At 36.1% G+C, this 55,094-nt stretch carries 51 protein-coding genes and 14 pseudogenes; 4 read left to right on the top strand and 61 right to left on the bottom strand.

The window, feature by feature from the left end:
- Positions 1–40: 40 nt before the first annotated feature.
- From JCM7501_RS06750 to JCM7501_RS16610, 8 genes and pseudogenes are all read right to left on the bottom strand, one after another.
- Positions 41–1,314 (bottom strand): annotated as a pseudogene (locus JCM7501_RS06750) (adenylosuccinate synthase).
- Between the two features lie 19 nt (positions 1,315–1,333).
- A complete protein-coding gene (locus JCM7501_RS06745) occupies positions 1,334–2,716 on the bottom strand; it encodes an NAD(P)/FAD-dependent oxidoreductase (RefSeq protein WP_028992454.1) in 1,383 nt (460 codons plus the stop codon).
- 187 nt (positions 2,717–2,903) lie between these two features.
- Positions 2,904–4,151 (bottom strand): methyl-accepting chemotaxis protein, encoded by a 1,248-nt coding sequence (locus tag JCM7501_RS06740; protein ID WP_028992453.1) that lies wholly within the window; start codon positions 4,149–4,151, stop codon positions 2,904–2,906.
- A 55-nt stretch (positions 4,152–4,206) separates the two neighbouring features.
- Positions 4,207–4,377 (bottom strand): XapX domain-containing protein, encoded by a 171-nt coding sequence (locus JCM7501_RS06735; RefSeq protein ID WP_012996216.1) that lies wholly within the window; start codon positions 4,375–4,377, stop codon positions 4,207–4,209.
- 318 nt (positions 4,378–4,695) lie between these two features.
- Positions 4,696–6,502, bottom strand: a pseudogene (pepF, locus tag JCM7501_RS15855) (oligoendopeptidase F).
- 342 nt (positions 6,503–6,844) lie between these two features.
- Entirely contained in the window at positions 6,845–6,946 is a 102-nt protein-coding gene (locus JCM7501_RS12975) for a MetS family NSS transporter small subunit (protein ID WP_012996218.1), read from the bottom strand.
- Between the two features lie 15 nt (positions 6,947–6,961).
- Positions 6,962–8,032, bottom strand: coding sequence for a sodium-dependent transporter (locus JCM7501_RS14545; RefSeq protein ID WP_304650795.1), 1,071 nt, complete (start codon positions 8,030–8,032; stop codon positions 6,962–6,964).
- Positions 7,989–8,537, bottom strand: a complete 549-nt coding sequence (locus JCM7501_RS16610; RefSeq protein WP_256201223.1) for an SLC5/6 family protein — start codon at positions 8,535–8,537, stop codon at positions 7,989–7,991. Before JCM7501_RS16610 ends, JCM7501_RS14545 begins: the two co-directional genes overlap by 44 nt.
- A 193-nt stretch (positions 8,538–8,730) precedes the next feature.
- Between JCM7501_RS16610 and JCM7501_RS06720 the strand changes: the two genes are divergently transcribed.
- The gene (locus JCM7501_RS06720) at positions 8,731–9,453 is read left to right on the top strand and encodes a hypothetical protein (protein WP_028992450.1); all 723 of its coding nucleotides are present in this window, start codon (positions 8,731–8,733) and stop codon (positions 9,451–9,453) included.
- 42 nt (positions 9,454–9,495) lie between these two features.
- Here JCM7501_RS06720 and JCM7501_RS06715 read toward each other — a convergent pair whose 3' ends face one another.
- The 24 genes and pseudogenes from JCM7501_RS06715 to JCM7501_RS06630 all read right to left on the bottom strand — a co-directional run bounded on the left by JCM7501_RS06715 (position 9,496) and on the right by JCM7501_RS06630 (position 29,377).
- Positions 9,496–10,014, bottom strand: coding sequence for a chromate transporter (locus JCM7501_RS06715; protein WP_028992449.1), 519 nt, complete (start codon positions 10,012–10,014; stop codon positions 9,496–9,498).
- A complete protein-coding gene (locus tag JCM7501_RS06710) occupies positions 10,011–10,601 on the bottom strand; it encodes a chromate transporter (RefSeq protein ID WP_038002156.1) in 591 nt (196 codons plus the stop codon). Before JCM7501_RS06710 ends, JCM7501_RS06715 begins: the two co-directional genes overlap by 4 nt.
- A 214-nt stretch (positions 10,602–10,815) precedes the next feature.
- Positions 10,816–11,445 carry a V-type ATP synthase subunit D gene (locus JCM7501_RS06705; protein WP_173571584.1) on the bottom strand — a complete coding sequence of 210 codons (630 nt, stop codon included), beginning with the start codon at positions 11,443–11,445 and terminating at the stop codon, positions 10,816–10,818.
- Positions 11,445–12,823: pseudogene (locus tag JCM7501_RS06700) on the bottom strand (V-type ATP synthase subunit B). The gene JCM7501_RS06705 and the pseudogene JCM7501_RS06700 overlap by 1 nt, the downstream one beginning before the upstream one ends.
- On the bottom strand, positions 12,816–13,433 hold the full coding sequence (locus tag JCM7501_RS16605) for an ATP synthase beta subunit C-terminal domain-containing protein (RefSeq protein WP_256201222.1): 618 nt from the start codon (positions 13,431–13,433) through the stop codon (positions 12,816–12,818). Before JCM7501_RS16605 ends, JCM7501_RS06700 begins: the two are co-directional and overlap by 8 nt.
- Positions 13,434–13,435: 2 nt before the next feature.
- Positions 13,436–14,443: a V-type ATP synthase subunit A gene (locus tag JCM7501_RS16600; RefSeq protein WP_256201229.1), complete on the bottom strand. Its 1,008-nt coding sequence runs from the start codon at positions 14,441–14,443 to the stop codon at positions 13,436–13,438.
- Between the two features lie 139 nt (positions 14,444–14,582).
- Positions 14,583–14,912 (bottom strand): V-type ATP synthase subunit F, encoded by a 330-nt coding sequence (locus JCM7501_RS06690; RefSeq protein WP_013151030.1) that lies wholly within the window; start codon positions 14,910–14,912, stop codon positions 14,583–14,585.
- The gene (locus JCM7501_RS06685; RefSeq protein ID WP_256201228.1) at positions 14,905–15,738 is read right to left on the bottom strand and encodes a V-type ATP synthase subunit C; all 834 of its coding nucleotides are present in this window, start codon (positions 15,736–15,738) and stop codon (positions 14,905–14,907) included. The genes JCM7501_RS06690 and JCM7501_RS06685 overlap by 8 nt, the downstream gene beginning before the upstream one ends.
- A 5-nt stretch (positions 15,739–15,743) precedes the next feature.
- The gene (locus tag JCM7501_RS14525; protein WP_256201221.1) at positions 15,744–15,908 is read right to left on the bottom strand and encodes a hypothetical protein; all 165 of its coding nucleotides are present in this window, start codon (positions 15,906–15,908) and stop codon (positions 15,744–15,746) included.
- A gap of 5 nt (positions 15,909–15,913) precedes the next feature.
- Positions 15,914–16,516: pseudogene (locus JCM7501_RS06680) on the bottom strand (V-type ATP synthase subunit E).
- A gap of 12 nt (positions 16,517–16,528) precedes the next feature.
- Positions 16,529–17,011, bottom strand: a complete 483-nt coding sequence (locus tag JCM7501_RS06675) for a V-type ATP synthase subunit K (protein ID WP_012269824.1) — start codon at positions 17,009–17,011, stop codon at positions 16,529–16,531.
- Entirely contained in the window at positions 17,012–18,361 is a 1,350-nt protein-coding gene (locus JCM7501_RS06670) for a V-type ATP synthase subunit I (RefSeq protein ID WP_256201227.1), read from the bottom strand.
- A 29-nt stretch (positions 18,362–18,390) separates the two neighbouring features.
- Positions 18,391–18,573, bottom strand: a complete 183-nt coding sequence (locus tag JCM7501_RS14520) for a hypothetical protein (protein WP_256201220.1) — start codon at positions 18,571–18,573, stop codon at positions 18,391–18,393.
- Positions 18,573–18,983 carry a V-type ATP synthase subunit I gene (locus tag JCM7501_RS14515; RefSeq protein WP_256201219.1) on the bottom strand — a complete coding sequence of 137 codons (411 nt, stop codon included), beginning with the start codon at positions 18,981–18,983 and terminating at the stop codon, positions 18,573–18,575. The genes JCM7501_RS14520 and JCM7501_RS14515 overlap by 1 nt, the downstream gene beginning before the upstream one ends.
- Positions 18,970–19,293 (bottom strand): ATP synthase archaeal subunit H, encoded by a 324-nt coding sequence (ahaH, locus tag JCM7501_RS06665; protein WP_013151034.1) that lies wholly within the window; start codon positions 19,291–19,293, stop codon positions 18,970–18,972. The genes JCM7501_RS14515 and ahaH overlap by 14 nt, the downstream gene beginning before the upstream one ends.
- Before the next feature lie 265 nt (positions 19,294–19,558).
- Positions 19,559–20,678 (bottom strand): annotated as a pseudogene (locus JCM7501_RS06660) (uracil-xanthine permease family protein).
- A 327-nt stretch (positions 20,679–21,005) separates the two neighbouring features.
- Entirely contained in the window at positions 21,006–22,376 is a 1,371-nt protein-coding gene (locus tag JCM7501_RS06655; RefSeq protein WP_028992442.1) for a hypothetical protein, read from the bottom strand.
- 26 nt (positions 22,377–22,402) lie between these two features.
- Complete coding sequence (locus tag JCM7501_RS12645) at positions 22,403–22,561, bottom strand: hypothetical protein (RefSeq protein ID WP_232192579.1); 159 nt, start codon at positions 22,559–22,561, stop codon at positions 22,403–22,405.
- A 304-nt stretch (positions 22,562–22,865) separates the two neighbouring features.
- A complete protein-coding gene (locus JCM7501_RS06650; RefSeq protein WP_054644827.1) occupies positions 22,866–24,017 on the bottom strand; it encodes a hypothetical protein in 1,152 nt (383 codons plus the stop codon).
- A gap of 1,027 nt (positions 24,018–25,044) precedes the next feature.
- Positions 25,045–25,461 carry a hypothetical protein gene (locus JCM7501_RS06645; protein ID WP_009052071.1) on the bottom strand — a complete coding sequence of 139 codons (417 nt, stop codon included), beginning with the start codon at positions 25,459–25,461 and terminating at the stop codon, positions 25,045–25,047.
- A gap of 650 nt (positions 25,462–26,111) precedes the next feature.
- Positions 26,112–26,843: a hypothetical protein gene (locus JCM7501_RS06640; protein ID WP_245599086.1), complete on the bottom strand. Its 732-nt coding sequence runs from the start codon at positions 26,841–26,843 to the stop codon at positions 26,112–26,114.
- Complete coding sequence (locus JCM7501_RS14510) at positions 26,809–27,156, bottom strand: hypothetical protein (protein WP_245599087.1); 348 nt, start codon at positions 27,154–27,156, stop codon at positions 26,809–26,811. Before JCM7501_RS14510 ends, JCM7501_RS06640 begins: the two co-directional genes overlap by 35 nt.
- A 1,070-nt stretch (positions 27,157–28,226) precedes the next feature.
- Positions 28,227–28,943, bottom strand: a complete 717-nt coding sequence (locus JCM7501_RS06635) for a SurA N-terminal domain-containing protein (RefSeq protein ID WP_028992478.1) — start codon at positions 28,941–28,943, stop codon at positions 28,227–28,229.
- A 14-nt stretch (positions 28,944–28,957) separates the two neighbouring features.
- A complete protein-coding gene (locus tag JCM7501_RS06630) occupies positions 28,958–29,377 on the bottom strand; it encodes a hypothetical protein (protein WP_028992479.1) in 420 nt (139 codons plus the stop codon).
- A 419-nt stretch (positions 29,378–29,796) separates the two neighbouring features.
- Between JCM7501_RS06630 and JCM7501_RS15850 the strand changes: the two are divergent.
- Positions 29,797–30,145: pseudogene (locus tag JCM7501_RS15850) on the top strand (helix-turn-helix domain-containing protein); the annotation flags it as partial.
- A gap of 20 nt (positions 30,146–30,165) precedes the next feature.
- Positions 30,166–30,381, top strand: a complete 216-nt coding sequence (locus JCM7501_RS14495; protein ID WP_081723153.1) for a helix-turn-helix domain-containing protein — start codon at positions 30,166–30,168, stop codon at positions 30,379–30,381.
- On the opposite strand, the gene JCM7501_RS06620 is transcribed toward JCM7501_RS14495, so the two are convergent.
- The 11 genes and pseudogenes from JCM7501_RS06620 to mscS form a co-directional block, all read right to left on the bottom strand.
- Positions 30,297–30,974 (bottom strand): Crp/Fnr family transcriptional regulator, encoded by a 678-nt coding sequence (locus JCM7501_RS06620; RefSeq protein ID WP_028992480.1) that lies wholly within the window; start codon positions 30,972–30,974, stop codon positions 30,297–30,299. The genes JCM7501_RS14495 and JCM7501_RS06620 overlap by 85 nt on opposite strands.
- A gap of 36 nt (positions 30,975–31,010) precedes the next feature.
- A pseudogene (gene dnaB, locus JCM7501_RS06615) lies at positions 31,011–32,338 on the bottom strand (replicative DNA helicase).
- Positions 32,339–32,360: 22 nt separating this feature from the next.
- The gene (rplI, locus tag JCM7501_RS06610; RefSeq protein WP_013151041.1) at positions 32,361–32,804 is read right to left on the bottom strand and encodes a 50S ribosomal protein L9; all 444 of its coding nucleotides are present in this window, start codon (positions 32,802–32,804) and stop codon (positions 32,361–32,363) included.
- Positions 32,801–34,768, bottom strand: coding sequence for a DHH family phosphoesterase (locus JCM7501_RS06605; protein ID WP_013151042.1), 1,968 nt, complete (start codon positions 34,766–34,768; stop codon positions 32,801–32,803). Before JCM7501_RS06605 ends, rplI begins: the two co-directional genes overlap by 4 nt.
- A 26-nt stretch (positions 34,769–34,794) precedes the next feature.
- Complete coding sequence (locus JCM7501_RS06600) at positions 34,795–35,703, bottom strand: YybS family protein (RefSeq protein ID WP_028992481.1); 909 nt, start codon at positions 35,701–35,703, stop codon at positions 34,795–34,797.
- Positions 35,704–35,707: 4 nt separating this feature from the next.
- Positions 35,708–36,013 carry a MazG-like family protein gene (locus tag JCM7501_RS06595; RefSeq protein WP_013151044.1) on the bottom strand — a complete coding sequence of 102 codons (306 nt, stop codon included), beginning with the start codon at positions 36,011–36,013 and terminating at the stop codon, positions 35,708–35,710.
- Between the two features lie 80 nt (positions 36,014–36,093).
- Positions 36,094–36,363, bottom strand: coding sequence for a 30S ribosomal protein S18 (gene rpsR / locus JCM7501_RS06590; protein WP_013151045.1), 270 nt, complete (start codon positions 36,361–36,363; stop codon positions 36,094–36,096).
- A 14-nt stretch (positions 36,364–36,377) separates the two neighbouring features.
- On the bottom strand, positions 36,378–36,830 hold the full coding sequence (locus JCM7501_RS06585) for a single-stranded DNA-binding protein (protein WP_028992482.1): 453 nt from the start codon (positions 36,828–36,830) through the stop codon (positions 36,378–36,380).
- A 31-nt stretch (positions 36,831–36,861) separates the two neighbouring features.
- Positions 36,862–37,149: a 30S ribosomal protein S6 gene (rpsF, locus tag JCM7501_RS06580; protein ID WP_012996264.1), complete on the bottom strand. Its 288-nt coding sequence runs from the start codon at positions 37,147–37,149 to the stop codon at positions 36,862–36,864.
- A 67-nt stretch (positions 37,150–37,216) separates the two neighbouring features.
- Positions 37,217–37,422, bottom strand: a pseudogene (locus JCM7501_RS06575) (DUF951 domain-containing protein).
- A gap of 74 nt (positions 37,423–37,496) precedes the next feature.
- Positions 37,497–38,351 carry a small-conductance mechanosensitive channel MscS gene (gene mscS, locus JCM7501_RS06570; RefSeq protein ID WP_028992483.1) on the bottom strand — a complete coding sequence of 285 codons (855 nt, stop codon included), beginning with the start codon at positions 38,349–38,351 and terminating at the stop codon, positions 37,497–37,499.
- A 150-nt stretch (positions 38,352–38,501) separates the two neighbouring features.
- Here mscS and yyaC point away from each other — a divergent pair, with 150 nt between their 5' ends.
- Positions 38,502–39,059 carry a spore protease YyaC gene (gene yyaC, locus JCM7501_RS06565; RefSeq protein WP_012996266.1) on the top strand — a complete coding sequence of 186 codons (558 nt, stop codon included), beginning with the start codon at positions 38,502–38,504 and terminating at the stop codon, positions 39,057–39,059.
- A 2-nt stretch (positions 39,060–39,061) separates the two neighbouring features.
- On the opposite strand, the pseudogene cphA reads toward yyaC, so the two are convergent.
- The 18 genes and pseudogenes from cphA to rpmH form a co-directional block, all read right to left on the bottom strand.
- Positions 39,062–41,691 (bottom strand): annotated as a pseudogene (cphA, locus tag JCM7501_RS06560) (cyanophycin synthetase).
- Positions 41,688–42,509, bottom strand: a complete 822-nt coding sequence (locus tag JCM7501_RS06555) for a cyanophycinase (protein WP_028992485.1) — start codon at positions 42,507–42,509, stop codon at positions 41,688–41,690. The pseudogene cphA and the gene JCM7501_RS06555 overlap by 4 nt, the downstream one beginning before the upstream one ends.
- A gap of 73 nt (positions 42,510–42,582) precedes the next feature.
- Positions 42,583–42,759, bottom strand: coding sequence for a hypothetical protein (locus JCM7501_RS14490; RefSeq protein ID WP_245599088.1), 177 nt, complete (start codon positions 42,757–42,759; stop codon positions 42,583–42,585).
- Positions 42,760–42,795: 36 nt separating this feature from the next.
- Complete coding sequence (locus JCM7501_RS14485) at positions 42,796–42,978, bottom strand: hypothetical protein (RefSeq protein ID WP_054644826.1); 183 nt, start codon at positions 42,976–42,978, stop codon at positions 42,796–42,798.
- Positions 42,975–43,478, bottom strand: coding sequence for a DUF4446 family protein (locus tag JCM7501_RS06545; RefSeq protein WP_028992486.1), 504 nt, complete (start codon positions 43,476–43,478; stop codon positions 42,975–42,977). The genes JCM7501_RS14485 and JCM7501_RS06545 overlap by 4 nt, the downstream gene beginning before the upstream one ends.
- Positions 43,479–43,497: 19 nt before the next feature.
- On the bottom strand, positions 43,498–44,640 hold the full coding sequence (locus JCM7501_RS06540; protein WP_028992487.1) for an aminotransferase class V-fold PLP-dependent enzyme: 1,143 nt from the start codon (positions 44,638–44,640) through the stop codon (positions 43,498–43,500).
- Positions 44,641–45,009: 369 nt separating this feature from the next.
- Positions 45,010–45,869, bottom strand: a pseudogene (locus JCM7501_RS06535) (ParB/RepB/Spo0J family partition protein).
- Positions 45,870–45,893: 24 nt separating this feature from the next.
- On the bottom strand, positions 45,894–46,661 hold the full coding sequence (locus JCM7501_RS06530; RefSeq protein WP_013151053.1) for a ParA family protein: 768 nt from the start codon (positions 46,659–46,661) through the stop codon (positions 45,894–45,896).
- Between the two features lie 116 nt (positions 46,662–46,777).
- Positions 46,778–47,585, bottom strand: a pseudogene (gene noc / locus JCM7501_RS06525) (nucleoid occlusion protein).
- A gap of 102 nt (positions 47,586–47,687) precedes the next feature.
- A pseudogene (locus JCM7501_RS06520) lies at positions 47,688–48,133 on the bottom strand (NUDIX domain-containing protein).
- Positions 48,134–48,757: 624 nt separating this feature from the next.
- Positions 48,758–49,479, bottom strand: a pseudogene (gene rsmG / locus JCM7501_RS06515) (16S rRNA (guanine(527)-N(7))-methyltransferase RsmG).
- Complete coding sequence (mnmG, locus tag JCM7501_RS06510) at positions 49,460–51,361, bottom strand: tRNA uridine-5-carboxymethylaminomethyl(34) synthesis enzyme MnmG (RefSeq protein WP_013151056.1); 1,902 nt, start codon at positions 51,359–51,361, stop codon at positions 49,460–49,462. Before mnmG ends, rsmG begins: the two are co-directional and overlap by 20 nt.
- Positions 51,362–51,369: 8 nt before the next feature.
- Complete coding sequence (gene mnmE, locus JCM7501_RS06505; RefSeq protein ID WP_028992569.1) at positions 51,370–52,752, bottom strand: tRNA uridine-5-carboxymethylaminomethyl(34) synthesis GTPase MnmE; 1,383 nt, start codon at positions 52,750–52,752, stop codon at positions 51,370–51,372.
- A gap of 90 nt (positions 52,753–52,842) precedes the next feature.
- Positions 52,843–53,463, bottom strand: a complete 621-nt coding sequence (jag, locus tag JCM7501_RS06500; protein ID WP_013151058.1) for an RNA-binding cell elongation regulator Jag/EloR — start codon at positions 53,461–53,463, stop codon at positions 52,843–52,845.
- Position 53,464: 1 nt separating this feature from the next.
- Entirely contained in the window at positions 53,465–54,085 is a 621-nt protein-coding gene (locus tag JCM7501_RS06495) for a YidC/Oxa1 family membrane protein insertase (protein ID WP_013151059.1), read from the bottom strand.
- A 17-nt stretch (positions 54,086–54,102) separates the two neighbouring features.
- On the bottom strand, positions 54,103–54,312 hold the full coding sequence (gene yidD / locus JCM7501_RS06490; RefSeq protein ID WP_013151060.1) for a membrane protein insertion efficiency factor YidD: 210 nt from the start codon (positions 54,310–54,312) through the stop codon (positions 54,103–54,105).
- A complete protein-coding gene (rnpA, locus tag JCM7501_RS06485; RefSeq protein ID WP_012996281.1) occupies positions 54,309–54,659 on the bottom strand; it encodes a ribonuclease P protein component in 351 nt (116 codons plus the stop codon). The genes yidD and rnpA overlap by 4 nt, the downstream gene beginning before the upstream one ends.
- 36 nt (positions 54,660–54,695) lie before the next feature.
- Positions 54,696–54,831, bottom strand: a pseudogene (gene rpmH, locus JCM7501_RS12630) (50S ribosomal protein L34).
- Positions 54,832–55,094: the final 263 nt, after the last annotated feature.

Genomic DNA, 55,094 nt, shown 5'->3' with positions numbered 1-55,094 from the left:
TTCATAAATTTTTTCTAGAAAAGCATCTTCACTTTATTTTTCAAAAATCTTTTAAAATAATTGTTTGATTTCTTTCCGGTCCTACAGATATTATTGTTGCTTTAATACCCATTAACTCTTCTATTCTTTTTACATACTTTTGAGCATTATAAGGTAGGTCCTCAAAAGTTTTGGCCCCTTGTATATTCTCATCCCACCCGTCAAATTCTTCATAAACAGGCTCGCATTGTGCCAAATCCTCAAGACTTGCGGGAAAATCTGTTATTATTCTGCCATTAAATTTATATCCTGTACAAATTTTTATTTTTTTAAGCCCTGTCAGGGTATCAAGTTTTGTGAGAGCAAAATGTGTTATGCCGGATACTCTTACCGAGTATCTAAGAATCACAGCATCCAGCCAGCCACATCTTCGTGCTCTTCCTGTTGTAGTACCGTATTCATGGCCTTTTTCTCTTAAAAATTCAGCGTTTTCATCAAAAAGCTCGGTAGGAAATGGGCCTTTGCCAACCTCGTAGTATACGCCTTCACAACTCCAATAACTTCGTCAATCATTGTAGGCCCTATACCGGCACCAATTGTAACACCGCCTGCTATAGGATGGGAAGCAGTAACATAAGGGTAGGTGCCCAAATCTAAATCAAGAAGTGTCCCTTGTGCTCCTTCAAATAAAACTCTTTTACCATTTTTTATCAAATCGTATAAAAGCACGGTTGTATCAGTAACAAAAGGTTTTATTTTTTCAGCATACTCTAAATATTTTTTGTATATTTCTTCAAAGTCAAATTCTTCAGTTCCATATATCTCTTTAAAAAGTTTATTTTTCTTTTCTACATTTCTTCTAAGTTTTTCTTCAAAAACTTTTGGGTTTATAAAGTCACAAACCCTTATACCTATTCTCTCTGACTTATCCATGTAACAAGGGCCAATTCCTCTTTTAGTCGTCCCTAGATCTTTTTCCCTTTTGAAATCTCTTCAAGTTCATCTTGCTTTATGTGATAAGGAAAACGATATGCTCTATCGCTTATTTTTAAATTATCTACGCTAATTCCTTGTTTTTGTAAATTCTCTATCTCCTCAATCAAAGATGCCGGGTCAATTACCACGCCATTACCAATTACGCAAATTTTTTCGGGGTACAATATTCCAGAAGGAATTAAATGAAGTTTATACTGAATACTTTCTTTTTCAACAGTATGCCCCGCATTATTCCCCCCTTGGTATCTTACAACTACATCGGCCTTTTCTGCAAGATAATCAGTAATTTTCCCTTTTCCTTCATCTCCCATTGGTACCAACTATAACTAATGTTGACATAATTAATTATTCTCCTTCCTTACTTAACTCTTTCCAATATTTCTCTTGCAACTACAACGCCAGATACAGAGGCTTGTGCTAATCCTCTTGTAATTCCTGCTCCATCTCCCGCCGCAAATAGATTTTGGATTTGCGTTTCAAATTTGTCAGTAAGCTTTACTCGCGAGGAATAAAACTTTACCTCAACACCGTATAAAAGCGTATGTTTAGAATATACCCCTGGAGATACTTTGTCCAAAGCTTGCAACATCTCAATTATTGACTGCAAAAATCTATAAGGTAACACCAAGCTTAAATCCCCTGGCGTTGCATCTTTTAAAGTTGGTTCCACAAGGCCTCTCTTAATCCTTTCTGGGGTAGAACGCCTTCCCGCCAGTAAATCTCCTAATCTTTGTACAATTACTCCATCTCCTAACATATTGGCAAGTTCTGCTATATAACGGCCGTATTCTATAGGTCTATTAAAAGGATGGGTAAATTCTTTGCTCACAAGTATTGCAAAATTTGTATTATCAGTTTTTATATCTTTGTAGCTATGTCCATTTACTGTTTTAATTCCGTTATTATTTTCTATCACAACTTTACCATAAGGATTCATACAAAAAGTCCTTACCCTGTCATCGAAGGACTTAGAATAATATATAAACTTCGATTCATATATCTCTTTTGTTATATCTTCCATGACAACAGCAGGAATTTCTACTCGCACTCCTATATCGACAGCGTTATTTTTTGTTTCTAGTCCTAACCTGTCAGCTTCTCTTTTGAACCATTCAGCCCCTTCTCTTCCAGGTACAACAACTATATATTTCCCATAATATTCTTCTCCTTTTTCTGTAACTACTCCTTTTGCTTTTCCATTTTCTACAATTATCTCAGCAACAGGTGTCTCTGTTTTTATCTCCACTTTTTGCCCAATATAATCTCTCATGTTTTTTATAATGTCAAAGCACTTTTCTGTACCCAAATGTTTTATCACTGCAGGAATCAATTTTAAATCTGCAGCTTGAGCTCTTTTTTCTATTTCTCTGATTTTTTCTCTATCTGTACCGTGAACTTCTGTTGTCCCTCCAAATTTTACGTATATACTATCAACATAATTTATAAGATCGTTAAGCTGCGACTTAGGCATGTATTCATCTAAAACCCCACCAAACTCTGACGTCAAAGTTAGTTTTCCATCACTAAATGCCCCTGCGCCCCCTATTCCACAAGTAATAGCGCAGGGTTTACAATTGGCGCACTTAGAACCATAGGCATTAATAGGGCAAATTCTTTTTTGTATATCTTTCCCTTTTTCTAACAGCAATATGTCTAATCCATCTTTTTTATCGATTAGTTCCAATGCGGCAAAAAGTCCCGCAGGACCTCCTCCAACGATAATGACATCGTACATCCTCATAAAGATAACCCCTTTTACTTAGAATGTGAAAAGCAAAAGCCCGTTATATATATTATCAGAAAAAAAAGCATAAATCAATTAAAATACGAATTTTATCTATAAAATTATATTAAAAGTTCACTTTTGAGCTTGTTAAACAGCAAAAAAATAAAAGACAGGCTTTTTTAGCTCTGTCTTAATCATTTTTTTATACTGAGACAACATGTTTTGACAATATATTCTCAAGAGTACTAGCTGACTTTAACAGATTTTCCGAACTTTCTTTTATCTCCTCTATAAATTTCATGTGTTCTTCTGTAGATGCGGCAACTTCTTCGGTAGAAGCAGCAGTCTCTTCTGACACTGCTGTAATATTTGCTATAGATTCTATTATTTCATCTTTATACCTTGCAAGTTCCATCATCGCATTATTTAACATCTGTATATTTTCAGTAATAGTATCTATTGAATTCTTAATCTCATTAAAAGCAGCATATGTAGTTTCCACTTGTTGGGCTTGGTCTTCTGCAATTTCTTTTACCAGATTTGCTTTTTCTACTGTCATGTCTGTCTTTTGCTCTATTTCACTTATAATCTTGGCTATTTCACTTGCGGCTTGTCTTGATTGTTCAGCTAGATTTCTAACTTCTTCTGCAACAACTGCAAATCCTTTACCTGCCTCCCCAGCTCTTGCTGCCTCAATAGCGGCATTTAAGGCAAGCAAATTAGTTTGGTCTGCAATTCCAGTTATCACTTCTATAATTTTTTCAATATGGTGAGAATTTGTTTGCAATTCATTTATTGCACTGACAACTTCGTCAATTGACTCTTTTGTAACGTCAGTTTTTTCTTTCAAAGAATTTATTGTATGCATGCCATTTTGGCTAAGTTTATCAGCATTTATAGTAGACTCTTCCACGGCTTTGAAAAATTTAGCAGAATTATCAACACTGTTGCCAATATTCTGCACCATATCAGCCGCATTAGAAGTATCCTTTGCTTGCTCAGAAGCGCCGTTTGCAATCTCTTCAACTGCTTTAGAAATTTGTTCAAAAGTCACATTCCCCTGTTCAATCGATTTAAAAAGGGTATTCGCTGTATCTTTAGTGCTTTGGGCAAAAGTAGAAACGTCTTGTAAAATTGCTCTTACCTTTTCCATCGTCCTATTAAAAGTCGTTATTAATGTACCAATTTCATCTTTTCTTTTTAAATTTACCGTAACTGTAAAATCTCCCTCCTGCGCTTTTTTAAGTTCGTCAATCAATTTTTTAATAGGCCTTGTAATATTTAATGAAATAATTATTGACAAAATTAATGACAAAGCAAAACTAACACTTGCTACTGTAATAAAAACATGCATAGCTTTGTCATCAATCGCAAAATAATAAATAGTCCCCACCGGTATAGCCGCTATTATAAAAAACGAAATAATAAGCCGCCACAACATGCTTTTCATACGCGTTCCCCCTTTATAGATTACTCTTAACCCTACCACCCTGCTATTTTACACTTTACCTACCAATTATTTTAAGAAGGTATTCAAACAATACTCCTCCAAGATAAATTCCTATAATGCCAGCAACACCTGGTAATACATTTGGAGCAGGAAGTGGTAATTTCAAAGACGAAAAAACTAATCCAACAATCAATCCAGTAACCAATGCTAGCAATGTTTCTTTCACATTAACACCTCACTTTATTTTTATCGGTATTTTTATTATTTTACTTTAACCAATTTTATATTATATCACAATTTTTTGTCACTTGTCAGACGTCTAATTACTTCTATCTGCAAATGATCCCTTGTATAGGTAAAGATATTCTTTAGCTTAAATCACTTTCTTTCAATATACACTTTTACATATTTATCTAACATGTCCTATAAAAATTCCTAAAGTTCTCTATATTACCAGTAAAATTTTGTAAAAAAACTGATACCCGACTTTGAGTATCAGTCACAAAATCAAATTTTATCATAATAACAACTAATAACGATATATTTATTTTTGTAATTCATCTGTCAACTTAATTATTTCATCTATTATACTACCAATATACCCAATTGTATCCAATAGTGGTCTTTCTGTAGTTATGTCTACACCTGCCATTTTAGCCAGTTCAACTGGTGTCTTGGTTCCGCCTACTTTCAGTACCTCTTTCCAATCCTCCAATGCTTTTTGTCCTTCTTCCAAAAATCGCTTATTTACTTGTGTAGCTATAGTAAGCCCTGCACTGTAAGTGTAAGGATATAAGCCCATGTAATAATGAGGCTGTCTCATCCAAGTAAGCTCCGCTCCTTCATTAATTTTTACTGCGTCTCCCCAGAATTTTTCTAATACCTCTTTTTTATTTTATTTAAAGTAGGAGCTTGAACAGAGCCACCTTTGTCAATTATTCTGTATACCTCTCTTTGATAGGCCGCTTCTAACAAGTGAGTCACAAAATTATGGTAATAGGTGCGAGATATCAAAGTAGAAAGTACCCATCTTCTCATCCTTTTATCTTGTGTATTTTTCATTAGATAATTTGCCATAAGTAATTCATTCATAGTAGAAGGAGCTTCTATAAAGTACAAAGAAGGCCTTGAATCAAATATATTTTGGTACTGATGAGCTAAATAAAAATGCCCTGCATGCCCTAATTCGTGAGATAGTACAAACACTTCTCTCATCCTATCAGTCCAATTAATCAATATAAAAGGATGAGCTCCATAGGGAGTAGAACAAAAGGCACCTGTAGATTTACCTTTGTTTTGAGGAAAATCTATCCACCTTTCCTCGAAGGCCCTTCTTATCATTTCTCGATAATCTTCTCCAAGACTGATAATCCTTCTTCTATGTACTTTTTCGCCTCTTCAATCGTTATTTCTGGTTCAAACGCAGGGTCTACTTCTAATTTTAAATCCGCAAAAGTCATTTCATCTAAGCCGTGTATTTTTTGTAAAAGTTTCGCAAACTTTCTCATATGAGGTGCCAAATGTTCCATTATCAAATCGATTTGCCTATCATATAATTCTCTATCTATTTCTTGAGGAAATAAAAGGCTGTCAATGACAGAATCAAACTTTCTCAAAGTCGCTATTGTCTTTTCTTTTTGCACTTGCACCTGGTAAACCGCAGCTATAGTATGCTGATATTCTCTTAATTTCTTAGAAAAAGCCTCAAAAGCCGCCCTTCTAATTTTTGTATCATTTTCATATTCCCATTTACCTTCAAATAATGCAAAACTTAAGGGGTATTCCTTCCCGTCAACTCTAAAGGTGCCAAAATCCATATCCGCTAATTTCGCCATGTTATAAATGTGATAAGGTGCTTCTAAAACACTTGAAAGAGCAGATAATGCTTTTTCTACTTCTGGATGAAGAGCATGTTTTTTCTTTCTGATTATTTTTCTGAGGTAATTTGCATTTTCCTTTGATTCTTCTATAGCTTGATTTATTATTTCTTCATCTAATTTTGTAATCTCTGATTCTATAAAACTTATCCGGCTTTCAATATCAGAGGCTATGTTTGAAAATTTTGCCCGTCTTTGTAAATTTTCTGTATTCGCCTGGTCAACTGAAACAGCAAGATATGCATAAGAACCTGCAAGATTCATTAGTTGAACCAACTTTTTCAACCTATCCAAGCAGCTATTAATCATCTGAGGAGTTTTAAGCTTTCCTTTAAACTTTTCTTCTAACTCTTTTGCAAGTTTTTGAGCCTCCTCTACTGCCTCCTCATACTCCTTTTCCGTCTTAAAAATTCCCGACAAATCCCACGTCAACCTTTCATCTACATCTTTTCTTTCTAACAATTGCGTACTCAACAAAATTTCCCCCTTTTAATATTTTTTAAACATGTAACAAATTATAATATCCTTACAAAAATGTTGCAATAATGCCTCCCAGTGAGACAGCACTATAAAATGTTAACAGTTTTCATCGCATACAATTTTAATTATTCTTTACTTACTTAATATAATATATGGTAAAGAAAGCAAATTCAACCCGATTTAATTCGGGGTAAAATGTTGAAAAATGGATGGAGGTAAAACTTGTATGAAAATTTAAAGCCTTTGCAATTTAAGTCTTTTATTTATTCACAAAGGCCTTTCAGAGTAACATCTTTATTTATCTCAAAAAGGAGCTGCGAAAATTCGCAGCTTTTATTATTTTGCCTGGTATTTTATAAGACTTGTTAAGGTATAATATACTCCTCCCAGTATTACAACCCAGGCAAATACCATGAAAAACAATGCTCCACCAGACATATTTTACGCCCCCTTTTAAGCTTTCGTACTTTTTTCAACACGAGCATTACCAAATTTTTTTTGGATAGTGTAGTAGGTTTCAGCAAAACCTATGATGAGTATTGTCAAAAGCAACAAGCGAGCACCTTGCACCCATGGAATGAGCTCGGGAGTTTTTTCCACAAAACTAGGAATCCACTTGAAATAGCCATCATCTATATAGCTTTTTGTGGAGAAAATAAGCAATACCGCAATTGATAGCGGTGTTATGAATTTAACCATTACATTGAAAAATCCTGAAGGTACCTTCCAATAACTGCCCCTATTGATTTCTTCTTTAGCCTTCTTTTCACCAAACAGCCAACCCACCACCACAGCTTCGATGAGCCCCACAATTACTAAGAAGTAGTTACCCACCCAGTTGTCAAGCTCAGTAAGGAAAATTAGTTCACTAGTCTTGGTTAAGATGGGTTCTAAAGCAGACGGCAGGCCTACAAGAATGTAGAACCCAAACACCACCACAGCTCCTATTTTCCTCGGTACATTGAGGTCTTCTTGAAGAATAGTTATAAGGTAGTTATACATCGCTATTGCTGAGGTAAATCCCGCAACAAACAATACTAGGAACCATAAGGCACCGAAAAATTGGCCACCTGTCATCATTCGGAACACATTGGGAAGAGCGATGAAGGAAAGTCCAACACCGCTTGCTACGCCTTCGGGACCGAGGAAGGTGTAGGCTATCGGAATAGCAATAGTACCCCCCAAGATCACTTCGGCAAATTCGTTTAGAAATACCGTGGTAGTAGCAGAAAGAACAATGTCTTCATCAGGTTTTAGATAGGATGCGTAATTCTGGATAATACCCATTCCTAAAGATAACGTAAAGAATATCTGGCCCGCAGCAGCCAGTGCTGATTGCCAATTCAATTCGTTCCACTTGGGGCTCCAAATGTAGTCAAGGCCTTTTATAGGCGACCAGTCCGGATTCACGGGAGAACCAAGGGTCAGTGTCCTTATGATTAAGATAAAGCCAAATACATAAAGTAGCGGCATCATGACTTTAGCCCATGCTTCGATACCTTTCTGGACACCACGACTGAGCAAACGCCAAGAGAGCAAGTGTTATTAGCCAGAAAGTAATCGACAGGCTCGGATTCTGGATATAGCTCCCAAAAACTTCGGCGGTAGACCGCACAGTGCCCATATAACCACCAGTCAAGGAAAGGTAGCTGTAGCCAAGGGTCCACCCAGTAATTTGTGTGTAATATGCATTTACAAGAACTGTAACAGAAAATACTAGCATCCCGATAAGAGCTCCTATAATTGCTGCACAAGAATGTCCGAGTTTTTCTTTAGCCTGCAGGTAGGTCATGCAACCAATGGTACCATGACCATATTTTCCACCGTAGCGGCCCTGCATCCATTCTACATAGATAAGGGGAATTCCAAGGAGTAAAAGTGCAGCAAAATAAGGTAACATGAATGCGCCGCCGCCGTTTTTGGCAACCTGGTAGGGAAATCTCCAAAAGTTACCTAAACCTATCGCATTCCCAGCCATAGCAAGAATGAGTCCAATTTTAGTCCCCCAGTTTTCTCTATTTTCTGGCATAAAAACCCTCCCTTATAAATTTTTTAGAGCCATTATACATTAAAAAAATTTTTTTGTCAATACATTAATAATCATTTGTTATTATTCTATGATATTGTCATATTAGTAAAAAAGTACTAAAAGCTTCCCAACAAATTTATTATATGATATAATAAATTACCATGAAAAATTCACAAAAGCTGGAGGTAATAATGTGGCAAGAGAAATATTTAAAATGCTGATGTCCATCGAAAAATGGGTAAAGTCCGCCGACATCCCAGCCTCCGTTCGTACCATGATTAACAAAGAGCTTGTAAAAGCCAAAGCCCGTTATGAGAATTTCGATCCCAGCAAAATGAAAAACACTGAACAAAAAAAAGTCTACGAAGCCGTTATAAAAAAAGGTGAAAAAATAGAGAAAAAGCTAAACTTCAAAAAAAGCGAAATAAAAGATGAGGTCTATTCCTATTTACGATATACCAATGCAGCTTATTTTGATTTCATGAGCGCTCTAGCCCCGCTGAATATCGGGATCCGCTTCTATGCTTTGACTTCCGCTTTGTTCATAGCCCTCTCTCCAGCTTTTTTGGGAGCTGCTTTTTCGTTGGCCTTTCTGATACCTATCTTCCTGGGGCTTAACGCACTTAAAAAAAGGCACACTTTGGGTTATACCATAGCAATGCTAATAACACCTCTATCTTTCGCAGTATCAATTATGTGGCTGCGCTTTGGATACAGAGTACTAATCGACTACCAGGCGGTACTTTCAGAAACTGTACAAACAACAGGAAAATCTCCACAGATTGCAAGCTTTTTAATAACGGTGCCGCCTGTGCTTTCCCTTCTACTTCTTTTTTCGGCAGGATACATGATTTACCAGCTTACGAGAGCCAGGGACATGCTTATTTATACGAGAGCCAGGGACATGCTTATTTAAATGAAAAAACCTCATATGACTATTTTCGATTTACAAACTATTCTAATACATAGCAATACCTAGGGTCGCAGCTACAACTATCATTATGAGAGGATTAATTTTTAAAAGATACAGCCCCACAAACACCACCACTGCTACCAGCACATCTTTAATGCTGGCAAAGGAGCTTTTTCCTACGGAATTAGCCGCCTGGATAATGAGTGCGATAACTGCCGGCCTGACTCCCTTAAAAAAGTCATCTAACCAAGGTAAGTGACGATACCTCATTATCAAAAGTGCGAGAATGATTATAATCAGAAAAGAAGGAGCTGTAACTCCAATAGTAGCTGCTACTGACCCCCAAAATCCTCCTATTTTATACCCTACAAAGGTAGCCGCATTTATGGCTATGGGACCAGGAGTCATCTGTGAAATGGCTATTATATCCAGGAACTGGTCCACTGACAGCCAGTGATGGATATCTATAATCTCTTTTTCAATGAGAGGAATCATCGCGTAACCGCCGCCAAAACTGAAAGCTCCTATTTTAAAAAACACCCAAAAAAGGCTTAAATATATCATTTACCCTCACGCTCCTCTGGATCCCGAAGTCTGTCTTGTAATAACATGCCAGCTATTCCCGATGTCAGGATCACTATTATAGGATGAAGGTCAAAGATAAGAAGGGCTGTGAGAGAAATAGCTGCTATTGTGGCGCCAACAGGAGTTTTAAAGGCAGCCTTGCGAAGGTTAAAAGCAGATGCCAATATGAGCACAACTATGCCTGGGTATATCCCCTTGAAGGCCTTTTTTACATAGATGCTGGATTTGAAGCTGTCGTAGAACAAAGCTATAAAGACTATTATCAGAAACGAAGGAAGTATAGTCCCCAAGGTAGCTATGAATGAGCCAACAAGACCATACAATTTATAACCTATGTATATGGAAGTATTTATAGCCACTGCCCCGGGGGCCGACTGAGTTACAGCAATTATATCCAGAAATTCCTCTTCCTTTATCCATTTTTGCTTATCTACCATTTCTTCTTTCATAAGGGGTATCATGGTAAACCCTCCACCTAATGTAAAGGCACCAATTTTAAAAAAAGCCCAAAACATGAGAAAAAGTTCTCTTGGCTCCAGCTTTTTTATTTTCCCTTTCAAGGTCATCACATCCTTTTTTATAATATCTCTTTTAATCAATTATAATTATATGACAATTTTTCATCTTACCAAACTTTTGAAGATGACAACTTAATATAAAAAAAGAGTATTAGAATAAGTGTTATATGTAAAAATTTGAAAACTAAGGAAAGTATAAAATTAAAATAAAGGGCGGGCATTCAAAAACTACCCACCCTGATTTTTAACAAAGAAACGTTTTTTATCCTTGCATCACCATTTCTTTTATCTTCATAAGCCTTGTGCGGCTCGAACGTTCATTTTCATCCAACTTCATCGTGATGTATTTTATAGTGTCTTCAAGCTGCGGTATTAAGACATATTCTAGGGCGTTTACCCTGCGGCGAGTCTTTTCTATCTCATCGGCCATGAGCTGGCAAGCTTTTTCGATCTCAGCTAGCTTTAACATCTTCGGCAGCATGGTCGACAAAGTACGTATGGCCGCGTCCATTTCCGCCGACGTGTTCGCAAAACCATAAGGGTAGAGATTTTTACTCTCCTGCTGTGATATCTCTAACCTGGGTACGTTGACGCTCATGATGTTTTCCTTTTTAACGTTTATACTGACCTTAGCCGAAGGAATCATGAGACTCTCTTCCACCACGTTGGCTGGCATTTGGCTTCTTGCCATGGTGAAACTTCTAAAAGCACTGATGAGCTCAGCCTCAACCTCCTCCCGCAAAGCTTTATTCTGTTTTACCATGTCCAAAAATTTCTTCACAAGCTCGTCCTGCTTGTCTTTCAAAAGCTTGTGGCCACGCTTTGCGGTTACAAGCCTTTTTTTCAAATTGGTAAGTTCCATTCGTGAAGGATTTACATGTATCATCTTCACTATTCTCCTTTTACAGGAAGGTATTTGTCAATATACTCGTCCCTTACCCTCTTGAGCTCGGCTCTTGGCAGGATTGTCAATAGATCCCAACCTATCGTGAGGGTCTCTTCAATGCTCCTGTCCTCGTCTTCCCTCTGGGCCACATACCTGCCTCAAACTCATCGGCGAATTTTGCATAAAGCTTATCCGTATCGGAAAGAGCACCCTCACCTAGGATTACCGCCAGCTCCTTCGCCTGCTTGCCGCGAGCGTAGGAGGCAAACAGCTGGTTCATAAGGTCGGCGTGATCTTCCCGAGTCTTGCCATGCCCAATACCTTTATCCTTAAGTCTCGACAGAGACGGAAGCACGTCTATCGGCGGATATATACCCTTCCTGTATAGTTCGCGACTTAAAATTATCTGACCTTCAGTAATATACCCGGTGAGGTCAGGTATCGGGTGGGTCTTATCGTCCTCAGGCATGGTCAAAATAGGTATCTGTGTAATCGAACCTTCCCTTCCCTTAATCCGACCTGCCCTCTCATATATCGTTGCAAGGTCGGTATATAGGTAGCCGGGATAGCCCCTTCGGCCAGGAACCTCTTTCCTCGCGGCCGAGACTTCTCGCAAAGCTTCGCAGTAATTAGTCATGTCCGTCATGATAACAAGTACGTGCATGTCTTTTTCGTATGCCAAGAATTCTGCGCAAGTCAAGGCCATACGTGGAGTAGCTATACGTTCGATAGCCGGGTCGTTAGCCAGGTTGATAAACAGTACAGTGCGATCTATAGCCCCGGTACGCCTAAAATCTGATATAAAGTAGTCAGCTTCCTCAAATGTTATGCCCATTGCCGCAAATACTACCGCGAACTTACTGTCAGTACCAAGTACCTTAGCCTGCCTTGCTATCTGCGCTGCTAGCTGGGCATGAGGTAGACCTGAAGCCGAGAAAATCGGGAGTTTCTGCCCCCTTACCAAAGTATTTAGCCCATCGATGGCAGATATTCCTGTTTGAATGAACTCGGAAGGGTAATCGCGGGCCGTCGGGTTGAGGGGGTTGCCGTTTATATCCAGCCGCTTTTCCGGTATGATCATGGGGCCTTTGTCCCTCGGACGGCCCAAACCATCGAAAACTCTCCCCAACATATCGATAGAAACCCCGAGCTCGATGCTTTTCCCGACAAACCTTATTTTGCAGTCGTTGATGTTAAGCCCCGTAGAACCTTCAAACAGCTGAACCAGTGCTTTATCACCGTTGACCTCCAGTACCTGTCCCCTACGGATTTCCCCCGAGCCGGTCTCAATTTCCACCAGTTCATTGTATTTGACGCCTTCCACCTTTTCAACCAGCATTAGCGGGCCGACAATTTCTCTAACAGTTTTATACTCCCTAAGCATCGGCTGCACCTCCTTCAGTGAGGTCCTGCATAGCCTTCTTTATCTCCTTCTCTATTTCGTCGAATACAGCCAACTTCGACTCTTCGACATATTTAGCACGGGCAATTTTCTCGCGCACCGGGTGCTTTTCTATTTCCGAGAACGGGGCACCTTTTTCAAGAGCTTTCTGCGCTTCTTGATAGAATATCATTATAAGCTTAAGCATTCTATACTGCTTTTCCATTGACGAGTAAGTGTCTACCTCGTGAAAAGCATTTTGATGTAGGAAATCTTCCCTGATAGATCTGGCAACTTCTAATACTAAGCGATCTCTAGTAGAAAGAGCATCGATACCTACTAATCTTACGATTTCCTGAAGGTTTGCTTCTTCTTGTAGTAGTTTCATAGCCTCGCTGCGCAATTCGCCCCAGTCACTGCTCACGTTTTTGTTCATGTAATCTTCCACAACATCGGAATACAGAGAATAGCTCGTCAACCAGTTAATGGCCGGGAAATGGCGCGCATAGGCCAACTCCGAATCCAGAGCCCAGAACACCTTCACCACGCGAAGAGTTGCCTGAGTAACCGGCTCTGACAAATCGCCCCCCGGTGGGGATACAGCACCTACCACCGTCAAGGCTCCCTCCCGGTTGTCACTACCAAGCATATGACTCTGCCTGCTCTCTCATAAAACTCGGCAAGCCTCCTTGAAAGGTAGGCTGGATAGCCTTCTTCTCCCGGCATTTCTTCAAGCCTTCCGGACATTTCACGCAAAGCTTCGGCCCAGCGAGACGTTGAGTCAGCCATTAAGGCCACACTGTAACCCATGTCTCTGAAGTATTCCGCTATAGTTATACCGGTGTATATCGAAGCTTCACGGGCTGCCACAGGCATGTTGGAAGTGTTGGCAATAAGCACCGTTCGTTTCATGAGTGGTTCCCCTGTCTTGGGGTCCTTGAGCTCTGGGAATTCAAGGAGTACGTCGGTCATCTCGTTGCCCCGCTCACCGCATCCGATATATACCACTATTTCAGCATCGGCCCACTTAGCTAGCTGGTGCTGAACCACAGTTTTGCCGCTGCCAAAAGGTCCAGGTATGCACGCTGTACCACCCTTGGTAACCGGGAAAAGGGTGTCAATAACTCTTTGTCCAGTAGACATCGGAATTTCAGGAGGTAGCTTCTCCTTGTATGGCCTAGCCTTTCGAACCGGCCATTTCTGCATCATCGTGACTTCCACTATCTCTCCAGAATCGGTTTTTATTCTGGCAACAGGTTCGGTTACTGTATATTCGCCTTCCCTAATGTCTTCGACAATACCCGAAATACCAGGAGGAACCATTATGCGGTGTTCAACTATCACTGTTTCCTGCACTGTGCCAATAATATCGCCTCCACTAACCTTATCGCCAGACTTAACTTTAGGCGTAAATCTCCATTTTTTCTCGCGATTTAATGCAAAAACGTCTATGCCTCTTGTAATAAAGCTGCCAACTTTTTTTTCTATAACGTCAAGAGGTCTCTGGATTCCATCAAAAATACCTTCTAGCATTCCCGGTCCCAGTTCGACACTGAGAGGTTCTCCCGTCGACACTACAGGGTCCCCAGGGCCCAGTCCAGAAGTTTCTTCGTATACCTGAATTGATACCCTCTCTCCACGTATTTCTATGATTTCACCTATAAGCCTTGATTACCCACCTTTACCACATCGAACATCTTGGCTTCAGGAAGTCCCTCAGCTACCACAAGGGGACCGGAAACTTTGGTTATTATACCCTGGCTCATTCCCTTCCCTCTCTTTCAAAAATGATATCTGCTCCAATAGCTTTTTCCACAGATTTTTTCACATCATTTATCCCGATTCCCAACGTACCCCGGTTGCTGGGAATCAACGTAATAATGGGCAATATTTTATCCCTGAAAAAATCTATCTTCTCCCTTATCTTTTCTGCTAAATGTTCGGTTATGAAGATAACAGCATAATTTTCCCGAGCAAGTTTCATGAGTGTGTCCGCTGCTTCCACCTCGTCAATGGCCGGGAAAGTATCAATACCCGTTGACTTAAATGAAAGCACCGTATCGTGGTCCGCGATTACTCCTATTTTATACATAGACATCCCTCAGCCTTTCCCTTATCATGTCTTGAGAAATTCCATTGATTTTTCCCACAATTAAAATCCTCAATATTTTGAGTTCATTCTCTTTGGCCCCAAGATAACCCACAACGGTTTCTAATCCAAAAGGCTTATATAGCCCCCTTCTCAGCATATTAAGTAGGAAATCGTCGGCCAACTTCTCGTAGGCCGCTGGACTACTGGTTGACATCCAGTTTTCTAAGCCTTCTTTAACAACCATAGAATACTTGGAAGATGCCAGTGCCTCGATCAGCACTGGCACTGGTTCTTGAAACATTTCCTCGAAAAACTCGGGTTCAATACTGCCACCCGGCAGGAGAGATTTCTCCAGAGTCCTCAAATCTGACTCCATATATTTTAACCTAACCATAGTCTTTATGTTGGTGAGGTCAACTATCGCAGCCAAATAATTTTTAAGAAAATCGTGGCTTATGCTCTGGACCAAACGATTGAGTTCTTCATATAAAGCCCTGTCCACTATAAGGTCTACCTGTTGCGGGTCCAGGGTTTCTTCGTAAACTTCTACAGCCTTCTCAAAAGCGACCCGCATCAACTTCGGGAGAGCCACATCCTTCTCACCTTTATTCAACCTTAAAAGCTCTTCGACAGGGACTTCTCCCAAGGTCGAAAGATTCTTCGGCACATCAATACCGAGTATTCTACTTTTTAAAAGAACTTTCAGATTATGATAGTCGTACTTTAAGGTAAAAAACCTTACAACTCTATCGTCTTTTAAAGAGTCTTTTATCATCTCCAAAGTTTTTTTCATGTTGTTTTCTAAAGCCTTTTCAAACTCATATATATTTTCTAAATCCTCAAAATCTGAAGCATAATCGGTCTCACTGAGGACCTCATGACTGCATCCATGTTCTCTGCTTCAAGGATCCTCTTGACAATGGCCCGGCTCAACAGCTTGTTTTCCAGAGACCTTATTCTGCCCGATGCGTATAGGAAATCCTGTTCTATAACCATCGCTATCACTCCTCAAAAAGTATTCGGGCCACTTCAGTCTCCAATTCTTCCCTCTGGGCCTTAAGCAGGTAATCGAAAGTACAATTGACCTCTACCGTCGCCGATTTTAATATAAACCCGCCTTTTATAGTTCTTTTCTCTCCTGAAAACCTAATATTGCCTGCCTTGCCTTGCCTTTTCAAGGCTTCATTAACCTTCGCAAGCAATTCATGAGTTATCTTTCCCTTGTCATCCTCGGAAACAACAATTTCCTCATTACCGTCAACGGTAGCGGCCAAAATCATGTGGTAGACCAAGTCCCTGTACTTTTCTGGTTCTAGATTTAGAAGTTTATTTTCCGCCCTGACGAAGGCTTCGTTTATCAAATCCTGTTTCGCTTCCAAGTAACGCTTTCTCTCTTCCAGTTCAGCAATAGATAAAATTTTCCTCTTTTCCTCCCGGCCGCCTTCTTGGCCTTTTCCTCAGCATCGGCTTTTAGTTGTACAGCTTGTTTCCCCGCTTTTTCTAGGATTTCGGTTGCTTCTTTTTTTGCATTTTCAATTATCCGTTTTTTTTTGCTCTGCGGCTTCTTCAAAAATCTTTTCCTTAATCTTTGCAATACCCTGCATTATAAGCACTCCTTATGCCAACTTTAAACCGAAGAGCATTAGTATCGAAGCGAGCAGTGCCAGCACCGCGTAAGTTTCCACCATAGCAGAATAAGTTATACCTTTAGCTAGTTCTTCAGGTCTTTTGGCTACTATTCCTACACCAGCAGCCGCAGCTCTGGCCTGGGAAATAGCTGAAAGCAAGCCTACTATAGCTATAGGAAGGCAGGCTGCAAAAACTAGCAGTCCTTGATAGGTGGTAAGAGGCAACAAATTTCCTCCCAAGATTCCTATCCTTTGCATCACCACAAAACCTGTAAGCAAACCATAAATTCCTTGGGTTCCAGGCAATGCCTGTAATATCAGAGTCTGGCTAAATTTACTGGGGTCTTCGGTAACTACTCCCGCGGCAGCCTCACCCACCATACCAACTCCTTTGGCTGAACCAATTCCTGGCAGAAAAACCGCCATAGCAGCTCCTAACAGTGCAAGAACTTGACCAAGTGTAACTTCCATTTAAACTCCTCCTTCAAAAGTTTGATTTTTTAAATTAACTCTACCAATATCTTCTAGATCCACATATTTCGTGTCTATCCTCAAAGGTTGGAAGGGTTTGCCTCCACCCTCGTAGAACTTACCGAAAAATTCAATATACTGCAGTCGGCTGCTGTGGACATAAGCGCCCAAGGCATTTACTGCGACGTTGAAAAGGTGACCTCCTATCAACACCAGCAGCATCGCTATATACCCGAATATATTTACTCCTAGCATTCTCGCCATGGTATTGATGACAGTAGCTATAACGCCTGTTGCAAGGCCCAACGCCAGCAGACGGGAGTAAGAAAGCACGTCGCTTAAATAACTAGTGACATTGTAAAGGCTTAAAAGCCCCGACATGAACTTTTTTAAAATATTTTTCTGAGATCTCCCCTGCGTCAGCACAAGGCCTATTGCGCCGGCGGCAGTTACATATTTTGCTATTCCTGCTAAATTCGGAAAAGCCATCATCACGAGCCCTGTCAGTAGCACCAGCCACAGTCCCTGATCCATGAAAGCATCGGCTACCCTTCCCTTTTTTATATTTTTATAGGCGCTCAAGATTATACCAGTGTATATCTGTATCAGACCAAAAGCAAAACTCAAAAACAAAACAGCCAACGGATTGTCAAGAGGATTCAGCCAGAGCGGCTTGACCTTAATAAGGTCACCAAACCAGCTACCAAAAATCATCCCCCAGATAAAAGTCGATATTCCTCCTAGGAACAAAAGCTCCGCCAGCTTTTTACCCATCCCTTTCAATTTGAGCTTCCAGATAGCAAGGCCTGACAGCAGGGACAGCACCAGACCATAAGCCGCGTCACTAACCATCATACCAAAGAACACAAAGTAGAAAGGCGCCATGAACACATTAGGGTCTATCTCCCTTGGATTTGGAAGACTGTAGAGCTCGGTTATTATCTCAAAAGGCTGCACTAACCTCGGGTTTGACAAAACCACCGGTATGTCATCATCTTCCGACGGTTCGGTAAAAACTATGTAGGCAGCACTGGTGACAGAGGTAATCGCTTCTTTTACGGCTCCCACCGAAGGCTCGGGAACCCAGGCTTTCATCAGGAAGACTTTTTCAGTACCTGCCATTTTCATGAAGTTCTCTTTTTTCTTTTTTTCTACAAACCAGTAATCGTAAAGAGCCTCTATGTCCAGTAGCCAGTTCGCTAACCTAGAAATTTCTGTCTTTATTTCTTGCCTTTCGGTTTCGATGTTTTTCAACCTTTCCTGAAGTCCGGCAATTATCTTCAACGGGGTTCCTGTAAATCCCTCAAATTCTTCTGTATTAACCGAAAACTCCTTAAATAACTCTTGAATATCTGATTTTACCGAAATATGATAGACTATTAATAAAAATTCCTCTTCCCGACCTTCCCTACCGGGATTATGTCTACCGGTAGTTCTTTTTCAGCCATTTTATCCCTGAAGGATTTGAAGTTCTTTTTTGGGATTACCACAGCCCTTACTTCCACGCTGCCGGCATTACCTAGTTCCTCTACGGGTATATCCAATCGCTCCCATGGTTTCATTAATTCAACCTGGTTTTTATTCTGGATTCTTCCGACTTAAGCCTTGAAAACTTCTGGTCAAGATCAGATAGTGAGTCTATGACATTAAAAACTTCGCTTTCCCGGTTAAGAAGCTCCTGCAACTTTTTCATACTGACTTTGGGTCTACCGTAGATTAATGGATTTAACTTCTTGCCATAAGGCTTCAAAAAATCGATAGCAAATTTCAGCCTAGTAAGCTTTAATTCAATCTTCGATAGCTCGCTATTTACTTGTTCCGAAAATTGATGTTCTGTAATGTCTATGTCAATATCTTTTTCTCTCAAATCTGCAATTTCAGCTACTCCTAGTTTCTGCAGGGCACCAACTATTTTATCTCGCTCCTCGTTCAGGCCAAAAAGGTACATTTTTTTCATCTTAACAATTGCCATGGAAAGTCACTATCCTCTCCACAATTAAGTCTACAGCTTTTTGGATACGGCCTTCCGCCTTTTCCCGAAGTTTTTCAATTTCGTTTTCATACTGTTCCCTCAAAGCCACAACTTCTTTTTGCGCTTCCCTTTTCGCATCTTCTATAATATTTTTAAAAGTTTCTTCCCCTTTTTTGCGGGCCTGTGAAATCAATTCTTCAGCTTCGCGGTTGGCTTCAGCCAATATAGACCTTGCTTCACGCTCGGCCTCTTCCACCATTGCCCTGGCGCTGTTTTCTGCATCTTTGATATCCTCCAGGATTTCTTTCACCCATCCGCCACCTCCATGGTAAGAAAAAATTATTTCTTTACAATGATGTATGTAATATCAAATCCTGCTTGTACTAAAAGTGTAACATATTGCTTTAATATTATGCCTTTATACATACGGTATTATACAATATTGATAAAAAAAAGTCAAAATAATGAATCAATACTTAAAAATAATACGGTAATTTCACACCCATAGGAAATCAATTTTTATTATATCATACCAAAAAATAAAAAACAGGGAAATATATTCCCCCCGCTCAAAATTATTCTTTAGGCAATACCTGGTTCAATATTATACCGATAATAGCAGCCAGACCTACACCACCCAGCTGAATACCACCCCACAGGTTCACTACAGCACCACCTATGCCAAAGACTAGAATAGCGCTAGATATTATAAGGTTTCTTGATTTTTTGAAATCTAAAGCATTCTCCACGACAGTCCTAATACCAATGCTGGCTATCATGCCAAACAGGATTATAGATATACCGCCTATCACTGGTTCCGGCACTGTTCTTATTAGGGCAGTAAGTTTCTGACAGGTAGAAAGTATTATAGCCATGACTGCTGCCACCCTCATCACCTCGGGCTTCCAGACCCCAGTCAACGCTAAAACGCCAGTGTTTTCCGAATAGGTAGTGTTGGCGGGACCTCCAAATAAGCCCGCTAAAGATGTGGCTATACCATCACCTATTAATGTCCTATGAAGCCTGGGTCTTTTATGAAGTCTTTCTGTACAGTAGCTCCTACGGAAAGCACATCGCCCACGTGTTCTACTATAGTAGCCATCGCCACAGGCGCGATAAGACCAATCGCCACTGGGTTGAATTCGGGTTTTGTAAAAGCCGGTATGGCAAATAGCGCTGCCTCCTGCACAGGTTTCAAATCTACAATTCCCAAAATCAAACTCATCACATACCCTACAATTAATCCTACCAGTACCGGTATCAGTTTGAAAAAACCTTTGCCGTACACGCTAACAAGTATTACCGTCGTAAGCACTATCAAGGCAACCGTCCAGTTTTGAGAGGCATTTTTAATTGCTGCTGGTGCCAGATTAAGGCCTATAACCATTATTATCGGACCAGTTACAATAGGGGGCAGAAGGTTTTCTATTAATTCTCGCCCTAAAAAGTAAACTAGCAGCGCCATCAATCCATAAAGTAATCCGGCTATTATGATGCTCCTTGAGCCGCCGGAATTCCCCACTGTTTTACCACTAGTGCCACTGGTGCGATGAAAGCAAAGGAAGAACCTAGAAAAATAGGAACTTTTCTTTTTGTAACCAAGTGAAACCAGAGAGTCCCAATCCCTGCAGTAAAAAGAGTTACTCCCACATCAAGCCCAGTAAGCAGTGGTACCAATACTGTGGCACCGAACATCGTAAAAGTATGTTGTAATCCTAGAATAAGAAGCTGTAGCAGTGAAATTTTGTCTCCCTCCTTTATCGGACCTGACAATTCTTTTGTACCTACAGTAAGTTCTTTCATAATTTTCCTCCTCTCAAAAATTAAGCCTCTGCTGTGAGTAGCAGAGGCTTTTCCTCGTCAAAAAAGCCTTTCCCATCAGGCGGAGAAAGGCTTTCTCTCTTCTTTACGTAATTCCCTCTTCGCCTTACTAGCCTCACAGGACCAGTTTAAAGGCCAACTTTATTCACTTTCGCTTCTTTTAGTATATTATCATGAACAAGGAAAGTTGTCAATGGCCTCTTAATCAAACACTTTTGATAAATTTTCTAAATCCTCTTCAATTATTTTCAAAGCAAAAGGAACAGGTCCTATATTCATATAAGCAATATTACCTACTTCCTTCCAGTTACTTTGTGTTTCTATAAATCTCCTAAGAAAACCATCGCCAACATTAAACCAACTCTTATAAAAAATGTTGGTCACTAGTCTTATATTTAAAAAGACCTCCCCTTCTTTTTCATATTGATCAAGTTTTTTATCAATCTCCTCAAATTCTTTTACGCTATCATTCCAGCTTTTAATTATATTTTCTACAGAAACATCATTAGCTTTTAAGTCTCCATAATGTATTATATCTGGGTATTCCATCCAATCTTTTGAAAGTGTCGCAAATATATAGGCAAGTTGGTATTTAATAAGAGCCAATGAATAAAAATTATTTTTTTCTAATTTTTTTGCAGTGTCATAATTTCCTACAGAATATTTATAAAGTTCTTCACCCCACGATTTGCTTTTTATTTTGGCCGATATAGCTTCTACTACTTTTCCTGCTCTTTCTCTGTATAAGTCCAAAATTTCTCTTTTATCTTCTTCAGAATGTTGTCCTATCTTTATGGTATCAATAATTATCTGACTGCATTCAATTTGATTTTTTGCCATTTGAAGAACCGAAAGCGTTGAACCTAAAGCTCTAGCCCTTTGTACTTGTGTCTTTTCATCTGTACCACTTTCTCGACTTAATTTTGCATATTCTGATAAAAGTTGTTCTACCTGTTTAAGCAAATTAGTTCTAACATCTTCAATAGTATTTTCTACATACGATAGATTGAGCCAGCTCTCAAAATTTATTTTGTTATTATTTTCATACTCTAATGTTTTTTGAGACAACTTTTCTACTTCATATGTGAGTGTCTTGTAAATATCCAAAGCCTCACCATATAGGCTAGGTAAGTCATTGTCCGACAAACTAAATGGCAAGACATAATACCCATCAACCAACACTTCTTTTGCATACTCCCAAGTTTCAACCCAGTTATCATTTTTTTCTGCAGCATCCTTCATTTTCTGCGCAACTAGCTCTAAATTTTTATTTTGATCGGGTAAATAAAGAAGTTTTTTATCATTACCCACTCTTTTAAGAAGATTCAATGCTTGTAGATAATCTTTTTTTGCTTTTTGTATCATATCGCTATTGTTTTCAGCCATAACTACTTTATTAATAAAATCAAATTTTGGAGGATTATTGCCTATTTTCGTTTTTATACTGTTTGCAATTTCTGGCTCATCATTATTTTTGTGAATATTACAACTTGGCAGTATTAATATTAAAATAAAAAAAATGCTTATAAGAGAAAAATATCTCTTATAAGGGTTCTGAAAATTCTTTGCCATAAATTTCACCTCCCGGTTACTGTTTTTTATTGACCAATTTTAAAATCTCCTACAAGCCATATATTTATATCCCCTTCTTTTATCCATGATATACTCATAGTCCTTATCTCATCAGACTTTTGAGCATTAAGTTCTTTTGCATATTGAGTAAGAGGTATATGCTTGATATTTTCTTGCTTATACAAACCTCTAGGACTATTAATAACTGGTCAGGATAAGCTTAAAAAAATAACCATAGGGTCCTGTAAAAAACTTTATAAGTTGGAAATTACCAAAGAAAATGGTATGGTCGTGATGAAAGAGTTGTGAATTTTGATTCTAGAACATTTGAAATTCTACCACAAAGCCTCAACTATTCCTAATACATTCCTATAGCGTTTTTATCTGCTATATCAAAGATTAAAAGGCCAATCACAAAAAACGGCTGTAATTGCAATTAAGAAATTAAAAAATTAATAAAATCCCCCTCCAACCCTACAACTTTAATTTTTACTCCATCATACTATTTGTCCCGCTTGTATTTGGGAAAATGATATTCCTTTCTCCGCCAAAACTACTGCTTCTAGGTATGTCGTATGTTTCCACTACCTTATTTTCTTGGTCTATTAGCTCTATCCCTTTCTCTGTCCTTCGCAAAAGTCCCATCATTTGCCCATCTTTTAGCGCAAAAACATAGAGTTCTGGAGGCTCGGTGGGCTTCACCATTTGAATACCTACAAATAAAATATCTTCATAGCTCCCCAAAATTTCTATATTAACCGGCATGGCTGATTTCAATGTTTCTGAAGCATATTTCTTCTGATACTCTATGATATTGTTGATTGGCTTAAGTTTCATACTATCAATATCTACTTCTGCAGGAACTGTAAGAGTAGGCATAAAGAAGCTTTTCTCAATAGAAGTTGTATTGTCTGGTAAAGGGGGTAACGCCGGTGATAATTCTGCATTTTCTGGAATCTCTACTTCTCCCCATTCTATTTTTTCTGCCTTAAGATCATATTTTGCTATGAAAAGTTTTGCATAGATTTCCCCTGCACCTGGTATAAAACAAGAGTACAGTATAAATACCTCATCTCCCTTTTTGATAATTCCTGCTACAGTGCCTGTTTCTCCTACGCTGTACTCTTTACCGTCATTCCCTTTAAAAAAGTGTGGAGGAATAACCAACTCTATTTCTTTATCCTTACTATTCTCAGTAAAAACCAAAATGTATTTCTCCTTTTCTTTACTGACCAGTTTTACATCTTTCCCCCAAATTATTCTTTCTTGCAAAGGAATTTCTACTTTCTCGACATTTCCTTGATACTCTTGAGAAACTTGTGCATATGATGGAATTACCAAATGTCCTTTTCCATCCCATGAAATTGGAGACTTCTTGTAAATTTCTTTTGGTACCTCTTTCTTTAGAATGGTATGCATGATTTTTGATTCATCTTTTATTTTCTTGTGTTCAAGGTCCCAATAATAAAGCTTCGCTTTTACTTCCTCTTCTTCCTCCTCAAGAATTGCAAAAGGACTTCCATTCAATTTTACCTTCTCTTTTTTCTCCTCAGTGGAACAACCACAGGTCATTATAAAAGTTAATACAAAGATTATAAATAAAGACAAGACTTGTTTAAATTTTTGCTCTTTTTCTTTCATTCTTCCAACCCCTTGTCTTTTAAAATTTAATTGTTTTGGATAATTATGTCCACGCCTAATTATTATCACTGTAGATAATAATACGGTTGCATTATTTTTTTATCATTTATATAGGCGAGCTTTACGTTAACATATGTCAGTATCCAAGCAGAAAAGTTACTCTTGTCAATAAAGCTATACCTTTTTCAATTTTATCCTACCATTCTTGCCTCTTCCAGTAAAATGTCAAAATTGTTGAAGAACTATCCCAATATTTCGTTTTGGCAAAGTTATTCACTTTTTCTTTCTTTTTCTCCTTTTTTCATATATCGTCATTGAAAAAATAATACACTGTAACTTTAAGTTGCATGACAGAAATTTCAGAAAAAACCTCAAGAATAGTAAAATCAATAGTTTAAAAAGAATAAAAGAAATTTTTTGAAATAAATTATCTGAAAATTTAAACTTTATGTGGTGATATTTATGAATATTCCTATTGGCACTAAAATAAAGTCTTTAAGGCTTCAAAGGAAGCTTTCTCAACGTGAACTGTGTGGATTACAGTTTTCTAATAGGCAGCATAATAAAAATCCCCATCTTATGGAGGATTTTTATCTTCATACGTGAGGAACCGCCCCCAGCGTCTGGGCATGACATTGCTACATGATCCCATACCCCATAATTACACTTCATATGTTTAGAGCAGTATGGAGATTATCAGTACTATGCCGTAATCCGACTTCCTGCTAACCTTCCGATATCCTTGTATTTTACACTTGTTTATCGTACTCTTTCTGGGAGTTACAAGACCTCCTGAGTTCCCTATGCGTTAATATTGTATAACATGTCAAGGCCTATGACCCCGAGAAAGCATTGCTATTCCGTTGCTGGCTAGGCTTTATCGGGCAGGATTCGCACCTGTTCTAACGCATGAGCTTTTCTAAGCGCACGGAACCGTCCCTCTTGTCCTCTTTGTCTCTCTCTGGTGTATGATAATTCACTTTAAACTTTCATTAGACTTTTTAAAAATACCTGTTTTTATAGAAATTTATATTTTTAGCAATTTTGCAACCGCATAGCTTATCAAATAATAAGGCAGTATTACAAGTATAACTCCTCCTAATATAGTGTAAATAATTAGTATAAACCATTCTACAATCGGATAATTCACAAACACTTTACCCAATGCTTGAAAAGACGAATTGCCATATTTAAAAATACATCCTATGAATCCAATAGTCCATATAGATAAATCTAATCCAACAGCATACGGTAAAAGAAGAAGCTTAAGCAGCCATACTAAATTGTCGGCTCTAATTATATCAACTACAGCAATAAAAGGTTTAGAATCCATTAAATAATTTCCCATAGAAAATTGTCCCCTTCTTCCAGCGACTTCGATAAGCCCAAAAGATATTAATCCCCATAGCAAACCTATTAAAAATATTATTTTCTTATACTTCAACCTTCATCTCTCCTTTCTGTAAAAAGATTAGGCCTTTCAGAGCCTCAAAAGCCTTAAAAATTCATGGGTTCCGCTATATAATTTTCAACTGAATTTCGCTGTTTTTGGTCGTCAAATTTTTATATAGAGGATTAGACTTCAAAACAAACCGAAGGAAACTTTTTGAAAATCAAAACTAAGCAATTATCACTTGCAGATATTTGTGATAATGTCAAATCCTTCTTTGAAAACCTCTGTTGATTTCTCAAGGTTCAGCCATACCTCACTGCATGGGTTGTCATTTCAGAGTCTTCTTTCCTGACTTTTCCTTGAGACCCCCCTAGGTAAAAACGATAACTTTCCTCCCATATACCCGCCACTTTTAATGCTCGGAGCTCAAGCAGTGTTGGATTTCGTTTTGATGTACAAATTCGTCCACTCCAAGTCAACCTCATATGTGGTTTTTGTTCATCAGCCCGGAATTCTGCTGCCGACTTCCTTCAGATTCCACCTCACGATGGACGCCCTTGCCTTTGGCTAATGGTTCACACTACCAAGCCCATAGTGCACTTTCACCGCATAGTTATCGCCCATAATGAGCGCACACAAGAGAAGAAGGTGGATTAACACCTTCTTCTTTTATATTAAATTATTTTTTTAATAAATTAAGTCTAATTCGACACATAAATTGGTGTTGAATATATATAATCTGGTCCAGAGATATAAAGGTAATAATAGTGTTGCCCGCCATCAAATATAAAGGAACCAGACATATTATAGGTAACACCACTAGAATACGAACCTGTTTGGCTAAAAATCTCAGAGATTTTGTTATCTTTATAAATTTTTATGGTGTAACTTCCAGAATTAACAGGTTTGAATGTCAAATATATATTAATTCTTGAATTAGCAGGAACTCCAGTAAGTGTTTCACCGATATGCTTTGTTGTCCCATTTCTTTCAAAGTAGAAATAGCCAAGCCCTCCATCTCGGCTTGCCACGGTTTTACCTCTGAGCAATGCTGAATCTACCGCGAACTTGCTAGTTGAACCTGAGGTATTAATAAAAGTCACATAACCCTCTGGATTGGGCTCATAGAATTCCGCATGCCAATCGTCTCCAGTGCGAGCAGAAGGGCGATAGATATAATTAAAGGCATCAGGCAAAAGCCTCGTGAGTTCCGAACGCCATCTAACCATTGGGCTTGCCCCATCATCAAATTTGAGCTGCAAATATCCCGACATCAGTTCGATACCCGAGTATCTGACAACAGACCAGTCAGTCCACGGAGGATTCCCTGTAGGATGAGCAATAGCTGCAGAAGATAAGCTTGAATTTCCCCATATATTATCAATGCCTCTTTGAGGACTATGTTCCTTTATGGTAGGCCTTACGAAGTTCATTCCAACGCTTTAGCTGGCTCGTGGTTAATCCTTTAAATTTGTTTATCGGAAATTCAGACGGTACAACTGCTAGGGATTCTTTTATATCTACACCATTTACAGATATAGATTTTAAAATTGGCTTAGATTTTAAATCTGAAACCGTAAGCAAAGAAAATCCTAGATTCCAAGAATCTGCATTTGGTTCGTAACGAATTCTATCGGATGTTACAACAATAAAATTCTGTTCTTTATTACTTTCTTGTGCTCCTAAAGTTGTAACCATCCCTAATATTAAGCACAGAATGGTAATTACAACTAAAAATTTTTTCATTTACTATCCTCCTCTCATTACGGTTCAATTTATAAACTTAATAAAGGTTCAGGACTTCAATCCTTTCGGATACAATGTTTTGCAGAAACAATAAATACCTCAACAAAATATGAAGTTCTCATTTTTTCCATCATTGGCTTAACATTCACCTAAGTAACTGGATTACATTTTCTCCTATTGTTCCCTTATACCTATTTTTTCTGCAAATATTTTTACTACTCCTTAAGAAAGCAACCTAATTTATTGATTTATTTTCACAACCCATCCCAGAGATAAAAATCATTACAAATAATTGAAAATACTCTAATACTTTATCCTCTCTGTTGGTTCTCTTTCTTCCGCTACCAAATATTTTTGTACCGTTTTTACATCTTTTATATGGGTACCCTCCTTTACTTATAATTCTCTTCTACTTAATTACTAATCACTTCTTTCTTCTCCATGAACTCTTGGCTCTTTCTCATTTGCGATAAAATATTTGTAGGATGTGTTATTGTGCACAGGACTTATATTTACCTTAAAATAACTAAACACACCTGTAAGTAGCACCACTAAACTCAACAATGCTATAATTTTTCTCAGTTTTTCTCACCCCCATACATTTCCTCTACCTTCATAATAACATTTTTATACTTTCAAGTAAAAGTGATATAATATTAGAAAATATTGATAAGAATCTTTTACAGCCGGTTACTTAAATTTACCTCTCTCATCTTTGATTTTTTAAACATTTTCATATATCGCCATTGAAAAAATGATAAACTGTAACTTTAAGTTGCATGACAGAAATTTTAGAAAAAACCTCAAGAATAGTAAAATCAATAGTTTAAAAAGAATAAAGGAAATTTTTTGAAATAAATTATCTGAAAATTTAAACTTTATGTGGTAATATTTATGAATATTCCTATTGGCACTAAAATAAAGTCTTTAAGGCTTCAAAAGAAGCTTTCTCAACGTGAACTGTGTGGATTACAGTTTTCTAATAGGCAACATAAGGAAAATCCCCCATTTTAAGGAGGGATTTTTGTCTTCATACATAAGGAACCGTCCCCAGCGTCTGGGCAATGTTCTCAAAAGTCTTTAAACATATCTTTATATTTATTGTTAATTGATATTTTAGCACTTTTTAGATATTCATCTATTATACTGTCAACATACCTTTTGTATTCATTTTGCACGTCGTTTGTCATCTCTTCGGCCTTTTTCAATTTCCCGCTCTTTATTCCTTCTTCTATAATATAATTATTCAATTTGCTAAACAGCAATATCCTTTTTGCATTGTATTTTTCATAAGTATTCCAATATTCATCTTCTGTCATACCGCTTGCAGCAATCAATTCGTTTAATTTTTTCTTTGCTTCGGGATACTCGTTAAATTCCTTTTTTTCTTTTTCTATATATGCATTTATCTCATTTTGCGAAACTTTTACATTGTATTTATTTGCCAGATATTCTTGTACTTTTTCCTTGATCAACTTTTGCAATATATAATCATCTAAATTATCTGTTTGTACTCCTGGTGCTAATGTTAACTCCTTCCGTAATTCAAATTCATTTTTGTATATCGGTATACCATTAACTTCTGCAATCATGTCACCTTTATCAATCTGTAATTTATCCTTGTTGCTTTTAAAAAAGGCAGATACTTTTTCCACAACATTATTAAATTGTAATTCATTTGCTTTTTCTTGCGGATTTGCTTCTGAAAATGAAAAAGCAACAATAGCTAAAATAAATATCAGAAAAATACTCAAACTAATTAAAATTAAAGTTTTTCCTTTTTTCACTTCAATTCACCTCCTCAAAAGCTAAATGTTAAAGTCGTATAGTCAGTCCAACTACTCGGTATCCAACTAGGATCTAATTGGAAAAGGGTCTTTGCAGTAGAATTAACAGTTTTTGTTGTCGTAGAATAATAATTGATTGTATAAGAACTATACAAATCAAAATATATTAATGTATTTGGATTCCAAATCGAACCATTCGGATTTTTTACGAATTTTGAAGTATCTATTGTACCAATTAAAACTCCAGAACTAGCATCAACAACATCAACACCTACCAAGTGACAATTGCCATTACCTATTTCAGGATGATTTGGCAAGTTGTTAAAAGCAGCAACATAATGATCACCAATAGACTTCATGGGGTAATCAATGTAATTAGAAGCACTGTAATTTACGTAAAAAAGAAAATTTTCATGCCCCAATCGCTTGACCATGCATAATGACGTATATAATTCTGGGTAAAAGTAGCAAAACTTGGAATAATATTAATACTAATCAGTAAAACTATAATTACATTTTTTTAAAACTTTTATCCAAGAAAACTAAGCTTTAAGTAACAATTCACTCTCATATGACACCTTCCATTCTTTTTATCGAATCTTTAATCTCTTGTCTTTTCTATTTTATGATCAATGCCCTAAAAATTAAATTTTAGTGTAAACTTACGTCACTCCCCTTGGAATTACATAATGCAAGTCTATTGCATCCTCTTCTCCTAATGGTACTACCTTTCTATCTCCTATTCTTTTTCATTCCATCCTCACTTCCCTTTACTTTTTCTTTCCTTATTTATATAATACATGGTAAAAGAAACAATTACAAGCCGATTTGAATCTGCATGGGGTGTTAAAAAATGGATGGATTCTATTACGACCTGGAAGGCTTCGGAGAAGAATTGAAAAATATAAGAAAATCTTTAGGCCTTTCTCAAATTGATGTTTCTGAGTATAGTTTTATTAATAGGGATACTCTTAGAAAAATTGAAAAAACAACTTTTATTTCTCGCCGAATCTGTTTTTGAAAAAACTGTCAATAAAGATTATGAAAAGGCTATGAAAAAGCTTGAAGAAGCAATGAAAGTTACTATCCCTGCTCTTTCCAATTACGCTGATTTTGTTTACAGTGATATGGAAGTTAGAATTTTAATGAATATCTCTTTGATACTCAAAAAAACAGAAAATCCTCAAAAAAGTCTTGAAATGAACTTTATGTGGTGATATTTATGAAGAGGGTTGTCTTAAGCAGAATTGAAAATGGCAAAACATTGCCTTCTTTAGAGCAACTTATTTATATAGCTGAAAAACTTGAAGTGCCTGTAAGTTATTTTTTTAGTGATTGGAAGGAAAAATATCACTACAGCATCTCTTTAAGCTTTTCTATATCTTTAATTAATATTCTCTGCCTGTCAAGGCGTATTACCCCCTCTTTATCTAATTGACTTAAAATCCTTGTGACATTTTCTCTTGAGGTACCGACTATGTTAGCAAGGTCTTGCCTATTGAGATTTAAATCTAATAAAATTCCCTCTTTTGTGTTTATTCCTCTCTCTTTTGCGAATGTAAGAAGCACAGAAGCCGTTCTGCCGATGGAATCTCTTAAAGCAAGATTTTCTATTATCACAGCTACATTTTTTAACCTTTTTGCCATAAGTTTAATAATGCTTAAGGCTATTTCGCTATTTTTCAGTATTAAATTTTCTATGTCTTGATTTTTAAGTACAATTACTTCGGAATCCTCTATAGCCTCTGCAGTTGCAGGATATTCTCCACCAACAAATAGGACAGATTCAGCAAATATGTCTCCTTTTTCCATTATTTTAATAATGTACTCTTTCCCCGTAGAAGAGGTTTTTGATATTTTAACTTTGCCCGATCTTACAAAATATATAGCTTCTCCCTTTTCCCCCTCCATGAAAATAATAGAACCTTTTTTAAAAGATTTTATGATAGAGATCTTATGTATCTCTTCAAGGGACTTATCCTCCAGTTCATTAAAATAAGGGACTTTTTTAAGGTAATCAAAATCGGACATAATGACTTTCATCCCTTCTTAAAAGCAAACTAAAGATTATTCCGTTCTATATTTATCAAGACTTACAAATTTTGTATACTGTGCAAGCCATAAAAGTTCAACTGTACCTGTGGGTCCATTTCTGTGCTTTGCAATTATAACTTCTGCTATGTTTTTCTTTTCAGAATCTTTATGATAATAATCATCTCTGTACAAAAACATTACTATGTCAGCGTCCTGCTCTATTGCTCCAGATTCTCTCAAATCGCTCAAAATAGGTCTGTGGTCTGACCTAGACTCAGGTGCGCGGGAAAGCTGTGAAAGGGTAATTACAGGAACATTTAATTCTCTTGCCAAACTTTTAAGAGACCTCGATATTTCTGAAATTTCTTGCTGCCTGTTTTCTGCCTTTCCTCTCCCTTGCATAAGCTGCAGATAATCTATCATCACCAGCCCTAATCCTTTTTCCAGTTTGAGGCGCCTGCACTTCGCTCTTATGTCCATTACGCCAATTCCAGGAGTGTCGTCAATGTAAATAGGAGCTTTAGAAAGAGGAGTCATCGCAGCCGCCAGTTTCATCCAGTCGTCTTCATCAAGATTTCCTGTCCTAAGCTTTTGGCTATCTATATTGGCAGTAGAACAGATAAGCCTGTTTACCAGCTGCTCTTTTGACATCTCTAAGCTAAATATGGCAACAGGAAGGCCTGTCAAAAGAGCTGCATTTTGAGCAATATTTAAAGCAAAAGAGGTTTTTCCCATTGAAGGTCTTGCTGCGACTAATATAAAGTCAGAGGCTGAAAGCCAGCAGTTTTTAAGTCAAGGTCAGGAAAGCCAGAGGGAATACCTGTGAGCTGTCCTTTGTTTTTATAAAGTTCCTCTATTTTATAAAAGGTATTCATTAACACGTCTTTTATAGGTGAAAAATTAGTAGTGTTTCTTCCCTGAGCTATATCAAATATTTTTTGTTCTGCTATGTCAAGGACAGTTTCTACGTCATCTCCTTCGTAACTTAACTCCATAATCTCTGATGAGGCCTCAATAAGTCTTCTCAATGTAGCTTTTTCTTTTATAAGCTTTGCATAGTAAGATACATTAGCAGTGGTGATGACATTTGAAGACAGACTTGCTATATAATCAATTCCGCCAATAGCTTCTAACATGTTACGCTTTCTAAGTTCATCAACCACTGTCACAAGGTCAACGGGGATGTCTTTTTCAAACATCTCCATCATTACATCGAATAATTTTTTGTGAGACTCTTTATAAAAGTCCTCTGCTTTTAGTATTTCAGAAACGTCTATTATGGCATCCCTAGATAGAAGCATTGACCCTAAGACAGATTGTTCAGCTTCTATGTTTTGGGGAGGGATTTTGCTCCACTCCATCCTTTATTCCCCCTTGCTTTAATTACTCTGCCACAACATCTACCTTCATTTTTGCTGTGACTCCTTGATAAAGTTTTATGTCTACATAATAGGTACCTGTAGTCTTTATACTCTCGTCAAAAGATATTTTTTTCTTATCAATGTCAAAGCCTTTCTCCTTTAAAGCTTTCTCTACATCTTTCGAAGTTACAGAGCCAAAGAGTTTGCCATTTTCTCCTGCTTTTACTTTTAAAACCAGGCTAATATTTGAAAGGTCTTGAGCTAATTTTTTTGCTTCTTCTAATTCTTGCTGTCTCTTTTTCTCTTCCGCCTTTTTCTTTTCATTAAGCACTTTTATGTTGGATTCTGTAGCCTCTATGGCAAGTCCTCTTGGAAGAAGATAATTTCTCCCATAGCCGTCACTGACATTTACAATTTCTCCTGCTTTACCTATATTTTTAACATCTTTCACTAATATGACTTTCATTTATCTTCCCCTTCCTCCTCAAAATATTCTTTAATAGCATTTTTTAAGTCTTGCAGTACTTCTTCTATAGGTTTTTTGACCTGAGCTCCTGCAACAGTTAAATGTCCTCCTCCACCGAGCTTTTCAAGGATAATTTGAACATTTATGTCTCCAAGAGAGCGTCCGCTTATGGCTACATCTTCTTCTCTTTTTAAAAGAACAAAAGAGGCTTGTACTCCCTTTATTGTAAGGAGCTCATCAGCAGCTTGGGCTATGATGAGATTGTTGGCATTTGGAGGGCTAACTGCTATTGCAATGCCATTATCCAGTATCTCGGCATTTTTCACTATCGAAGATTTTATTATATAAGACTCTATGTCATTTTGGAAAAGCTGCTTAACAGAGGTTGTATCTGCACCCTTTCTTCTCAAAAATGAGGCTGCTTCAAAAGTCCTAGAGCCTGTCCTGAAGGTGAAATTTTTTGTATCCACCGATATTCCCGCCATTAAAGCCTCAGCTTCTATAGGTTTTATGTCAATCTTGTCTACTATATACTGCAAAATTTCTGTGACTAATTCGCTAGCAGAAGAAGCATAAGGCTCTAAATAAACAAGCAAGGCTTTGTCAATAAACTCTTTTCCTCTTCTATGGTGGTCTATTACAGCTATTCTGTCTATAATATCTACAATCTCGGGATAAGTAAGATGACTTGGTCTATGGGTATCAACCACTATTAAAAGGCTGTTTTGGTCTACCGTATTTTTAACTTCACTACTTTTTATAAATAAATCTTCATAGCCTTTTGTGTTTTGTATTTTCTTTACCAATTCATCTATCGCTACATTAGACTTATCTAATACTATATAGGCTTTTTTACCTAAAGACATGCAGGCTCTATACATGCCAATCGCAGCCCCTAATGAGTCGAAATCCATAAAGTCATGTCCCATTATAAAAATCGTAGAAGATTCTTTTATAAGATCTCTTATGGCATGAGCAATTACTCTCGCCTTTACTTTTGTCCTCTTCTCAACAGCTTGTGTTCTTCCTCCATAAAATGAAATTTTATCTCCTCTTTTTATTACTGCTTGATCTCCACCTCGCCCTAATGCTAAGTCTAAAGCACTAGAGGCGTATTCATTTAAGGCTAAAAAGTCATTGGCATTCGCTCCAATTCCTATGCTCAAAGTTAAAGGAATTTTTATTTCTTCCCCAATTTCTCTTACTTTATCCAATATTTCAAATTTATTTTCTTCCAACGTCTTTAATCCTTCCTCTTTAAATATAACAAAGTATTTATCATCATCATATTTTTTCATAAAGGCTTTTATTGAAAAAGCCCATTCTGAAAGTTTTTTTTCTATTTCTGAAGAAACCACCGCTTTTTTAATATCTTCTACTGCCATCATCGCTTCTTCATAGTTGTCAATTATTACATGCCCTACCACGGGTCTATCGGAAGCTAAAGATTTTTTAAGCCTAAAGTATTCAGTGTTATCAAGAAACAAAAGAGTACAACTTAAGTCTTCTCTTTTTTTTCTTTTTGTTTGAGAATCTATTTTTAACACAGAATAGTAGCGACCGTTGAATTCTATTTGGTTCTTTTTCTCATCTGCTTTGCCTTCTGTGTATTTTTTTACCAGCTTTTTTATCTCTTCATTTTCATTAAAAGCCTGAGAATAGCTTACGTTATACCACAGGATCTCCCCCTTACTATTTAACACAACAGCAGGAATTGGCATCCTTGCTAAAAGGCTTTTTGATGCTTTGTCAACATTGAAAAATATATTTTCTATGTATTTATCTAACTCTAAACGTTTTTTCTTTATTTCGTAGTAATCACGTAAAAGCACCAAAAGAAAAATGATTAATGAAATAAAAGCAATTATCTTGTTGTAGTAAAACATTATGGCTATTAAGAGAGCTGATAGCAAAATATTTACCACATTGACAGAAGAAATTACTTTATAAAATTTCTTGTCCACAAAAACACCTCTCGTTTTTTAACTTGTTAATTCATATATTTTCTTAAATTCAAGCTAGTATCCACAATACCTATTACGAAAAGTAACCAAGAGGTAAGAGGAAAAAGAAATAAAAATACAAGGATTAAGTTAGCAGCCAATGATTTCATCTTCAATCTATGAATTAAATAATATCTTACTACTGCCAAACCTCCTAGTGTAAAACCCAGAGAGAGCAATGCTATTATATTAGTAGTTATTGCTTCCGGTTGCTTTAGAAAATATTGATATAACAACACTCCAATAAAAATCCATCCTGTTATATAAGGCATTTTCCATTCTTCAAAAGGAGGAAGTGCTTCTATATAGACCCTTTGAGTTTTTAAGACTTTGGATATAATTATATAATTAACTAAAATAACAGCCACAACTGTAACTAGTATGGATGCAGGTAAAGTCATCTTTAGTATTTCTTGAACCGCTAATAAATTGCTTCTTATAGCCGAAAAGTTTGGATGCCCTTGATAAATAGATAATACTTCTTTTGTGCTTATATCAATTGTCTTAAAAAACAAATCAAACACATTTACTTTGAAGGCTACTTTTGTTAAGTACAATATTATAACTATCCCAAATATTGACACAATAGAGGTATCAATAACAGTTTCACTAGCTCTACGTTTTTTCAATATTAAATAGCCCATAGCAAGTCCTTGAAAGGCAAAAAATAAACTTATAAAAGCTGTAGCTATATCTACAAAAATTACATTTACAATAAATACTGCAAAAGATGATGCAATAGCATAAGATTTAGAGCTTCTTATACAAGTTATAGCAACGGGAACTGGTATTAAAAAAAACAGTACGAATAGTGGTGGAATATACACTCCTATTAACGTCATTATTACAGCAATTGCTGTCATCATTGCCGCATTGGTAAGTTTTCGTAAATCCATTAAATCACTCCCGTTTTCTACTATTTATGTATCTTTGTAGTCCAGAAAAATTATATTCACCTTCATTTTTATCAATAACTTGAAGTTTGAGTTTTTTTATCACCGCTTCATCCATTTCTTCAAAGTCATAGCCCAATTTCTCTCCTAATAAGTAGGCAAAAATTAAAATATCACAAAGATTGTCTCTCAACACTTCTCCATCTTCATCTTCATTAAAAGCTTTAAAAAGAGAATATACTTTTCCCAAGAGGTTTATTTTTAAATTTTCAATGTTCATAATATTTTTGGCAATCTCAAGGTTATTTTTCATTTTTCCATTCCACCTTTATTTTTGACAGCTTTTTTAAACAGTAAACTAAAAGAGGGCATTGCCCTCTTATAATTATATCATTATTCTACTGTATATGGTAGTAGTGCTATTTGTCTTGCTCTTTTAATAGCTCTTGTAAGCTGCCTTTGATGCCTTGCACAGTTTCCCGTTATTCTTCTCGGCAGAATTTTCCCTCTTTCTGTAATATACTTACGTAGCCTGGCCACATCTTTGTAATCAATCTTATCTATATTATCTGTGCAGAAAGCACAAACGCGCTTTTTCGCTTTTCTGCCCTTTTTCTTGGTAGTCGCCGCATTATCTTTTGCAGTAGTATTAGCTGTTGTCATCCTTCAACCTCCTTTTAAAAAGGTAAATCATCTTCACTCTCAATAGGTGTAAAACCCTCAAATTCTTCCGGTACATCTTCAAATACGCTATCAAAGTATTCATCCAAGTCTTTATTTTCTTCAGCATCGTTACTGCTGCCAAAACCAGATTTTGGCTCTAAAAATCTTACGTCATCTGCTACCACTTCGGTAACCCAGTGCCGATTGCCGCTATTATCATCCCATGTTCGGGTTTGAATGCTTCCAGTTACTGCTATTAACCTACCTTTTTTTAAATTGTTAGCACAAATTTCTGCAAGTTTTCTCCAAGTTACGATGGGTATGAAATCTGTAGGCCTTTCCCCGCTTTGACTAACATAATTCCTGTTCACCGCTAATGTAAATGTGGTAACAGGAACCATTTCAGAAGTATACCTCATCACAGGGTCTTTTGTAAGGCGGCCTATTAAAATAACCTTATTTAACATTTTTAACCCACCTTTTTATATTAATAAACGATCATTCGTCAGTTCTAATTATTAAATATCTCAAAACGCCATCTGTAATTTTATAAACTCTCTCCAATTCCTGAGAAACCTTTGAGTCGCTATTGAAGTTCATCAGTACATAATATCCCTCAGGTTTTTTGTCAATTGGATATGCTAACTTTCTCTTACCCCATTCATCAAAATTGGTTATTTCTCCACCATTTTCAACAATGAGGTTTTTAAATCTTTCTATTAAGCCTTTTCTTTCCTCTTCACTTAAATCTGGAGAGAGAATGTACATTGTCTCGTATGACCTCATTTTTTCACCTCCTTTTGGACTAAACGGCCCAAAAAAGGGCAAGGCGGCAATCTATAACCCTATTCTATCATTGTCCAGAGGGATTTTCAACTGTTTTTAAAATTTTTTTGATGCTTTTTTCAAATTTAGCTCTGGGCATCAAAACCATTCTTCCGCATTTTAGGCATTTTATGCGAATGTCCATGCCAACTCTTAAAATTTCCCATTCGTCAGAGCCACAAGGATGTTTTTTTTCATCTTTACAATATCTCCAACGTGGAGTTCTTTTGGCAAAGCAATCACCTCAATTAATTTTTTCAATTTCCAAATCAAATAAACTAATACATTTGCAAACGTTGCTAACTAAGTTATGTATCATTATTTTTTATTGTAATATCTCTATGAGGATATGGAAATGCAATTTTTTCTTGATCAAATACTTTTTTTATCCGATATCTTATCTCCCTCTCAACTTCCCATTGCTTCATAGGCTCTGTTTTTGCAACAATAGTTATTAAAACTTGTGAATCTTGAAAATCCGTAATTCCCAAAACTGTAGGACCGTCTATTATATCATTTCTGGATTTTTTTATATCTTCACAAATTTGCTTAAGCACATTTGTTATTTTATCAACATCTTCTTCGTAAGGAACACCTACATTTACAAGCGCTCTCATACTGCCTCGTGTATGGTTTGTTACAGTCTTTATTTCTCCATTTGGTATTATATGTAAATCACCCGAAAAATCCCTTATTTTGCTTGTTCTAAGTCCTACTTCTTCAACAAGACCCGAAAAATTATTTATCGTTATATAATCCCCAACTCCAAACTGATCTTCAAATATTACAAAAAACCCCGAAATCACGTCTTTGACTAGATTTTGAGCACCAAAACCTATAGCCAAACTGCCAATTCCGGCAACTGCCAATATTGATGTCATATCTATGTTGAAAATTTTTAGTATTGAAGCAGCTGCTATGAAATAAATGACATATCTCAATATATTTTTGGTAAGAGACATTAAAGTGCCTATCTTTCTTTCAGGAAGCTGTATTTTTCCTTTTGCCTGTAATTTATAAAACCTTGATATAAGTATGTCCCCTATTTTTATACCTACAAAGGATATAATTAAAATTTTTATGATATCGAAAGTTACTTTTAATATTTTTATATCGTAAAGACTTAAAAATTTTTGGTATAGTTGGACTATTGCCTCCATCATATCACCCGCTTTACCTTCTTTATATTTTATATATTACACAAGTAAGAAAGGTTTTTCAACAATTAAAAACCGGAAATTACCTGTATTTAATTTTACATAGTTGCCAAAAATATATTTGAAAGACTCATCACCTAAAGAAAGGAGAATCATATGGAGCTTATAAATATAGAAGACAAAAATGCTTTGGGGCATTTTTATAAATTTTTTTCTAACTGCTTGACAGAACTATACGATTATCGAAAAGAAATAGTTTTGCTGTGTATAGGAACTGATAGGTCCACAGGGGATAGCTTGGGACCTTTAATTGGTCATAAACTAAAGCCTCTTCTTAAAGGAAAAGCCCATATCTTTGGTACTTTAGAAGAGCCATTACATGCAAAAAACATACATCAGGTTTTAAAATACATAAATTTAAATTATGGGCGTCCTTTTATAGTAGCTATAGACGCCTGTTTGGGATCTTTAAACCACGTAGGTCACATCTCTGTTGGAAAAGGACCTATAAAGCCTGGAGCAGGGGTTTTAAAAGATCTACCGCCTGTAGGAGATATGTTTGTTACAGGAATTGTTAATGTCTCTGGCTTTATGGAATACATGGTGCTTCAAAACACCAGACTTAGAATGGTAATGAAAATGGCAGACATTATTTCTGTGGGAATATACAAGACAATAAATGAAATATATGAAGAAAGCAAAGTAAGGGCTTAGTTTTAAGCCCTTACTAATTTCATTTCACTATTTTTCAAATCTTTGTTTTTGATGAACTCTTCTATCACATCTATAATCGGCTGATATTTTTCATAAAAGACTACTATTAAATCTCCCGCCTCAGCATGGTACATAGCTGCCTTTAACGCTTCTGTCTCTTTTAAAATAGTCTTTATTTTTTTTCTATCCATGCCTCCTTTTATTGCACCTTCTTCTAATATTCTCGCTACTTCTCCGGGTTTTCTGCCTCTTAAATCCACGTCTTCTTTTATATATATAAAGTCGAACCCTTCACCACAAATCTCTCCTACTTTTAATATGCTAGAATTTATTCTATCTCCTGGAACTCCTATCACACCGATGAGCCTGTTCGCATCAAGTTTTTGTGCTGCTTCTATTACACTTTTTATTCCAGCTATGTTGTGGCCATAATCTACTAATACACGGAAATTACCTACATTAAATAAGTTAAATCGACCTGGATTGTGTGTAGTATCGCAGTAAAATGTCTTTATACCCTTTGCAATAATATTTATAGGCACTTTTACACCATAAGAAGCAGCGATAGCTGCAAGAGCATTTTCCACATTATACAAAACTTTCCCTGACAAAGCTGCAGGAATTTCCTCTATCTTTACAACAGGAATTATTTGTCCATTTGCTATAACGATGACACCATCTTTAACATATACTGCAATTCCGCCTTTTTCTACGTGCTTTTTCACAGTGAGGTTATTATCGTACATTGAAAAGTATATTACTTTACCTTTAGCCCTTTGAGCCAAATAAGGAGTCATAGGATCGTCAGCATTTAAAACACTGTAGCCGTCTTCTTTTACTGCTTCCACCACCAAAGACTTAACAAAAGCCAAGTCTTCTAAAGTCTTTATTCCATCAATGCCAAGATGGTCTTCCGAAATATTGGTTATTACACCTACATCTGCCAAATCATAACCTAAGCCTTCCCTTATAATACCTCCTCTTGCTGTTTCTAATACTGCAGCATCTATGTTTTTATCAGCTAGACAAGTTCTTGCACTTTTTGGGCCGGTATTATCACCTTTGTAGACACAGGTGTCATCGATATAAATGCCGTCAGTACAAGTCATTCCTACAGTATAGCCATAGGTCTTTAAAATATGAGCTGTCATTCTGGTAACTGTAGTTTTTCCATTTGTGCCTGTAATAGATATAATAGGAATTGTGGCCTTGCTTCCTTTAGGAAAAAGCATATCTACAATCGCCTTTGCTACATTTCTCGGTTTACCTTTGCTAGGATAATGGTGCATCCTTATTCCTGGAGATGCATTTATTTCAATTATCGCTCCATTTTTTTCAGTTAGAGGTTTTTTTATATCCTCCATTGTAATGTCTATACCAGCTATATCAAGACCAATGGCTTTCGCTGCTCTTACAGCAATTTCTATATTGTTTGGATGAATTTCATCCGTCTTGTCAATCGCAATTCCTCCTGTACTTAAGTTTGCACTTTCTCTCAAAAATACTTTTTTACCTTTTTTAGGAACATCTTGTAGATCAAAACCTTGTTTTTTAAGAGTCAATTTAGAAATAGTATCTATTGTAAGTTTTGTAAGGGGTTTTTCATGGCCTTTTCCCCTTAAAGGATTTTTATTTTCTATTTCCACTAACTCTTCAATAGTGTGAATCCCATCCCCTATTACATGGGCAGGAATTTTTTCGGCTACCGCTACTACTTTTTCGCCTACAACCAATACTCTGTAATGTTTACCATTTATATGTTTTTCTACAATAACAAGGTCACTGTAAGCTTTGGCGTTTCTATAAGCTATACTTACTTCTTCTCCATTGGTTATGTTTAAATGAACTCCTTTGCCTTGATTTCCGTTGTAAGGTTTTATAGCGACAGGATATCCAATTTCTTCTGCAATAGCAATTGCCTCTTCTTCATTGTAAGCAACATCTCCCTCCGGCACAGGAAATCCATGGTCTTTTAGAATCTGTTTTGTCAAGATTTTATCTGAAGCTATGTCTACTGCAATGCAACTGGTATTTTGTGAAATTGTGCCTTCGATCATTTTTTGATATTTCCCATAACCTAATCGTAAGATACTACCATTTCCTACCCTTGTAACTGGAATTCCTGCTTTTAGAGCTTCGTTCTTTATAGCCATTGTACTAGGCCCCAGTTCTATTTCAGCAATTATATTGCGTATTTTCTCTAATCTCTCTTCTAAATTAAATTCTTCCCCTTGTACAAATTTATTTACCATTTCAACCGCTAATTTCCCTACTCTTATCCCACACTCTTCCAATCCATATTCATAAACTATATAATACAGATTCCCTTCTATAGTTCTTGCTCTTCCAAATTTTACATCATATCCTAGCATATTCTGTAGTTCCAAAATTATATGCTCTGTCACATGGGGCAAATAGGTGCCTTCCTCTAATCTTTTTAAAAATCCCCCTTCATGCTCGTAAGAACAACTATGTTTTGAAAGGCCAGGAAGTGATTCTATTAATTTCTCATTAAAATTGGGTATATCTTTTGTAGGGATATCTAATCTCTCTATATCTACTGCCATTTTTATTACAGGTCTATGGCTGTATATATTTCTCCCTCGATATACCTTATATCTTTAATAATCATACTTTATCCTCCTTGAGCTTGACTTTGGGTATCCATTTTTCTAAATCATAACCATAACCGGATGGCAATATGTGAAGTATAACATTGGTGAGGGCTAAAATTTCATTAGGACTTGATTCAGAAACATTAGAGTGTTCTAACTTTCTTCCCTCCACTACTGTCACAGCATTTGAACCTATCACTCTAAAGCTATTTTTCTCCACAACTATAGCTGTATCTTCATCAATCCCTATTCCGAGATTGTTTGGGTTTTGAGCAATTGCTGCAAGAAGCCTTCCGATGCGCCCTCTTTGTGCAAAATGTTGGTCAATTATTACGTCTTTTAATAAACCTAATCCAGGAGCCATTTTGATAGTGCACTTCCTTGGAGAATCTTCATCATTTCCCTCCACAATCATAGTTTGTGACATCACCGAAGCTCCTGCACTTGTACCTACAATTAAAGTTCCTTCTTTATACAATTGTTTTAACAATTTATCTATACCACTTCCTCCTAAAATACTGGTTATCCTCAATTGGTCACCACCTGTAAAAAAAACACAACTGCAATCTTTAAGTACATCCCTTGCATAGTTTATTTCCTTGTCTTCCCTTGAATCTATATTTACAACTTTTACATCCTGTGCTCCCAATTTTTTAAAAATAGAAATATACAAGTTACCGACTTCCATTGGTTTTTCTGTCGCTGTTGTCATTATTATTATTTTACTTTCTCTTCCCCCGGCTAAATTTACAACCTCTTTTAGTATTTCGCACTTGTCCTCTTTGTCTTCTGCTCCTCCTATGATAACTAACTTGCCTTTTACTTCTTCTTCCATTTATCCGCCTCCAAAAATAATAAACTCTCAGGTTTCATAATTTATTATTCCTGAGAGTTTAACTCAATATACTTTATATTATGTTTTCAGAGTACATAATTTTATTGCATCCTTTTTCTACTTTTATTTCCAGATTCTTGATATATAACATTTCGCCATCGACACTAACAGGTACTTCTCGATTTGCCTCTATTTCTACTTTTTTCGCTTTATAAACTTCTGCAATTTCAAGTTTAGTATGGGTTCCCAAAAGAACTAAGCAATTGCCGCTATAACTTTAAAACCACTAAGAGCTGCTTTCCTTACTCGTACTTTTCCATCCCCTGTATATTTTGTTATAAAAATTTTTGTAATCGATTAATTTTTTTATAATTCTTCTAATTTCTGACATCTTTCTATAAGCCCTTCTTCCACTTGCCATTAGATTTACAATAAATGCAATCAATCCCTTCACTCCTTGTTTTTTCACAAAGCTTTCCTTTTGGCTCTTTCTATTGCTTGTATTTCTTCAGCAGAAAGGGGATATTTGGATTGCCCTTTTTCAATAGGTTTTGCAAAAGTGGCCGTTTCATTCCTCCCGTATATTCCAGACAAAACAATACCATTGTCATTGCTGTCTAATAGGGCAATAGAAAAACTTAAATCAGATCCTACATCAGGAAAGGCATTATACCTAACTATCCCCACTTTTTTAATTGCTGTTTTTGTTTCTTTATCTAAAGAACTTAAATCTATTCTTAACTTATCTAGTTTGCTTTTTATATCTTCATTCTCGGTAAGAATTCTAGAAAAAATATCAAAAACATCTCCTTTTTCCAATGTTTTAATCACCTTATTATAAGTCCTGTTTAATCTTAAAAATTTCCCATTAATTATAAGTATGAAAATTAATTCTATAATTGATAAAACTGATAAAAACAAGATAATCAGTGTAGCATTTTGAGAAATAATGCCTAAAAAATTTTGCATAAGTTTCTCCTCCAATTCATCAGAATGTTTTCTGTGAAATTATTTCAATAGCTTTTATAGCTTTTTCTACTTCTTCTTCAGTGTTAAAATATCCAATTCCAAATCTCAAAGTGCCAGTCTTTAGTGTGCCAATTGTTGAATGGGCTAATGGAGCACAGTGTAATCCTGCTCGAGTAGCTATATTAAAATCCTTATCCAAAATATAACTAATTTCTCCCACATCTTTATCTTTTAGTGTCACTGAAACTACTCCTACTCTTTCCTCCACCCTTTGAGGCCCATAAATTTTAACTCCTTTTATTTCTTTTAATCCCTCTATTAAAATTTTTGTAAGTTTTTCTTCTTGCCGGCGAATACTATCTACACCTACAGACTTTACGAATTTTACTCCTTCTTTAAGACCCGCAATTCCTGGAGTATTAGGAGTTCCACTTTCTAATTTGTCTGGCATCAAATCAGGTTGATACATTGACTCAGACTTGCTTCCCGTTCCCCCTTCTTCAAGAGGCAATATTTCTATGCCTTCTCTTACATATAACCCTCCTGTACCTTGAGGGCCGTACAATCCTTTGTGGCCAGCAAAAGCTAAAAGATCAATATTTTGCTTTTCCACATCTATAGGCAATACACCCGCCGTCTGGGCTGCATCCACCAAAAAAATCAAATTCATTTCCCGGGCAATATTTCCTATTTCCTCAATAGGCATTATTGTACCAGTAACATTGGAAGCGTGAGTTATGGCAATCATCTTTGTGTTTGTTGCAATTGCTTTCTTTATATCCTCAGGGTCAATCTTTCCTTCCCCATTTGCTTTCACTATTGTAACTTCTATTCCCTTTTGTTTTAGCGTCATAAGAGGTCTTATTATAGAATTATGCTCCATGCTAGAAGTTATTACATGATCCCCTTCTTTCAAAACACCTTTTAAGGCAATATTCAAAGCTTCTGTTGTATTAGATGTAAGTACCAATCTCATAGGATTTTTTATGTTAAAGAGGCTACCTATCTCTTGCCTAGCCTCAAAAATAACCCTTCCTGCTCCAAGTGCCATTTTGTGTCCGCCTCTTCCAGGGTTTCCGCAATTTCTTAAGGTTTTTTCCACTTCCTTATACACTTCCTCGGGTTTAGGCCAAGAAGTAGCAGCATTATCAAAATAAATCATAGTCCTATCTCCTTAAATTAAATCTCCTCATATTAGTATATGTAAACCTCCTTTTTGCGTTCTTATCTATATTTTATATTTATTTTTTTTCATTAGCAACAAAAAACTATTAAAGTTCGTATTAAGTTCTGTAGGTGTCCCATTAATAAATGTTAACTGTTTTGCTGGGATGCACCATCGTCCAGCAAGCTAAACGAAAGCTTGCTTGGGTTCTGCGTGATTCCCGGCCTTAGCATCGTACCTATGGGATCGTTCTCCGGCATACATGTCTTCAAGTCTGACCTCTCTCTAAGTTCATTGTTTTAGATTTAATAAAATTAAAAGCCTCCATATAAATAGGAGACTTTTATATTGAGTCTATAATACTTTTTATTCCTTTCCATAAATAAGTTCAATAATTCTTGTCAAATCTTCGTCACTATAATATTCTATTTGTATAATTCCTCTATTTTTACCTCTTTGAGATATTTTCACTTTTGTTCCTAAAAAACTACATAAATTATCTTCTATTTCCTTGATATGTATATCTATTCTGTTTGATTTTCCTTTTTGAGAGCTTTTCCCATTTTTGCGTAAAAGATTTTTCACCAAGTCTTCTGTTTCTCTTACGTTTAAATTTTCTGTAACAACTTTTTTTGCTGCCTCATACTGTAAATTTTTACTTGGCAAAGAAAGTATAACTTTTGCATGGCCTATTGTTATCTCCCTTTTACTAACATTGCTTGTACTCTATCGTCAAGATTTAGAAGTCTCATGCTATTTGCAATTACTGAGCGGCTCTTACCAATTTTTTTAGATATCTCTTCTTGTGTGAGATTAAATTGCTCTATTAATGCTTTATATGCTTTTGCTTCCTCAATAGGATTTAAATCCTCTCTTTGCAAATTTTCAATCAAAGCTATTTCCATAACCTGTAAATCATCAAAATCTCTCACAATTGCTGGTATTTCAGAAAGTCCCGCAATTTTAGCAGCTCTCCAACGTCTTTCTCCTGCTACTATCTGATATCCAGAAGCCACTTTTCTTACTATAATTGGCTGAATAATTCCATTTTGTTTAATAGATTCTGCTAACTCTTTTAAACTTTCTTCATTAAACTGTTTTCTCGGTTGGTATTGATTAGGATGAATATAGGCAATATTTATCGTCTCTACACCCTGAGGTTCCTCTCCCTGATACTCAGGTATAAGTGCTTGCAAACCTCTGCCTAATCCCTTTTTACTCGCCATTTTATCACCACCTTTGTAAATTTTTTATATTCCTGCCCTTTCTATCACTTCTAATGCCAATTCCTCATAAGCCTCTGCTCCTTTGGAATTAGGGTCATATATAGAAATTGGTTTTCCAAAACTTGGAGCTTCCCCCAAGCGAATATTTCGAGGAATAATTGTTCTGTAAACTTTCTCCTTGAAAAATTTTTTCACCTCATCCACCACTTGTATAGATAAGTTTGTCCGGGCATTAAACATAGTGAGAACTACACCCTCTATTTCGAGTTGAGGGTTTAGACTCTTTTTTACAAGATTGATGGTGTTCATAAGTTGGGTAAGTCCTTCCAAAGCATAATATTCGCATTGAATCGGAACAATTACTGAATCAGCAGCAGTAAGAGCATTTATAGTCAAAAGTCCAAGTGATGGAGGACAATCTATTAATGTATAATCAAATTCATCTTTAATTGGATTTACTGCACTTTTTAATTTATATTCTCGCGAAAGCATAGGAACTAATTCAATCTCTGCCCCTGCCAATTGAATACTAGATGGAACAATTGAAACTTTTAAATCCTTTAAAGGTATTATTGCACTTTTTATATCTTCATCTTCAATCAGCACCGTATATGTAGTGTGCTTTAAAGAAGCCGGGTTTATCCCAAACCCACTTGTCATATTACTTTGAGGATCTATATCTATACATAAAACTTTTTTCCCTTGTGTTGCTAAAGAATATCCTAAGTTTATAGTTGTGGTAGTTTTACCAACCCCACCTTTTTGATTTGCGATGGCAATAACTTTGCCCATTTTTCACCCCCTTTTGCATGCAATACATGTTTAAGAGTTATCAATTTATATGTTTATTATATCATTGTTTATATCAATGTTCCACATGGAACATTATCAAGGGGGTGAAAAAACTTTTACTTTTTTGAAATTTTGATTACAAACTCTATATACTCTTCCTTATCATTTTCAATATACTCTGCCGGCACACCAGATTTTTTCATCAAATCTACAGCTTGTTTCACTGTATTTACAAAAATTCTTATATCCTTATAAAATTTCATCATTTTTTTGTTTTCTTTTTTAACTTGTTCCGGTGGCTTTGTTATTTTGTCTATCATACTTTGTATCAATTTTTCTGTTTGACTCACGTTTAATTTTTTCTTTTATAATTATTTCTAGTGCCTTTCTTTGTAGCTCTTCATCAGGAAGTCTCAAAAGTGCCCTAGCATGCCGCTCCGTTAAATCATTTTCCAATAGCTGTTCTTTTATCTCTTTGCTAAGCTTCAAAATCCTCAATTTGTTAGCAATAGTTGATTGGCTTTTACCCAGAATTCTTGCTAATTGTTCCTGTGTTAAATGGTGGTCGTTTATTAAATTATAATATGCTTCGGCCTCTTCAATAAAATTGAGATTTTCTCTTTGTAAATTTTCAATTAAAGCTAAAACAGCCGAGTCTTCATCTTGCGCGTTTATAATTATCGCTGGTATCTCCGCAAGACCTGCCAATTTAGAAGCCCTTAACCGCCTTTCCCCCGCTACTAACTCATAAAAATTATTGTGCACCATTCTTACAGTAATAGGTTGCAATACCCCATAAGCTTTAATGGACTCTGCTAATTCTTGTAAATTCTTTATATCAAAGTTCTTTCGCGGCTGATAGGGATTAGGCCTTATTGAATCAATCGGCAAATAACAAATTTCTTGTGTTTTGCTCGATACCACTTTTACACACCCCGCTCTTAAAACAATTAAAAAATTTTTCTACAATATATATTCGACAAATAATGTAAAATTCCTCCTTAAATTCAAATATATTGTTAAAAATTATAAAAAAGTTTCGGGCACTGGAATAAGGTTATTAAAAAAATTTTTTGCTGTATAAGCTCTGCCAATTTTTGAGGATAAACTTGATAGCTTTTCAAATCCTTAAGTTCAATCCATTTTACCTCTCTTAAAATCTGTTTCTCTTTAGGAAGTTCAGGGTCACTTCCTAAGGTCAAATTTCCCCCAATAATAGAAGAATAAAAATACGTCACATAGTAAATATCATATTCCTGAATATAACAGACACCTTTAAGTTCAATGTCATAACCTGTTTCTTCTTTACATTCTCTTATAGCAGCTTCTGCTACTGACTCATTTTCTTCTACCCTGCCTCCAGGAAAAACCCATGCTATTTCCTCCCCATCTTGATGTTTTACTAAGAGAACTTTTCCTTCTTCAACAATGACCACTCTCGCAACTAAAAAGCTCGCTCTAAATTTTAACATTTTCCTTCCCTCATTTCCAAAATTGGTAAGTTATTTAGGATATTTATATTAAAATTATACCACAAAAAATTTTATAAAAATAAAAAAGCAGTCTAAAATTACTTTTAGACTGCACAGTTTGTTGACAAAGTTAAAAAATATTCAAAGGAGATATTTTGCATCGTCGCTCCGATGTTCCAAAGCGACAAAACTAAAGCTCGACCTTCGGGCTCCGGCAGGGTACCGGGCACAATCGGCCTCTTTGCTCAGGTGCCCGCCTTCGCCATCCATGGCTTCGGCCCTGCCTCCACCCTCGGTCTTGCTAAGTTTTGTTACCGCTTTGTAACAAGTCGCTCCTTATGCAAAATATCTCCTTTACGAAAGTTTGTCTACAGTCTGAGCAGTCTAAAATTACTTTTAGACTGCAGTTTGTTGACAAACCTTTTTTCATATAAAAGAGGCATTTTGCATTTATGAAGTGACTTGTTAAAAGTAGCAACTAAACTTAGCGAGGCCGAGGGACGGAGGTAGGTCCAAAGCCAAAAAGGGCGGAGAAGCCACTAAGGCAAGGACGCTGAATGTGACCGACGCTACGGAGTCCGATGGGAAGCTTATGTTTAGTCGCCGAAATTTTCTCCTTTAAGTTTATAAAGGAGATCTTTGTATAGCATTTGCTCTTCTAGGATATTTTGTCGGACATTTATCTACTTTTTTAATAATTATCAAATGATGAACTATATCGCTATAAGGAAGTCTGATTTCCATAACTTCCTCGATTTTCCCTTTCAATTCTCTCAAAGCTTTTTGAGTATTTTCTATTTCCTCTTCAATCTCTCTTCCTTTTAAAGCAATAAAATAACCCTCTACTTTTACAAAAGGAAGAGTATATTCCAATAAAATATTTAAAGGTGCAACAGCTCTTGCCACGGATAAATCAAATTGTTCTCTATATTTTATGTCTTTTCCTATATCTTCAGCTCTTCCGTGAATTAATTCTATTTCATTTATATCCAATTTATTTATAACTTCTTCTAAAAAAGTAATTCTTTTTTTAGAAGAATCTAAAAGAGTAGCTTTTAATTTAGGAAACACAATTTTTAAAGGAATAGAAGGAAAACCAGCGCCTGTACCAACGTCTATAATTTTTTCTTCTCCTTTTATTTTACCACTCTTAACCACAGATAAGCTATCTAAAAAATGCTTAATCACAACTTCACTTTCTTCTGTAATTGCTGTTAAATTCATTTTTTTATTCCATTCCAATAAAAGAGAATAATATTTATGAAATGTTCCACATGGAACATTTCCATAAATATACCTAACTTCTTAGCCCCATCAATTAGCATATCAACCGATTTGTTTTTCATCGCTTTTATTTCTCCTTAACTGCTCCATGTAAATTAAAAGCACAGAAATATCAGCCGGCGAAACTCCTGAAATACGCGAAGCCTGTCCAATTGAAGTAGGTCTTATTTTTGTCAATTTCTCTTTTGCTTCATTGCTCAAACCAGGAATTTGATAATAATCAATATTTTCTGGAATCTTTTTGTTTTCTAAAGCTTTAAAGTGTTCAATTTGTCTTAGTTGTTTTAATATATATCCTTCATATTTAATATTTATATCTATTTGTTCAGCCACACTTTCTAAAATATCATCGGGTCTTTGTTTATCTAAAAATTTAGTAGACTTATAATCAATTTCAGGTCGCTTTAGCAAAGTATAAAGGTCAACTCCTGTAACCAAAGGAGTACTTCCTCTAGATATGAGAAAATTATTGACTTCCTCAGAAGGCTTTATCACAACTCCAGCAAGTCTTTTCATCTCTTTTTCTAACTGGATCTTTTTCTTTAAAAACTTTTCATATCTTTCTTCTGTTACAAGACCTATCTCATAACCTAACTCTGTCAATCTTAAATCTGCGTTATCTTGTCTTAACAGAAGTCTATACTCTGCTCTCGAAGTGAGCATTCTATAAGGCTCATTTGTACCTTTTGTTACTAAATCATCAATCAATACTCCTATATAAGCTTGAGACCTATCCAAAATTACAGGAGGTTTGTTCAAAAGCTTCATGGCAGCATTTATTCCCGCCATTAAACCTTGAGCAGCTGCTTCTTCATATCCAGATGTGCCATTGACTTGTCCTGCAAAGTACAGCCCTTCAATTTTTTTAGACTCTAAAGTAGCTTTTAATTGCGTTGGGTCTATACAGTCATATTCAATAGCATAAGCTGGCCTCATCACTCTTACATTTTCAAGGCCTGGAACAGTCCTCAAAAATTCCAATTGTACATCTTCAGGCAAACTGGAAGACATGCCTTGTACATACATTTCATAAGTATTTAATCCTTCTGGTTCAATAAAAATTTGATGCCTCTCTTTGTGAGGAAACTTTACTACTTTATCTTCAATAGAAGGGCAGTATCTTACTCCTACACCTGTTATCTCACCACTAAAAAGAGGAGAACGGTCAATATTCGCCATGATTATTTCATGAGTTCTTTTATTAGTATAAGTAAGCCAACAGGGCAACTGCTCTATTTCAATTTTATCATGCATATAAGAAAAAGGAGTAATTACTTCATCCCCCGGCTGCATTTCCATTTTGGAAAAATCAATACTTCTTTTATCAACTCTTGCAGGAGTACCCGTTTTAAATCTCATCAATTTAAAGCCCAATCGTTTTAAAGTCTCAGAAAGTTCATTAGCCGGAAAAAGCCCACTAGGTCCACTTTCAAAACTTACATCACCAATTATAACTCTTCCTTTTAAAAAGGTACCTGTAGTAATAATACAAGCCTTACATTTATATATCGCGCCTAATTTTGTCACAACTCCCGTGACTTTATTGTCTTCTACCAAAATGTCTACAATTTCCGCCTGTTTTATATCAAGGTTTTGCTGTCTTTCTAAAGTATACTTCATGTTTGCTTGGTAAAGCTTCTTGTCAACTTGTGCCCTCAAAGACCTTACAGCAGGACCTTTACTAGTATTTAAAGTGCGGATTTGTAGTAGTGATTTGTCTGTATTTATAGCCATTTCCCCACCTAAAGCGTCAATTTCTCTCACCAACTGAGACTTTGCAGGGCCTCCAATAGAAGGATTGCAAGCCATCAAAGCAATAGAATCTAAATTTACAGCAAAACCTACTGTTTTAAGACCCAACCTTGCACAGGCAAGAGCAGCTTCACTGCCCGCATGTCCCAACCCAACCACTGCAACATCGTATTCACCTGCAATAAAACTCATACTTTCACCTACTTTCCTACACAAAATCTTTCAAAAATTTCATTTATTAAATCCTCAGTTGCCGTCTCACCAGTAATTTTACCTAATTGGTCAAGAGCTGCATTTAAATCAATTGTAATTAGGTCTTCACTATACCCCATTTCGATAGCTTTAACACAGCTTTCCATATATTTTTTAGCATTGATAAGGGCTTCTTTATGCCGCGAATTTATTATTATTTCTTCTTCTCTTAAATTTATGTCTCCTCTAAAAACTAAATCATAAATGGCGTTTTCTAATTTTTCTAATCCAATTCTTTCAACAGTTGAAACCTCTATTATTATACCATCTTTAATAAGACTTTTTAATTTACTTTCGTCAATTTTTTTAGGTAGATCTATCTTATTCAACACAAATATAATGTTTTTTTCTGTTAAAATGTCAAAAATATGGTAGTCTTCTTCAGACAACTCTCGTGAAGCATCCAGCATAAACAATATCAAATCTGCTTCAGCCAAAACCTCTTTGCTTCTCTCAACTCCTATTTTTTCCACTAATTCGTCTGTATCTCTAATTCCTGCTGTATCAATAAGCTTTATTGGAATACCTTTTACATTAATATATTCTTCAATAATATCCCTGGTGGTCCCTGGTATATCTGTGACAATAGCTCTATTTTCTTTTAATAAGGCGTTTAAAAGAGAGGATTTACCAACGTTTGGTTTACCAATTATGGCAGTTTTAAGTCCTTCTCTTATAATCCTTCCACTTTCAGAAGATACAATGAGCTTATCGATATCTTCCACTATTTCCTTGGCAGTTTCTAACATTTCTTTTCTTTCTAGTTCCTCCACATCCTCTTCGGGAAAATCTATTAAAGCTAAAAGATGGACTAGCAGCCCCATAATTTTATCTTTCATCTCTTTTATTCTACTTCCAACATATCCAGCCAACTGCTTCTGAGCGTATTTATTAGCAAGCATAGTCTTAGCAGTAATTATATCTATCACTGCTTCGGCCTGAGATAAATCAATTCGCCCATTTAAAAAAGCTCTTTTTGTAAATTCCCCTGGTTCGGCTAAACGAGCACCTTGTTTTAACACTAATTCTAAAATTTTAGAGGTAATTACTATTCCTCCATGACAATTTATTTCAACTATATCCTCTCTTGTATAGGTATTTGGTTTTTTCATGATAGATACTAAAACTTCATCATATATCTCTTGTGTTTCAGGGTCTACTATATGTCCATAATGTAAAGTATGGCTTTTTACCTTTTTTATATCTTTAGCTTTATAGGGTTTAAAAATTTTTGAAATTATCTCTAAAGCATCATCTCCACTTATTCTAACTATTCCAATTCCTGCTTCCCCTGGAAAAGTAGAAATAGCTGCAATTGTATCAAAAGCCATTTTCATCACCAACCAAAAAATTATCTTATAAAATAATATACCAATATTTTTGGCTTTTCAATCAAAATATAAAAAAACCCCTTGACAGTATTATTTTAAAGCTATTATGACTCTTCTGTTAGGCTCCTCTCCTTCACTATACGTCTCTACATAAGGATGGTCCTGCAAAGCCATGTGAATTATTCGCCTCTCATTAGGACTCATGGGCTCCAACTCAACGCTTTCCTTTGTCTCCATTACTTTTTTGGCTAATTTTTTTGCAAGCCTAATTAAAGCCTCTTCCCTTCTTTTTCTATAATTTTCTGCATCTAATATAATCCTTCTATATCTATCATACCCTCTATACTTGCTGGCAACAACATTTACAAGATATTGCAATGAATCTAATGTCTCTCCCCGATGTCCTATAAGCAATCCCACGTTTTTTCCATGTAAATTAAACTTTATGGTATTCTCATTTTCTTCTATGTCAAATTTCACATCGAGCTTCATTGCTTCAATTACTTGCTGTAAAAAATTTTTAGCACTTTCTTTTATTACATCTTTTAAAATCACTTTAACTATTGCCTGTTTGCTTATAAGGCCCAGAAAACCTTTACCCCCTTCATCCAACACTTCCACTTCTACCATTTCTCTCGGCACACCAAATTCCTGCAAGGCAAGATTTACAGCTTCTTCCACTGTCTTGCCTGTCCTTATAAGCTCCTTCAATTTATGATTCCCCCTTAGCGGTATTGGTCTCTCTCATAAAAATATACTGCTGCACTATCTGAAATATATTACTTGTAACCCAATATATTCCTATCCCTGCCGGCAAAGAAACAGTTATCCATCCTATAAAAATTGACATCATTATATTCATAGAATTTTGACTTTTGTCTGTTGCTACCATTGCAGAAGATATATAAGTAGTCACCGTAGCCAAAATAGGGATTATATAATAAGGATCTCTTTCTGCAAGGCTATGCATCCATAAAAAAGATGCAGTCGAAAATGCTGGATAAGTTCGAAGCATTGCAAAAAGGGGCCACAATATTATCAAAGGTAATAGCATAGGTAAACATCCACCAAAAGGATTTACTTTTTTCTCTTGATACAATTTCATTGTTTCTATATTTAATTTTTGAGGGTCTTTAGCATACTTCTTTTGAAGTTCTTGTATAAGAGGTTGTATTTCTTTCATCTTTTTCATCGTATTCATTTGCTGCACATAAAAAGGCAAAAGTAGTATCCTAATTAAAATAGTGAAAATAATTATAGCAATGCCATAATTCCCTACATATTTATATATAAACTCTAATAATTCTCCTAAATACATAGCAATTGTTGCCATAATATACCTCCAAAAATTTATTTTACAGGGTCATATCCCCCCGGATTAAAGGGATTGCACCTTAAAATCCGCCAAACTGACATAATTCCACCCTTCAAAAGTCCATACTTTGATATTGCTTCTATAGAATATTGAGAACAAGTTGGGTAAAATCTACAGCTCCTTGGCTTCATAGTCGAAATATATCTTTGATACAACTTAATTAAAAAAATAATAACATTTTTCATTTTTCATTCCCCGCATAAAGAGGTGTTTTCATAATTAATTTTCTCATGGAACTTTTTAAAGTGTGAAAATCGGCCTCAACAATTTTTCCTCTCGCCACAAAAATTATATCAAACCCTTTTTTTATCTCAATATCTAAAAGTCTAAAACTTTCATGTAAAAGCCTTCTAACTCTATTTCTTACCACACTTTTACCTATTTTTTTACTCACTGAATAGCCAACTCTATTAAAGCCTAAATTATTCTCCATATAATACATTACAACAAACTGATTAGCAGTAGATTTACCATTTGAATAAACCTTTTTAAATTCATAACTCTTTTTAATTTTTACAACCTTATTACTCATTTATACCTCCGGATTGTAAAAAAGGCCCCAAAGGCCTCACGCTGTCAACCTATGTCTACCTTTTTGTCTTCTTCTCTTTAAAACATTACGACCACTTTTGGTAGACATCCTCTTTCTAAAACCGTGTACTTTTTTTCTACGTCTTTTTTTTGGGTTGATAAGTGCGAAGCATTGGTACACCTCCTAAAACCTAAAAATGCTATAAAAATTATAACGTTAATTACTGAGTATGTCAACAAGTCTTTTGAAATAAAAAAATTATATGAATTGCAATATTAAATGCAACACCTAATGAAAATCATGTAGATATAGGATTTGGAACAAATCATATATAACCTTAAGCCCATCTTAGTTAACAAATTGAGCGAAGGTCGTGATTTGTCAAGGGTTAAAGTACAGGCGAAGCCTGCCCCTTGACAAATCACCGAACGAGCT

Origin of the sequence: Thermoanaerobacter thermocopriae JCM 7501, assembly GCF_001310975.1 — a bacterium.
In the GTDB taxonomy this organism is placed as follows: Bacteria; Bacillota; Thermoanaerobacteria; order Thermoanaerobacterales; family Thermoanaerobacteraceae; genus Thermoanaerobacter; species Thermoanaerobacter thermocopriae.
This window is presented reverse-complemented; position numbering and strand designations above follow the sequence as displayed.

What these genes read in the sequence shown, in the direction of transcription:
- JCM7501_RS06745 (WP_028992454.1), bottom strand. Translation starts at nt 2,716, where the DNA reads ATGAGGATGTACGATGTCATTATCGTTGGAGGAGGTCCTGCGGGACTT.
- JCM7501_RS06740 (WP_028992453.1), bottom strand. Translation starts at nt 4,151, where the DNA reads ATGAAAAGCATGTTGTGGCGGCTTATTATTTCGTTTTTTATAATAGCG.
- JCM7501_RS12975 (WP_012996218.1), bottom strand. Translation starts at nt 6,946, where the DNA reads ATGTCTGGTGGAGCATTGTTTTTCATGGTATTTGCCTGGGTTGTAATA.
- JCM7501_RS16610 (WP_256201223.1), bottom strand. Translation starts at nt 8,537, where the DNA reads ATGCCAGAAAATAGAGAAAACTGGGGGACTAAAATTGGACTCATTCTT.
- JCM7501_RS06715 (WP_028992449.1), bottom strand. Translation starts at nt 10,014, where the DNA reads ATGATATATTTAAGCCTTTTTTGGGTGTTTTTTAAAATAGGAGCTTTC.
- JCM7501_RS06710 (WP_038002156.1), bottom strand. Translation starts at nt 10,601, where the DNA reads ATGACCTTGAAAGGGAAAATAAAAAAGCTGGAGCCAAGAGAACTTTTT.
- JCM7501_RS06690 (WP_013151030.1), bottom strand. Translation starts at nt 14,912, where the DNA reads ATGTATAAAATAGGAGTAATCGCGGACCACGATACGGTGCTTTCATTT.
- JCM7501_RS14525 (WP_256201221.1), bottom strand. Translation starts at nt 15,908, where the DNA reads ATGGTTATAGAACAGGATTTCCTATACGCATCGGGCAGAATAAGGTCT.
- JCM7501_RS06675 (WP_012269824.1), bottom strand. Translation starts at nt 17,011, where the DNA reads ATGGAAGTTACACTTGGTCAAGTTCTTGCACTGTTAGGAGCTGCTATG.
- JCM7501_RS14520 (WP_256201220.1), bottom strand. Translation starts at nt 18,573, where the DNA reads ATGAAACCATGGGAGCGATTGGATATACCCGTAGAGGAACTAGGTAAT.
- JCM7501_RS14515 (WP_256201219.1), bottom strand. Translation starts at nt 18,983, where the DNA reads ATGGCAATTGTTAAGATGAAAAAAATGTACCTTTTTGGCCTGAACGAG.
- JCM7501_RS06655 (WP_028992442.1), bottom strand. Translation starts at nt 22,376, where the DNA reads ATGGCAAAGAATTTTCAGAACCCTTATAAGAGATATTTTTCTCTTATA.
- JCM7501_RS06650 (WP_054644827.1), bottom strand. Translation starts at nt 24,017, where the DNA reads ATGAAAGAAAAAGAGCAAAAATTTAAACAAGTCTTGTCTTTATTTATA.
- JCM7501_RS06640 (WP_245599086.1), bottom strand. Translation starts at nt 26,843, where the DNA reads ATGAACTTCGTAAGGCCTACCATAAAGGAACATAGTCCTCAAAGAGGC.
- JCM7501_RS14510 (WP_245599087.1), bottom strand. Translation starts at nt 27,156, where the DNA reads ATGAAAAAATTTTTAGTTGTAATTACCATTCTGTGCTTAATATTAGGG.
- JCM7501_RS06630 (WP_028992479.1), bottom strand. Translation starts at nt 29,377, where the DNA reads ATGGTCAAGCGATTGGGGCATGAAAATTTTCTTTTTTACGTAAATTAC.
- JCM7501_RS14495 (WP_081723153.1), top strand. Translation starts at nt 30,166, where the DNA reads ATGAAGAGGGTTGTCTTAAGCAGAATTGAAAATGGCAAAACATTGCCT.
- JCM7501_RS06620 (WP_028992480.1), bottom strand. Translation starts at nt 30,974, where the DNA reads ATGTCCGATTTTGATTACCTTAAAAAAGTCCCTTATTTTAATGAACTG.
- rplI (WP_013151041.1), bottom strand. Translation starts at nt 32,804, where the DNA reads ATGAAAGTCATATTAGTGAAAGATGTTAAAAATATAGGTAAAGCAGGA.
- JCM7501_RS06600 (WP_028992481.1), bottom strand. Translation starts at nt 35,703, where the DNA reads ATGGATTTACGAAAACTTACCAATGCGGCAATGATGACAGCAATTGCT.
- JCM7501_RS06595 (WP_013151044.1), bottom strand. Translation starts at nt 36,013, where the DNA reads ATGAAAAATAACCTTGAGATTGCCAAAAATATTATGAACATTGAAAAT.
- rpsR (WP_013151045.1), bottom strand. Translation starts at nt 36,363, where the DNA reads ATGACAACAGCTAATACTACTGCAAAAGATAATGCGGCGACTACCAAG.
- JCM7501_RS06585 (WP_028992482.1), bottom strand. Translation starts at nt 36,830, where the DNA reads ATGTTAAATAAGGTTATTTTAATAGGCCGCCTTACAAAAGACCCTGTG.
- rpsF (WP_012996264.1), bottom strand. Translation starts at nt 37,149, where the DNA reads ATGAGGTCATACGAGACAATGTACATTCTCTCTCCAGATTTAAGTGAA.
- mscS (WP_028992483.1), bottom strand. Translation starts at nt 38,351, where the DNA reads ATGATGGAGGCAATAGTCCAACTATACCAAAAATTTTTAAGTCTTTAC.
- yyaC (WP_012996266.1), top strand. Translation starts at nt 38,502, where the DNA reads ATGGAGCTTATAAATATAGAAGACAAAAATGCTTTGGGGCATTTTTAT.
- JCM7501_RS06555 (WP_028992485.1), bottom strand. Translation starts at nt 42,509, where the DNA reads ATGGAAGAAGAAGTAAAAGGCAAGTTAGTTATCATAGGAGGAGCAGAA.
- JCM7501_RS06545 (WP_028992486.1), bottom strand. Translation starts at nt 43,478, where the DNA reads ATGCAAAATTTTTTAGGCATTATTTCTCAAAATGCTACACTGATTATC.
- JCM7501_RS06540 (WP_028992487.1), bottom strand. Translation starts at nt 44,640, where the DNA reads ATGATTTATTTTGATAATGCTGCTACTTCTTGGCCTAAACCCGAGGAA.
- JCM7501_RS06530 (WP_013151053.1), bottom strand. Translation starts at nt 46,661, where the DNA reads ATGGGCAAAGTTATTGCCATCGCAAATCAAAAAGGTGGGGTTGGTAAA.
- mnmG (WP_013151056.1), bottom strand. Translation starts at nt 51,361, where the DNA reads ATGAGTTTTATTGCAGGTGAATACGATGTTGCAGTGGTTGGGTTGGGA.
- mnmE (WP_028992569.1), bottom strand. Translation starts at nt 52,752, where the DNA reads ATGGCTTTTGATACAATTGCAGCTATTTCTACTTTTCCAGGGGAAGCA.
- JCM7501_RS06495 (WP_013151059.1), bottom strand. Translation starts at nt 54,085, where the DNA reads ATGGCAACAATTGCTATGTATTTAGGAGAATTATTAGAGTTTATATAT.
- yidD (WP_013151060.1), bottom strand. Translation starts at nt 54,312, where the DNA reads ATGAAAAATGTTATTATTTTTTTAATTAAGTTGTATCAAAGATATATT.
- rnpA (WP_012996281.1), bottom strand. Translation starts at nt 54,659, where the DNA reads ATGAGTAATAAGGTTGTAAAAATTAAAAAGAGTTATGAATTTAAAAAG.